This is a genomic window from Nonomuraea sp. NPDC049695 (assembly GCF_040674955.1).
GTDB classification, from domain to species: Bacteria; Actinomycetota; Actinomycetes; order Streptosporangiales; family Streptosporangiaceae; genus Nonomuraea; species Nonomuraea helvata.
The window spans coordinates 1-44,663 of the sequence record NZ_JBFANV010000085.1 but is presented as its reverse complement, the minus strand read 5'-3'; the positions used below and the strand labels follow the sequence as shown (position 1 = coordinate 44,663).

The following is a 44,663-nucleotide window of genomic DNA, read 5'->3' as shown; positions in this document are numbered from 1 at the left end:
AGCTCACCGCCACCTCGGAGAGCGACCCCACCAAGACGGCGACGGCCACCTGTCACGTGATCGGCTAGACGCGGCGGCACCTCGGAGGCCCTGTGAGTACGACCACGCTGCACCCCGGCAGGGATGGCGCCGGGGTGGTGAGGCGCACTGTCCTCCCCGGTGGGCTGCGCGTGGTGACCGAGACCATGCCGACCGTGCGCAGTGTCGCGGTCGGCATGTGGGTCGGCATCGGCTCGCGCGACGAGGCCCCCGAGCACATGGGGGCCACCCACTTCCTTGAGCACCTGCTGTTCAAGGGCACCCCCACGCGCGACGCGATGGAGATCTCCGCCTCCATCGAGGGCATCGGCGGTGAGATCAACGCCTTCACCGCCAAGGAGTACACGTGCTACTACGCACGCGTGCTCGACGAGGACCTGCCGATCGCGGTGGACGTGCTCGCCGACGTGGTGACCAGCTCGCTCATCACGGAGCAGGACGTCGAGTCCGAGCGCGGCGTGATCCTCGAGGAGATCGCCATGCACGACGACGACCCCTCCGACGTGGTGCACGAGCAGTTCGCCGCCGCGCTCTACGGCGACTCGCCGATCGGCCGGCCCATTCTCGGCACCGTCGACTCGATCAACGCGCTCGGTCGCGACCGGATCGCCGAGTACTACCAGCGCTACTACCGGCCTCGCCGCACCGTCGTGTCCGTCGCGGGCAACGTACGGCACGAAGAGGTCGTCGAGCTGGTCACCAGGGCGTATGAGCGGGCGGGCGCGCTCGGCGGACCCGCCGAGTTCTCCGCGCCGCGCACCAGCGGCCCGGGGGCGGAGACGCGCTCCGGCGTGCGGGTGCTCGACCGGCCCACCGAGCAGGCCAACCTGGTGCTCGGCACGACCGGTCTGTCCCGTACGGACGACCGCAGGTTCGCGTTCGGCGTGCTCAACGCGGCGCTGGGCGGCGGCATGTCGTCCAGGCTCTTCCAGGAGATCAGGGAGAAGCGCGGTCTGGCCTACTCCGCCTACAGCTACACCTCGGCCTACGCCGACACCGGCCAGTTCGGCATCTACGTGGGCTGCCTGCCGTCGAAGATCGACGACGTGCTCAAGATCTGCCGGGACGAGGTGTCCAGGGTGGTGGCCGAGGGCCTGAGCGCCGACGAGATCATGCGCGGCAAGGGGCAGATGCGCGGCGGGCTCGTGCTCGGCCTGGAGGACACCGGCTCGCGCATGTCGCGCATCGGCAAGAACGAGCTGGTCTACGACGAGTTGATGTCGGTGGACGAGGTGCTGTCCCGCATCGAGGCGGTCACCCCCGACGAGATCGACGAGGTGGCCAGGGACGTGCTCGAACGGCCTCTCACGCTCGCCGTGATCGGCCCGTACGGCGACAAGGACTTCTCCGACGCCGTCCGATAAGGTTGGCGTGTGATCAGGGTAGGTGTGCTGGGCGCCCGCGGCCGCGTGGGCGTCGAGGTGTGCAAGGCAGTCGAGGCGGCCGCCGACATGGAGCTGGTGGCCGCGCTCGACAAGGACGACCCCATCGAGGGGCTCGAGGGCGCCGAGGTGGTGGTCGACTTCACCCATCCCGACGTGGTCATGGGCAACCTCGAGTGGGCGATCCGGCACGGCATCCACCCGGTGGTGGGGACGACCGGGTTCGACGAGGGGCGGCTGGAGACCGTGCGCGGGTGGCTGGCCGAGTCCCCGGGCACCCACTGCCTGATCGCCCCCAACTTCGGCATCGCGGCCGTGCTCATGATGCACTTCGCCCAGCAGGCGGCCCGCTACTTCGAGTCCGTCGAGATCGTCGAGCTGCACCATCCCAACAAGGCTGACGCGCCGTCGGGCACGGCCCGGCGCACGGCCGAGCTGGTTGCCGAGGCCCGCGCCAAGGCGGGGCTCGGCCAGATGCCCGACGCCACGAGCACCGCGCTCGACGGGGCCCGGGGGGCCGACGTCGGCGGCGTGCACGTGCACGCGGTGCGGCTGTCCGGGCTGATCGCGCACCAGGAGGTGCTGCTGGGCGGCGACGGCGAGATCCTCACGATCCGGCACGACACGATGAGCAGGTCGGCGTTCACGCCGGGCGTGCTGCTCGGGGTGCGCCGCGTGCGCGAGCTGCCCGGCCTCACCGTGGGCCTGGAGCCACTCCTCGATCTCTGAGGCCCGTGTGCGATCTCTGGCCGCACACGACGTGCCCACCACCGTACGGTCGTGGGCACGCCGTGAGGAGAGGGTCTCGACTCCGCACAGCCGAGCCTACGAGCACAAACACTAATACGAACGGCGAGATCCGCCTGAAACATGAGATCGTGTCGGCATGGTGCGATGGGCGGAGACGGACGAGCTGGCCGGGCTGGTCGCTGTGGAGCTGGCGGCGGACGGGCTTTTCGAGCAGGTGGGCATCGTCTTCCCGCCCGGCACGACCATGATCGAAGAGGTGGACGATCCCGGAGCCGTCCTGGTGGAGGGCACTCCTCCGGCCGGGTTCGCGATGATCGGGTGGGTGGACGGCAACCTGCACCTGGAGCAGCTGGCCGTACATCCGCGGAGCATGCGCCAGGGCATCGGGGGGCGGCTGATGGCGGCGGTCATCGACCACGCGGGTGCCGCCGGGGCACCGGCCGTGACGCTGACGACGTATCGGGACGTGCCCTGGAACGCGCCGTGGTACGCGCGGCACGGCTTCTCGGTGATGCCCGAGGAGGAGTGGGGGCCGGAGCTGCGCGCGGTGGTGGAGCATGAGCGCGAGCTGGGGATCGAGGTCGCGCCCCGCGTGGTGATGCGCCGCTGAATCGGTGGCGGTCCTCGGGATGGCTCTCGAGGATGACCAGATAGCTCCCGCCGTTCATCGTGCCGACCCCGAACGGCCGTGCCTGGCTGATGGTGGAGACGTCCGGCCAATGTCCTGCTACTGACCTGGTCCGAACCCCCCTCGCGATGCGATCGTCCGTACAAATCGCACGCGAGAGGGAGACATCGTCATGCGTGTCAGGAGAATGGCCACGTTCGTCTCGGCCGTCGCACTGTTGGTCGGCGGCCTGTCCGGCACGGCGAACGCGGCGCCGTTGAACGCCGGCATGGAAGCCGCGCTCGTCACCGGCGACGACGTGCCGGCGCCGCCCCCGCCGCCGGTCACCAAGGACGGGGTGCAGGTCAAGGGTTCGTGGGTCGGGCCGTACACGTACCGGAACCTCAACAGCGGCAAGTGCCTGGACATTCTGAACGGGTCGAAGGACAACGGCGCGCCGGCCGTGCAGTACAGGTGCGTCGCCGGCATGGCGGGGCAGATGTGGTACCTCTGGCACACCGAGGGCGACGGGTCCATCGACTTCCACCTCCTCGGCAACGCCTACACCGGAAAGTGCCTCATGGCCTGGAGCCATGACCTCATGGCGCCGATCAAGCAGATCGGCTGCTACGCGTACACGCCCGAGCAGGTGTGGATCACCAAGAGCACCGACCCGAACGTGCACCAGAACGACGGCACCAACCTGTGCATGGAAGTGCTCGGCGGATCGCTGGACGACTTCGCCTCCATCGTCCAGTGGGACTGCCATCACCAAGCGCACCAGATCTGGCTCCGCTACAACGCCTGACCTTCGTCCCGAGAGTGACGGGTTCGGCGGTGCGCAACCTCTTCCCACGATCGACATGCAGCGGGTCGCCCGCAGCATCGAGCTTCTCCAGGACGCCGGCGCCATGCCGGCCGGGCTGACCTTCAGGGTGCGGGAAGAAACGGGATGCGACCGCCAATCCGCGCATCGTCCCACGGGCTACGACGACGGCTCCCGCCAGTGCCGCAACGTCCGCTACGCGCCGCTTGCCCACCGGAAATGTGCGGCATATCAGGAAGCTCCGGCTATAAGGTGCGGTCGTGGACAATCTTGAAAGCCTCGTCATCGCGCGGCGGCTGCGTGTCCCCATCGGCGACGCCCCCACCGGTTCCCACCAGGGCTGGGGAGAGGTGGCCGCCCGCCAGCTCGACGCTGCGCTGCTGAGCGTAGGGTTCAAGTGCTCGGCGGCCCTGCTCGACCGGCTGGCGAAGCTGCGCGGCGAGACCGTGGTCGATCTCGGCGCGCGCGTCCTGGCCGCTGTCCGCCACCTGGTCGGTGACCATGTGCAGCACAACGCCTACTTCCTCAACTTCCCCCGCAACGTGCCCGACACTGTGGAGTTCTGGGTGGGCCTGTTGCGGGAGGCGCTGCTCGACCCGGTCGCCGCCGCGCGCGTCCAGCCGGCGACACTCAACCTGCTCGCGCTGCCTGGTTACGGCCGTTACCAGCACACCTATGCCGACCTGCTGGCCGCGCACGCCGAGCTCATGCCGCTGGCAGGCGACCGGGTGACCGTGCTGGACCTCGGCGCAAGCCTGGAGTCGGAAGCGCGCGAACTGTACTTCTCTCTTGCGAGGTCGGAGGCGCCACTGCCGGCCGAGGACTTGGCAGCGCTGCGCACGCTGGCCGCCTTCTGTACCGACGAGCCGGAACGCATCCCGGTGCGCGAAAACCGCGCCGTCATCAACGAAGTGCGCCTGGCCACCGGCCGGCCGCTGCTCGTGGACACGGTGACTGACGTGCTCCGGCTCGCCTGCGGCTGCTCCGGCGGCGATGTCACGCTGGCCACCTCCACCAGGTTCCGCTCGTTCCGGCGGGCCGAGCGCCGCGCCCTGCTGCAGGCCCTGGACGCGGTCGCATCGCCGGCCAAGCTCGGCGACGTTCCGCGCCATCGCGAGCCGTGGAAGCGGCTCGGTGAACGGCTGCACCCGCACGAGTACCCGCGCTTCCCGCGTGCCGCTCAGGTCTTCGAGGTCGCGCGAGGCGTACGCCAGGTGCGCGGTTTCGACAGCCGCGTCGAGGAGGCCCTGTCGGGCGGCCGCACCGGCGACGCGGTGGAGCTGCTGGAGAGGGCGCCCGGTGCGCTGCTGCGCCGTCTCGATCATCTGCTGCGGACCGGCACCGACCCCGGCATCGTGCTCGAGGCCGCCGAGAAGGCCGCGGCGGGGGCCTCCGGACGGGTCCTGCTGTCGTTGCGGGAGCACCTGCAGAACCGGCTCGGCCTCGCCTCCGGGCGCGTCTTCGTCAACCGGCGCGGCCGGGCCTGGGCGACGGCCGATGCCCGCTCGCGGCTGGAGGAGGACGTGGTGGCGCGCGCGGTGGCCGTCCTGGATGAGGAGATCACCCGGCGCCTGCCCGACCCTGGCGAGCTGATCGTCGATCCTGAGGTGCTCGACGTCGCCCTGCCGCTGTCCGGCAAGGCCGTCGCGCCCGGGCTCGGCATGCTGCCGCGCGGCTCGCTGTCGCGGGTGGACGGGGAACTGCTGCGGTTCTTCGTCCACTGGCGCCAGGCGGAGCGGCGCACCGACTACGACCTGTCGGCCCTGATGCTGGACGCCTCCTACGGCAATGCCGAGCACGTCTCGTGGACGAACTACGGCAACGGCTTCGCCGAGTACTCCGGCGACCTCACCGACGCCGCCGACGGCGCGAGCGAGTTCATCAACATCCGCCTCGCCCAGGCGACCCGGCCGATCATCATCCCGCAGGTCAACATCTTCGCCGGCGAGGCGTTCGACGAGGCGGCTGAGGCGTTCTTCGGGTACATGATCAGGGAGGCCGCGCAGGAGGGCATGCCCTTCGAGCCTCGTACGGTGCGGATGAAGTCCGACCTGCGCGGCGCGGGCCGCGTCGCCCTGCCGCTCGTCTTCCTGCGCGGCGACGACGGCGCCTGGCAGGTGAAGTGGCTGCACCTCTACCTGAAGGGGCACCCCGGCTTCAACCAGGTGGAAGGCAATCGCGTCACGGCCTCCCTGCTGGTGCGCTCGATCGTCGAACGCGATCATCTGCGCGTCCGGTACCTGGTGGACCTACTGCGGGCCAAAGGCTCGGCGGGTGAGCACACCACCTACATCGGCTTGCAGGCGTCGGCCGACCTGCCGGAGGGCGCGCGGGTGTACACGCCGGCGACGCTGCATGAGCTGATCCCCGCCTGATAGAGTGAAGATCGCGAGGCCATGGGAGGGCTTCCTTCTCCTTCTGTGAAAAGAATCTCTAGTTCTCCCGCTTTCCTCGCGCTCTGGTCGTGAGGCCATCAGGCCGAGTACGGCCAGCGCCTGCGGTGGGTGGCGAACCAGTCGACGGCGTAGTCCACGGCGGCGATGAGCGGGAACAGGCGGGCCTCGGCCGCGCCGACCCGTCCGCGCCGCACCGCGCCGGTCCCGTCGAAGTCCGCGCCCAGGGCCTCGAAGTCGCTCACATCCACGTCCACGTCCACGAACTCGCACCACCCGGGCCCCTGCCCGTCGTCGACCACGGCGCGGTAGCCGCGCCGCGGCGGGTCGCTGGTGTAGCGGTATTCGGCCAGGTGGAACGCGGTGCACTTGTCGTAGCCGACGCCGAGCAGCAGGATCAGGGCTCCGGCGTCGTAGAGCCGGGCGAGCGGCGAGCGCTCGCCGAGCAGGCAGTCGCGGGCGTGCCCGCCGGTGATCGCCGCCGCGCGTGGACCGATGGCGGCGAAGGACGTCTGCGGGTGGGCGCTGCGGAGGGCGCCCGGCAGGGTGCGTACGCACTCGGCGATCACGCCCATCGACGTGGACGGCGTGGTACGGGGGTCGTAGGCCGGCATCGCGGAGCGGTAGCGAGCGATGCCGTCCGGGCTCATCCCCGCGGTGGCGCCGCGGTAGTGCGGTGAGGTGTCGGAGTTGGCGGAGGTGCCGCTCGGGACGGTGAGAGTGCCGTCGCCGCCGAGCAGGTCGCGCAGCACGGCGACCACTGTGCCGGCGCCGCCCTCGACGTGACCCAGGCGGCTGAGAGAGGAATGCATGAGCACGACCTGCCCGGGTCCGATCCCCAAGGCGGCGAGGTCACGTGATAACCGGGCATTGTTGATCATAAGGTGTGAGGCCACCTTCCGAGCGGTCAATACTCCTGATCGCCTTATTATGCGATAGTGAATCGCAAACAGTATGATTCGGTCGGTAAACGTACGTAATTGGGAAAGCCAGAATGCCTCCTACCTGCACGTTGCCTGGCTATACTTCAACGGGTTGCAGTGCCGATATGGTGGTCGACGTTTTCCCGTGCATCCCGTTGCAAGCACTATGTCGCTGTTCCCACGCGTATTGATGACGCAGAGGTCATGCGGCCCGAGGGAAGCGGCTGGGGCGGGGGCGTGGAAGGAACTTACGCGGCACGGCGCGGCTCGCCGCCTCCTTGGACGCCGGACTTCGTCAGGGTCTGGGCCGGCTCGGCCATCTCCACGATCGGCACCCGCACTCTCGGTGTGGTTTATCCGCTTCTGGCGCTCGCGGTAACGGGATCACCCGCTGCGGCGGGTTGGACCGGATTTGCCCTGACACTCCCAATTCTGATCCTCTATGTTCCTGGCGGGATTCTGGTTGACCGGATACCGCCTCGTTCGATTGTGCTCTTCGCCGAATCGGTGCGCGGGCTGAGCGTGGTGAGTGTGTGCGTGGCGCTGGTGTTCTTGCATCACGTGTGGCTGCCGCACGTGATCCTGGCCGCGTTCGTGGAGGGTGCGATGTGGGTGCTCTACATGCTGGCGGAGATGTCCTTGGTGCCGTCCCTGGTGGAGCGGACCGGGCTGCGGTACGCGCTGGCGAGGACGGAGAGCGCCAGCCATCTGGCCTCGCTCGCGGGCAAGCCGCTCGGCGGCTACCTGTTCGGGCTGGGATACCTGATGCCTTTCGCGGTCAACGCGGTGCTCTTCGCCATGTCGTTCCTGCTGTTCCTGGGGATGCGCACGGGTCCCAGCCGGCTGCCGGCGCGTCCGTCGTGGCAGCGGGACCTGCTGGCCGGATTCCGGGCGCTCAAGCACCAGCCGTTTCTCCGCGCTTCGGTCGCGCTCATCGCCATCACCAATTTGATGGTGAATGCGATGATCATGATTTTCGTGGCCGGTTCCAGCGGCCTCACGTCGTTGACGGTCGGGCTCGTGCTGGCATCCGCCGGCGTCGGGGGAGCCGTCGGAGCGGCACTGACGCCTTATCTCAGGCGGCCGATGCGTTCGATCCTGTTCGTTCACATGTGGATCTGGGTCGCGGCGCTGTCCACCGCGGCCCTCGGCGCGATGCTGGAGATCCGGGCGGTCTTCTTCGCCATGGCGCTGTTCATCACGGGCTTCGGCGGGGCGGTGAGCAACGTGTGCATCAGGGCCATCGAGGTGGAGTGCATCCCGCCGAAGACGCTGGCCCGCGTGGTCGGCGTCTCCCGGCTGACCTCCCACGGCGCGATCTGCCTCGCGGCGCCTCTGGGCGGCTTCCTCGTGACCTGGTTCGGGGTGGCGGGCGGCTCCTTCGTGCTGCTCCTCGCGATGCTCGGCGTGGCGGTGCCGGCCACCCGCATGCGGGTGCTGCGCGCCTACCTGGTGCCGGCCTCTCCCGGAAGCGCCGCCTGACGTCCGACAGCCGTGCCTTCCCCCTGGAGCCGGGTGGCCGTCTGACAGGCGCGGTCTTCACCTGACGCCAGCCAGCCGCCGGGCGTCCCTGGTCATGTGCTCGGGTATCGCGGGGGCCGAGGCCGCGATGGCCTGCTGGGCCAGTGCCGCGGCCGAGGAGCTCTTGCCCGCCAGCTCCTCCACACGCGCCGCGTACAGCAGCACCGGCCCATGATCCACGGCCTCGGCCAGCGCCTCCACCATCTCCTGCTGGGCCTCCTGCACCCGCTTGCTCTGCGCGAGCGCGAGCGCGTGCGCGACCTTGGCGAACGGCCGGCGCAGCGGCCCCACCCGCTCGAGATCGCGGAGCGCGGCCTGCGGCCGCCCCATACCGGCCAGGATCTGGCCGCGGCCGAGCAGGGCGTCGATGTTGTTGCCCTGCCGGTCGAGCACGCCGTTGAGCACGCCCACGGCCGCGTCAGGATGTCCGCCTTGCCACAGCGCCCAGGCCAGCTCGGTCTGGATCGTCAGGTCCGCCGGCACGCGGATCATCGCGGCGTGCAACTCGCGTACGGCCGCCGCGGGCGAGCCCTGTGCCAGCCGCAGCCTCCCGATGGCCGTGAGCAGCGGGCCGACGGCGGCCGCCGCCCCGGAGGTCTCGAAGCTCCTGGCGGCCGTGGCGTAGTGGGCGATGGCCCGGTCCAGGTCACCGTGCTGATGGGCGACGTTGCCGAGCAGCGACTCGATCTGCGCGCGCAGCGTGAGGTCGTGCTCCTGCGCCCGGGCCAGCGCCTCCTCGCCGAGCCGGGCGGCCAGGAAGAGATCGCCCTCGCGCAGGGCGCCTTCCGCCTCGCGGAGGCAGTCCTCGGAGCGCAGCTCGACGGGGATCGCCTCCACGATCTGCTCATCCTGTTCGACCGGCTGGAGCAGCCGGTCGTACGCCAGCTCGTACGAGCTCTCGCCCAGCTGTTCGTCGGCCCGGAGGAGACGGCGCTTCACCAGCAGGGCGACCACGGTCTTGCCGACCCCCGCCGACCTGATCGCGCTCTGCCGGACGGCCTGCGGCCCGCCACCGGCCCGGCCGGGGAAGGTCAGCCGCAGCCAGGTGGTCAGCAGGCGGACGTCGCCGTTGAAGCGTTCGACGGCGATTTCCCTGAGCTGCCTGGCGTAGTGCTCGGACAGCGCCTGGTCGGCGTACCTGAGCACGTCGCTCCGTCTGATCTCGGTGGTCTCCGGGGGCAGGGATCGCCACAGCGACTCGCAGACCACCTGCAGCTGGGCCGGCTCCACCGCCTGGCCCCGCTGCCGGCTGCCCGCTCGCGTCCTGATCGCGATGAGGTCCCGCACCACCTGCTCGGCCGCGCCCTCGGCGAACGCGCGCCCCGTGCCCTCCACCGGCCTGGTGACCGCTTCCAGCGCGCCGTCGAAGCCCAGTGCCTCCAGCGCGTAGCGCTCCGGCCCCGAGTCGCCGGGCTCGCGGTCGTGCTCCTGGGCGTCGGCGAGCCCGCGTTCGTCCTTGAGGATCTTGGCAAGCTCGCGCTCGTACTTCATGAGGTCGGGGAGCCGGTCCGCACGGATCGACAGCAGCAGGCGCAGGCGGGGGTTGTCGCGGAGCGCCTCGGCGAGCTGGCCGAAGAACCAGCGCCGGTACGGCTGCTGCCCCTGCCCGCCGGTGAACAGCTCCTCGACCTGGTCGATGGCCATCAGGATCGGCGTCGGCTCGCCGAAGGCGTCACGCTTGACCGGCCGGGAGCGGAGGAACGCCGCAATCGTCATGCCCACCAGGCCAGTGGGCGGCGCCGGCGGGGTCCACGACATCAGCAGCGCGAGAACGTACGGATTGTGGTCAGGCAGCGCGGCCTGCGGGAAGGACGACCCGTAGGACACCCGGCCGAGCGGGAGGATATCGGCCGCGCCGGGGCTGAACAGCGGCATGACACCCGCCTGGAGGAGCGAGGTCTTCCCGATCCCCGAGGCGCCGTACAGGACGGTCAGCCGCTGCTCCCGCCACAGCTTGCGTACTTCGTGGGATTCGGCGCCGCGCCCGAAGAATCGGTGGCGGTCCTCGGCGCGAAATGCGCGCGAGCCCCGGTACGGCCCCGGCGCCGCCTGCGTACCCATGCCGGAAGTCGTCATGGCGATTCCCTCCGCAGCCGCGTTTCATCGCACATTTCCTGCGTGACGGTCAAGGAGATCGATAATCCTTGCACGTCCGGCGCGGCCGGCACACCCACCGCGGAGATGAATTGTTGCCCGGGCGCGCCCGGTTTCAGGCCCGCTGGTGGGATATGCGGAGTATGTCTTAGATGGAGCTCTGGAAACGTGCCATTTGCTCCTTGTCGTCGGTCAGGCACGCGGTCAGCACGTCCCGGAGCGCGGCGCTGTCCATCTCGTGGAGCTTGCGCAGGGACACGGCTGTCACGTCGATCAGCTTGCCTGAACCATACTGCCCGTCACGCATGTGCACTCCGTCCTTTTCGGTCACCCGGATGTCGGGTGACATGTGGGCGCTTATGAGCGTGCGCACAGATCTTGCCCGACGGGGCCGAGCAAGATTTTTTATGTGTATTAATTCTGTGATAAACCGCTCGACTAATCAACCTTTACGATGGGGCCATACAGCTATAAGAACCTGTACGTGGCGCCGAGCGGAGGATGACGTGTCGGAAAACTCGCATTCCATGGCAGCGCGCGCGCCACAGGTCTGGGAACGGGTCCCGAAGCGCAATCCGAACTTCACCGGTCGCGCGGACCTGCTGCTCTCCCTGAGGAAGAGCATCAGTCCCGTGACCGCCGTGGTGGCGCAGCCCATGGCGCTGCAGGGCCTCGGCGGTGTGGGCAAGACCCAGCTGGCCGTCGAGTACGCCTGGCAGTACCGCACCCATTACGACCTCGTCTGGTGGGTCTCGGCCGACCAGCCCATGCTCGTGCCGTCGTCGCTGGCCGCGATGGCCACGGCACTCGGCCTGCCGCCCGCCACCAGCACCGGGGTGGAGCAGGCGGCGCAGTCGGTGCTGCGCGCGTTGCAGAGCGGGGTGCCCTACCGCAGCTGGCTGGTGATCTTCGACAACGCGGAGGAGCCCGACCTGGTCAAGGACTACATCCCCCGGGGGCCGGGCCACGTCATCATCACCTCCCGCAACTCGCGCTGGAGCGACTACGAGGACACGGTCGCGGTCGACGTGTTCAAGCGCGAGGAGAGCATGGCGTTCCTGCTCAAGCGCCTGGGCAGCGCGATGACCGAGTCGGAGGCCAACCTGGTGGCGGAGGTGCTCGGCGACCTTCCGCTCGCGCTCGAGCAGGCCGCCGCTCTCTTGCTGCGCACACTGATGTCGGTCGACGAGTACGTCGGCCTGGTGAAGAAGCGGACGGGCGCCGTGCTCAGCCTGGAGAAGTCGCCGACCTATCCGCAGTCCATGACGGCGGCGTGGCAGGTGTCGGTCTCGCAGCTCGAGGACCGCGTGCCGCAGGCGGTCGAGCTGCTGCGCTGCTGCGCGTTCTTCGGCCCGGAGCCCATCCCGCGCGACGTGTTCCGGCGGGGCAACCGGGCGGTGGGCCCGCGCCTGGGGAAGATCCTGTCCGACCCGATCATGCTCACCAACGCGCTGAGCAATCTCGAACGCCTCGCCCTGGTCAAGGTGGAGCCGTCCACCCGCACCCTCCAGGTCCACCGGCTCAACCAGGCGCTGCTCCGCGACGAGACCAACCCGGAGGACCGCGAGGAGCTGCGCCACGAGGTGCACATGCTGCTGGCGGGCACCGCGCCGAGCGACCCCGACGACACGGCCAGGTGGCCCCGGTTCGAGGAGCTGGCCGCCCACCTCGAGCCTTCCGGCGTCATCGACTGCACGGTGCCGTCCGTGCGCACGTTCGCCCTCGACCTGGTGCGCTACCTGTACGTGCGAGGCAGCTACAGGCAGGCGGAGGCGCTGCTGAACCAGTACATCGCCAAGTGGACCGAGGTCAGCGGCGCCCAGCATGTCGACGTGCTGGTCGCCCGCATCCACCTCGGCATCGTCTACCTGGGCCTGACCTTCTACACCAGGGCCTATGAGCTCATGTCGGAGGCCTTGCAGGGGATGATCGAGACGATCGGTCCTGAGCGCCTGGAGGCGCTCTGGGCGAAGAACGGCAACGCGGGAGCGCTCCGCGGCCGCGGTGAGTTCTTCCAGGCACGGCAGAGCGACCAGGAGCTGCTCGAGGCATACGAGCGGGTGACCGGCCCCCAGTCCGGCGAAACCCTGCAAGCCCGTAACAACCTGGCGATCGACTACGCGCTGACGAGCGACTACGACGCGGCCGGGAGGCTGCTCCAGGATGTCTACCTGCACAGGAGCAGCGCGGAAGGCATCGGGCGCCGCGTCCTGCTCTCCACCTGGACCAACCTGAGCCGGGCCGTGCGGCTCGGCGGCCAGGTCCAGATCGCCACCGACATGGCGGAGGAGGCGTACCAGTACGGCGTGGCGCAGCTCGGCGACGACCACCCCATCACCCTGCTGGCGGCCAAGGACTACGCGATCTCCCTGCGCCGGAGCGGGCGGCTTCCCGAGGCCCTGGAGCTCCTGAGGGACACCTACACCCGTCTGGAGCGGCTGTACGGGGACGTGCACGCCGACACGATGGCCGCGGCCCTCGGCCTGTCCAACGCCCTGCGCGCCGACGGCGACGTCGCGGAGGCGCTGCAGCTCGCGAAGCGCGCGCTCGACCATTATCCCAACGTGTTCGGCTCCAACCACCCGTTCACCCACGCGGGCAGCATCAACCTGGCGCTGCTCACGCGCCTGAACGGCGACCCCGCCAAGGCGCGCCAGATCAGCGAACGGGCCCTCGCCGGCCTCACCGAGCGCCTCGGCGCCGACCACGACTACACCGTGAGCTGCGCCATCAACCTGCAGAACGACCTGGCCGCGCTCGGCCGGCACGACGAGGCGCGCAGCCTGGGCGAGGAGAACCACCGGCGGATCCAGGCGGCCTTCGGCCCCGACCACTACCTCAGCCTCGTGTGCGCCGCCAACCTGAGCTTCGACCTGCGGGCCACGGGCAGCCAGAAGGAGGCCGAACGGTTGCTGGCGGACACGACGCGGCGGCTGGACGCGGTCCTCGGGCGCGACCACCCCGAGACCCTGTCGGTGCTCGCCGGCGAGCGGCTCCACGGCGACTTCGACCCGCCGCCCATCTAGACCCGTCTAGACCTGGGTGTTCGTCCTGACCCAGGCCTCCCTGTGGTGCTCGGACCGCAGGCGGGCCTGGGCGGCGGCGGCAGGCGTCACCGGCTCGGCCCGCCAGCGCCCCAGCGTGTCGCGGAGCGTGGCCACGAAGTGGGTGCCGGCCTCCGTCAGCCCGCCGCTGTCGAGGAGCGTCCGGCTCGCCTGGTACGCCGCCTCGCGCCAGTGGGCGAACTCGACCTGGGCCCGCGTGCCGTGCTCGGCGTCCTGAGTGTGCCGCCGCCAGAACCCGGCCACGCCCGCGTGCGCGTACACGCCGTGCAGCAGACTGAAGAGCGGGCGCGGGTCCGGGCGCCAGGGCGCGTAGAAGCGGCGCCCGTCGTCGGGCAGGGTCAGCTCCACCACCGCGCTGAGCGCGTCCAGCTTGGCGTGCTGGAGCTCGTGGGCGAGGGTCAGCGCCATGCCCAGGCCGTCGATCGGGTCGGACAGCGCGATCGTGCCGAACGTGACCCGCGCCGAGGCGCTGTGCTGGTCGCTCGTCCGGGCGACCACGGGCGTGAGCACCGAGACCGCGGCGGCCACTTCACCCGCCACCGTCCGGTGGTGCGAGCCCAGGATCTCCCACGCCTCGCGCAGGCAGGAGACCCACGTGCGCCGCCGTTCGCCGCTCAGGCGCCCGTCGGCGTCGTCCCCGGGCCAGCGGTACGGGTCGAGGTCGTCGATGGTCATCGTCACGCCGGGCGCGACGGGCACGCGATGGAGCACCTGCCAGCCCGGCCGGTCGCCCGCCACGTCCACCCGGTACGTACGGCCGCCGACCCGCAGCTCGGCCCCGCCGTCCGAGGCTCCGTCCTTCGCGGGCTCGACCGACACCTCGGCCACCTCCGGCAGGTCGCCGGGCAGGCTCAGCAGGCCCACGGAGGGCAGCATGAGCGGGCCGCCGACCGGCACGTCCAGGCGGCAGGCGGTACGCGTGAGCACGGCCGCGGCCAGGGCGACCGCCGCCAGCCGCCCGGGGTCCGCGCGACCCCGGCACGCGCTCAGCGCCCACGCGCCCACCGCGGGGTGGCGCAGCAGGCGGCCGACCTCCTCGGGGGCGTCCGCCTCCATCTCCTCCAGCGCCTCGGAGGCGCGGGCCACGAGGGCGGCGTGCCGGTGTGCTCCGGCCTCGTCCACGAGCAGCGCCACCAGCAGGCGGTGCTTGCTCTCCTGCGCGGCGCAGAGCTCGCCCACGGCCTTCGCGCCGCCCTCGCTGGTGGCCAGCCCGGAGAACGACCTGCGGGAGATCAGATGCGGGGACGGGCTCATCCCGCTCCCCGCAGCCGCGCGAGGTCGCGCTCGCACCGCGCGCCGATGTACGAGATCAGCCGGTACAGGTCGGGACAGTAGACCGAGCGCTCCGAGAAGCCGGCGTCCGGGCTGTAGCGGTGGGCGTAGAGGCCGCCGCCACAGGTGGACACGAGTTCGCAGCGGCGGCAGTCGGGGGAGAGCGCCAGCTCGCCGATCTGCCGCGCGACGATCGACGGATGCCGCAGCGCCGCGTCCAGCGGGTCCCGCAGGATGTGCAGCCGGGTCTCGGGCGCGCCGTGGTACGCGCTCTTCAGGATGTCCGACTGCTCGATGCTGCCGTCGGTCTCGATCACGATCATGCGTATCGGCGACAGCCCGACGGACTCGGCCCGGGAGCGGCCGCCCATCAGCAGGCGCATGATCTCGCGGAACAGCCGGATCTCGGTCTGCAGGACCGGGCTGTCGTACCAGCGGTCGAAGACCGTGATCAGCCAGTCGGCGTACGGCGTCTCGGGCGAGCCCGGTACGCGGAAGGGCGGCGGTGTCGCCCAGTTGCCGTGCGGGAGCAGGAAATCGACCGCGGGCGGGTCGTGCTCCAGCAGCGCCTCGTACGTGCGCAGCGGATCGTTACGCACGTCCACCGTGCACAGGATCCCGCTGAACAGGTGATGGTACGGCCCCGCGGTCAGCCGCCGCAGCGACTCGCTGACCTGGGCGTGGCTGCCGCGCCCGTTGGCGAAGCGGCGGTGCCGGTCGTGGCCCTCCGCGTAGCCGTCCATGCTCACCCCGACGCGGATCTCCAGCGACTCGAACAGCCGCAGGTACTCCTCGTCGAGCCGGACCGCGTTGGTCTGGATGTTGACGTTGACCCGGGTGCCGGTCTTGACCGCGCCCCGGATGCCGCGTACCAGCCGGGAGATGAGGTCGGGACCCGCGAGCAGCGGCTCGCCGCCGTGCAGGACGACGTCGATCTCCGGCAGGTCGTGCCGGGTGGCGTGCTCCGCGATCCGTTCGATGGCCCGCTCGGCGATGGCGTCGGACATCCTGCGGGGCTGGTCGCGCCAGCCCTGGTCCGCCATCTCGTACACGTAGCAGTGGCGGCAGGCGAGATCGCAGCGGCTGTGGATCTTCAGAATGAACTGCTGGAACGCCAGCGGTTTCCAGCCGCTCGCCAGCAGCGCCTCGACGTCGAGTAATTCGGGGAATCCCCCGGTGAGCAGCGGCTGCGAATCAGGGCTTCCTAACAACGGCTACCCCTTATGCGTCGTGCGCCCCATCCTGGGCTCGATCGAGCGGGAAACGGCGCTGGCCCCCGGTCCCTATGTCTCACGACTTCGAGGGCTAGTCAAGATTTATGGCTGCTAGAGCGAATTTCCTCTTGGTAATACAGCAATTCCTCGAAAAATAGGTATAGATCATCTATTTTTGTGATCACCGGGAGCCAGTCGTAGGTGCCGAGCCCGTCGCGTTCCAGCGGGGACAGCAGGTGCGCGGTGGCTCTGAGTGCGGTCGGCGGGATCTCGATCGGCGCGGTCTGAGGCACGCCGCCGCGGAAGGCCAGCGCGAGCAGGTGCTGCGACCCGCGCACGCCGAGCGCCTCCAGCGCCAGGTCGGCGGGTTGCTGCGTGAGTGCGCCGTCGGCCAGTTCGAGCGCGTCCGGGTTGGCGAGCGCGACGAGCACGCGCAGCTCGGGTGGCAGGTCGCGGAGCGCGCGCGGCGGCCCCGACTCGGCGCGCCGCTGCCTGCGCGCCAGCAGCAGCAGGACCTCCGGTACGCCCTCGCGCCGCCCGCGCAGCACCTCGGGCACGCAGTCCGCGGCCAGGCGGGTGGACGCGGCCAGGCGGTGCCCCATGGCCTGCCTGACGAGGGGCAGCGGCTCCCGCAGCAGGGCCTCCGCCAGACGGGGATACGCCTCGTCCGGGTCCTCCTTGAGCGCGTAGGCGTAGCGCCTGAGCGGATCGGCGGAGCGCGCGTCGGGCACCGTCTCGCGGGCGAGCCGGTCGAGGTCGCGCTGGGACCGCAGGACCGCCTTCGGATGGCCCACCCCGATCGCGGCCAGCCTCCTCTGGGCGAGCACGGCGCCGCCCGCCGCGCCGAGCGCTCCCGCCACCAGCGCCGCGCTCAACGGGATCGAGTGGAGCGAGGCGGTCGCCAGGGCGATGACGGTCAGCACCGCCGCCGCGCCGACGGCCACGGCCAGCCAGCCGAGCAGCGTCTCCCGCTGGTTGACGACGTCGGTGCGGCTCCTGCGGAACTCCTCCCAGTCGGCCGCGGCGCGCTCGGCCCTGACCTGGGAGACGCGCTCCACCAGGTCCGCGCGCCGGGCGGGCCAGCCGGGACGCGGTCTGCGCTGGTCGTCCTCCAGCCGCTCGGCCAGCTTGGCGAGCTCGTGGCGCAGCGCCGCCGCCTCGCCGAGCCGGTCGGCGTACAGCTCCTCAAGGCGTGCCCGCGCGGTCGGGTCGAGCTCGCCCGGCCGGCCGTCCCGTGCGGGCATGGAGGCGATCCGCTCGACGAGCCCGTGCAGGTCGCGGGCGAAGGCGGCGGAGCCGTCGGCCACCAGCACGGCGTGCAGCGCGCCGCGCAGCTCGTCCAGCACCGGCGGGCTGACGTACCCCGTGACGAGCAGCGCCGTGAAGGCCGAGCGGGCGGTGGACCCGACGAGCTCGGTCGCGTTCAGCGCCTCGTCGTCGAAGAACACCGCCTCGGACAGCTTGATCACCACGCGTGGCTCGCGCTGGTCGGGCAGCTGGAACGACATGATCCGGCCGTTCTCCTCGACCCGTTCCGCGCTGAGCCCGCGCGTGTGCAGCTCGTTCTCGACAAGCATGGCCAGACGGGTGAGGCCGGGGCAGCGGCTGTGGCTGGACGCGGCACGGGCGACCACTCCGGCGTCGATCGGCACCGATCGCGGCGCCGCTTCCTCGAAGCTCGACCAGGCGAACTGCAGCAGCAGGCGGATGTTGCCGCCGCTGTGACGCAGCAGCGCCAGCAGGCCCTTCTCGGTGAACGGCCGGATGCCGTCGGAGGAGCCCTGGGAAGCGGCGCCGATGTACGCGGCCAGCACCTGCCGCGCCTCCTCCGGCGTGAGCGGCAGCAGGTGACAGGCTCCGGCGCCGAGCCGCTGGCGCAGGTCCTGCGGCATGGCGTCCCATCCGCTCTCGCTGGTCACGAGCAGCAGCAGCCCGCGGGCCCGCGGGATCACCTCGACCAGGCCCTGCAGGAGACCGGCGTTGGCGGGCACCGGCTCGCCGTCCTCCAGCAGGAACTTCTCGCACTGGTCGAGCACCACCACGAACGGCCGCCCGCCCCTGGTCACCAGCGTGGTCAGCAGCTGCAGGCCGTAGCGGCAGGTCACGGGGTCGTCGATCCGGCCGCCGACCCCGATGGCGGCCGCGGCCTCGGCGCTGATCGGCTTGCCGCACAGCCAGTCGTAGGCGGCCTCGGAGTAACCGGGCCTGATCAGGTACGACAGCGCCCGCTGGAACCTGGGCGCGTCGCCGGCCACGGCGGCGATCTCCTTGGCCTGTTCCTCCAGCACCTCCCCGGTCTCGACCTGGTCGGCGCCGAGCAGCTCCATCGGCTCGCCCGCGGCGGGGACAGCCGCTCTGGCGGCCAGGTCGTCCTCGATCGTGCCCAGGTAGCTCAGGCTCAGGTCGGCGAGCAGCGTCTGCGGCAGCTGGGAGACCAGGCGGCGGTAGGCGGCGACGAAGTCGTCCTCCTGGAAGCGCAGGTAGACCTGGATCGCCTCGGGGTTCTCACCGTGGACGAACGCCATCATGTGGCGGGCGGCGTGTGTCTTGCCGGTGCCGTGGGCGCCGTACATGCAGCTGAGCGCGCCGTCGCGAGGGAAGCCGTCGAGGTAGGCCCTCGCCGTCCGCTCGGTCCCGCGCACGCCGGGGAGGATCGCAGTGGGGGTGTGGCGCGACCAGTCGCTCAGGAAGCCGGGCAGGGAGGTCTCCTCCGCGCTGGAGGTGCCCCGGGCCGGGAAGGGGTTGCGCCGCGGGTAGTCAGCCATGGATGCCTCCAAGCCCGTTCCATCTCTCGCCCTGCCAGATCCTGAGCCGCAGCCAGTTCTCGGGCATGTGCAGGTCGGCCGTCGGCCACGGGTCGTCCTTGTCGTACTCTCTGAGGCGGAACTCGAGCAGCAGCTCCAGGCGCCGCATGGCCTGGCCCACGGTGTACGTGCGGCCGCTCAGGGCGTCCCTGAGCCCCTCATCGTGGAAGGGCGGGGGCGGCCGGCCGTTCCACCGGCGGCGGGCCAGCTCGGCGATCTGCTCCGGCGTCAGGGTGCCCAGGTCCACGATCTGCCCCCGCGTGGCGAACCGCTCCCGGTCGGCCATGGTCAGCTGGGCGGTGTTGGCGTGGTCGTAGGCGTCCACGATGAAGACGACGACCGTGCTCGTGCTCTCGAACACCTTGGTGGCCAGCCAGATCAGCTTCTTGGTCGGCACGCTCTCGTACCGGATGCCGAAGCCGACGTTCGCGGCGGCGAAGGTGGCGCCGGCGAACCCGGCGATCTCCTGCAGGTCGTACTCGTTCATCGGGTCGACGCTGCTGCGCCGGCTCAGCTCGGTGAAGCGGGCGCGCAGCTCGTCAGGGATCCTGATCGCGCACTCGTTCATCTTGTTGCGCAGGTCGAGCAGCGTGGACGTCATCTGCGCGTACGCGTCGTGCGTCATGTCCTCGGGCTCGGCCTCGTGGGTCACGAACGTGTAGTCCGGCTTGTCGCAGGCGTCCCTGTAGAGCCGCATCACGTGGTTGGCCAGCGAGGTCCGGCCGCTCTTGCCCACCCCGGTGATCAGGAAGAAGGCGGGCCGCCTCCTGGCGACCGCCCGCCGGACGGCCTCCTCGATCGCCCGCAGGCGGATGCCGGCCAGCTCGAGCAGCAGCTCGCGGTCGGAGTCGCAGGCGACGGCGTCCAGAGGCCTGACGGCGTAGGGGTTCTCCTCCAGGCCGTAGAGCTCGTAGCGGGCGTCGGCGGGGTGCATCTCATCCACCGATCATGGTCAGGTAGTCGGGCAGCTCGGCGGCGGCCGGCTCGAACGCCGAGCCGGTGAACAGCGGCGCGAGGAAGTCGTGCTTGCCGTGGTAGGCCTTCGTCAAGGCCTGGATCTCCTCGGCCCGCGCGCCGAAGCGCAGCTGGAAGCCCCGGAGCGTGTCGGTGGCCAGCTTGTCCTGGTGGACCAGCTCCAGAGCCACCAGCAGCGCCGGCTGCCGCACCACGTCCATGAACAGGTCGGGGCTCTGCACGCGCAGCACCACCAGGCGCACGACCAGGTCGGGCTGTAACCCGGCGAGGCTCGGCGTGCCCTCGATGATGGCCTCCGTCACCCGCAGCAGGTTGAGCACGCGTTTGATCTTTCTCGGGTTCGGCGCGACGATCCTCTCCAGCGTCGCGACGTGCCTAGCCGCCAGGTCGCCCAGGAGCGAGCCGCGGATGAAGTCGCCCACCTCCGCGGAGCCGATCGGGTAGAGGTGCAGCGGGAGCTGGATCATCTTGTCGAGGTAGTCGTCGGCGATGACGGCATGATCGGGGAAGCCGAACGGCTTGTACTTCACCGACACCCCGCGGTCGACCACGTCCTTGGAGAGCGCGATCATCACGAAGACGTTCTTGAGGTCGAGGAAGAGCTTGATCGACTCCAGCACGTCGATGATCTGGTCGGGCTCGCACCTGTCGAGGTCGTCAACGAAGAAGATGATTTTCCTGCCCTTTTCGGCCAGACGGTCGGCCTCTTGTTGCAGGAGCCCGCGCAGGCGGCCGGTCTGGCTGTCGACCTGGCCGCGGATCTCGGCGTACTGCTGCGCGAGCTTGCCGATCTTCTCCACGCTCGCGGAACCCACATTGATCCGCTTCAGCAGCTCGTCGGCGGCGAGGTTCAGCATGATGGCGCCGAGCCGCTTGACGCTGTCGGCGAAGCGGTGCGCGGGGTCCTGGTCCAGCGCCGTGTGCAGGGCGTTCAGGAGGGGGAGGAGCATCTCGGGCTCGCGGCGGTGCACCCAGGGGTTGAAATGCACGCGTACGAACTCGGCGCCGTGCCGGTCGAGGAGCCGCTGGTCGACCATTTGCAGCAGGGTCGATTTACCGCTTCCCCACGCGCCGAAAACGCCGATGGTAAAAGGCGTCTGAGTGCGCGGATTGGTAATGACCGAAACGAGCGGGTCGACGTACCGACGGAACTGGAGAAGATCACCGCGCCAGTCCACCGGCGCGTCCGAGAGCATCGCGATATCGGGCATGATTCCCCCTATTAAAGAGGATGCATCGCCCGCACCGCCGACTATCGCGGGTTATCGAACTGTGATATCGCCTCTCGACTCGAGGTACGCGTCGACCTCGGCCAGGTAGGCGTCCTTGAGATGCCGGGGCAGCCAGGTGATCTCGAAGGCGTTCCGTTCGAGCTGGGCCAGCTCCTCCTGGGTGAGCTGGAGGGCCTCCTGGAGCGACTCGAGGTTCTCGCCGACATAACTCGCGAAATAGGCGGGGTCGTCGGAGTTGATCGTCACCCGCACGCCCAGGTCCATCAGCTTGCGGATGCCCTCGGCCTTCATCGAGTCGGTGACGTAGCCGTTGGAGATCGGGCAGCAGGTCAGCCCCATGCCCCGCTCCAGCACCACCTGGACCAGCCGCTGGTCCTCCAGGATGTTGACGCCGTGGTCGACGCGGTTGACGCCGATGTCCTCGACGGCCTGACGGATGTGCTCGATCGAGTCGTCCTGGTCGACGTCGCAGTGCATGGTGAGCAGGTAGCCCTCCTGCCTGGCGCGCTCGTAGACCGCCGCGAACTTGACCGGTGGGTTGCCCTTCTCGTCGGAGTCGAGCCCCACGCCCACGATCCACTCCTTGTACGGCAGCGACTCCAGCAGCGTCGCCATCGCGTACTCGGCCTGGAAGTCGCGCAGGAAGCACATGATGAGCTGCGCCCGCACCCCGAGCCGGGCCTCGGCGTCCATCAGCGCCCGCCGCAGGCCCCTGATCACCACGTCGAACGGCACGCCTCGCGAGGTGTGGGCCTGCGGGTCGAAGAAGATCTCCGCGTAGCGGACGTTCTGCTCGGCGGCCTTGCGCAGGTAGGCCATGGCCAGGTCGTAGAAGTCGGGCTCGGTGCGGAGCACCTGCATGCCCTCGTAGTAGATCTTGAGGAAGGACGGCAGGTCGTCGAAGTCATAGGCGGCCCGCATCTCCTCGACGGAGGCGTACGGCAGCTCCAGGCTGTTGCGCTCGGCCAGCTCGAACTTGAGCTCGGGCTCCAGCGTGCCCTCGATGTGCAGGTGCAGCTCGCACTTGGGGAGTCCGGCGATGAAGTCCTTCACCCGCCCAAGCCTAGAAGATGAGCGCGAGTCCCACGGCGAAAAGGAGCCCGTACGCCAGTTGCAGCTTGCCCGTCTGCTGCAGCACCGCGATCAGCGCCGGGCCCACGGCCTTGGCCAGCACGGTCCTGATCGCGGGGATCGCCAGCGGCACGGCGAGCAGGGCGAGCGCGGTCCACGGCGTGATCACGACCATCCCCAGCGCCACCACGAACGGCACCACCTGGCAGGCCACATAGAGCGCACGGGTGCGCTCGGCCCCCAGCATCACGGCCAGCGTGCGCTTGCCCGACTGGGTGTCCGTCCCGATGTCCCGCAGGTTGTTGACCACGAGCATCGAGCACGAGAGCAGCCCGACCGGGATCGAGGCGAAGAAGGCGGGCCAGCTCAGGGACTCGGTCTGCACGTACGCGGTGCCCACCACGGGGACGACGCCGAAGAAGACGAACACGGCCAGCTCGCCCAGCCCGCGGTAGCCGTACGGGCGCTTGCCGCCCGTGTAGAACCAGCCGGCGGCGATGCACGCGGCGCCCACCAGCAGGATCCACCACGCCCGCGTGACGACCACCAGGACCAGCCCCAGCACCGCCGCGACCCCGAAACAGGTCAGCGCGGCGGTGAGCACCTGCCGCGGCGGGGCCACGCGCGAGCCCACGAGCCGCATGGGGCCGACCCGCTGGTCGTCGGTGCCGCGGATGCCGTCGCTGTAGTCGTTGGCGTAGTTGACGCCGATCTGCAGCGAGAGCGCCACGAGCAGTGCCAGGACCGCCCGCCACCACACGAATCCGCCTTGCCCGATCGCCACTCCGGTGCCCACCATGACGGGCACGACGGCGTTCGCGAGGGTACGCGGGCGTGCGCCGGCGATCCACTGGCCGGGGGTTGCCATATGTCGTTCGTCCTCTAGCTGATGTCCGTGGTGAGCCTGACCATCCTGATCGGGCGGCCCATGTCCAGCACGCGCTCGGCCATGTCCTCGCCCCAGCCCGCCGACTCCAGGAAACCGAGCACCGCGTAGTTGTCGGCGAACACCCAGGTGACGATCTGTCGGAAGCCGTCATCGCGCAGGTAGTCCACGGTCGCGTTGAGCAGGCGGCTGCCGTGACCCCTGCGTACGAAATCGGGGTCGACCAGCAACGTCAGCATCTCGGCCGCCACGGTGGGATCCAGGTCGGGATCCTCGGCGGGAGCGTGTGAGGCCAGCCCCACCACGCGTTCGCCACCCCGGGGGGTGGTCAGGGCGGCGCTGCCGCCCGCGCCGAGGGCGGGAAAGCCCTCGGTGTCCAGGATGGTCTCCACCGCCACCAGGACCCTGTGCCTGGGGGTGGGCGGGGCGACGATCGCCTCGTCCCACTGGCGGAGCCACATCTTCTCGGCTGCCGGGCCTGTCATCTGCTCGAGGGGGCCCTCGGGGAGGAAATCCCGATAGCCGTAGCGCCAGGCGCGGATCTGACAATTCGCAACCTGGAGCACGTCCTCGCGCCGGGCCGCCCGGACGCCTACGTCTGCCATCTCGGCCCGCTCCTTCGCCTGCCGTTCATGCCACAAGGCACGAGTTACACCGTATCGGTGTTTGACCCTTGGAGACGACGCGAACCCCTCTTCACGGCTCTTAAGCGGCGTGTCGGCTACAAGATCGCGGTCAGCGTCTGGGCCAGCCGCCGGACTCCTTCGTGCAGCTCCGCGAGGTGGGCGGCGGCCATGTGGGTCACCCGGATCCTGGGCCCCGGCGGCTCGGACGGGTAGTACATCCTGCCCGGGCTCACCAGCACCCCGTTGCGCCTCGCGGCCTCGACCAGGGCGTTCTCGTCGACCTCGGCGGGCAGCCGGACCCACAGGTGCATCCCGCCGATGGGCAGCAGATGCACCTCTGCCTGCGGCATGCGGGCGGCCAGAGCGGTCGCGAGCGCGTCGCGCCTGGTCCTGATCTCGGCGTGCACGGCCGTCAGATGCCGCGGCCAGGCCGGCGATCCCACGAACTCCAGCGCCGTCTCCTGCAGCGGCCGTGCCACGAAGAACGACTCCACGAGCTGGCTCGCCCGCAGCCGGTGGGCGGCGGGCCCTCTGGCGATGACGGCCGCCACCCGCATGCTCGGCGAGAGGATCTTCGTCAGCGACTTCACGTGGACGACGGTCCCGTGCTCATCCATGGACGCCAGGGAAGGGGGCGCCTGCTCGGTCAGGTAGCAGGCGAAGTCATCCTCGATCACGAACGCCCCCGCCGCCCTGGCGACCTGCAGCACCTGCTCCCTGCGCTCGACCGTCAGGGTGGCTCCTGAGGGGTTGTGCAGGGTGGGCTGGCAGAAGAAGACCCGCGCACCGGTGACGGCGAACGCCTCGGCCAGCAGCTCAGGACGTACGCCGTCCCTGTCCATGGGGACGGCCGTGGCCCGCAGCCCGGCCGCCCTGGCCGCCGCCAGCGCCCCCGGATAGGTGGGCGTCTCGACCAGCACCGGCGTGCCCGGGGCCGCCAGCGCCCTGAAGGCATGCGTGAGCGCCGCCTGGCCGCCGCTCACGATCAACGCGTCGGCCGCGGTCACGTCGCCTCCGGCCTGCTGCGCGAACCACCTCCGCAGCTCGAGCAGGCCCGCCAGGGGCGGCATGGCCCAGGCGTCGGGCCTGCGTACGGCGCGCGCCGCAGCGGCCGCCAGCTGCTTGTCCGGCCGCAGCCCCGCCCGCAGGTATCCGCCGGTCATGGGCACCACGCCTTCGGCCGCCCCCGCCAGCAGGGTCGCCACGGGGTCTCCGTCCACGACCCTGTCGCCGAGCGCCACGGTCTGCCAGGAGAGGTCGGCGGCCTCCCGTCCCCCGGTGACCTGCGGCGTCACGAACACGCCGCTGCCGGGCCTCGCGACCACCCGCCCCTCGGCGGCCAGCTGCCCGATGGCCCGGGACACGGTGACGGGGCTGACGTTGTGCCGCCGCATGATCTCCCGGCTGGACGGCAGCCGTGCCCCGGGGCCGAGCCGCGTGGCCTCTTCACGCAGCATCGCGGCGACTTGGGCGATACTGCTATCGTTGTTCATGAAAATTGAGAATAGCGCTACTCTCGCAGATGGAGTAGCGCTCCCTCGCCCGGGAGGGCACGCACGTCAGGGCACCGCCCTGGCCTTCCTGGGCGTCCTGGCGTTCTCCGGCTCGTTCCCGGCCACCGTCTACGCCATGCAGGGGGTCAACCCGTGGCTGGCCGCGATAGGCCGGGCGGCCGTAGCCGGGGTGGTGGCCCTGGTCTGCCTGAAAGCCACCAGGAATCCGCTGATCCCCTCGAGGCGGGAGTGGCCGGCGTACGCCCTGATCTCCCTGGGGGTGGTCTTCGGCTTCCCTGTCTTCAGCGGCCTGGCCCTCGCCCTGGGCGCCAGTACGTCACACGCCGCGGTGGTGATCGCGCTCCTGCCCGCAGCCACCGCCGCCTGCGCCGTCCTGAGGGCGGCCGAACGCCCCCGTCCCCTCTTCTGGGTGGCCTGCGCAGCCGGCGCGGTCGCCATCACGGCCTTCACCCTCACCCAGCATGAGGGGAAGACCTCCTGGCCCGATCTTCTTCTGGTCGGCGCCCTGATCTCGGCGGCGATCGGATACACGGAAGGCGGCCGCCTGTCCAGGGACACTCCGGGCTGGCAGGTGATCTCCCGCGTACTCGTCCTCTCCCTGCCCCTGACCGCCCCGGCAGCCACGGTGATAGCCCTCGCCACTCCCATCAACCCCACCCCGCAGGCGATCGCGGGCTTCGCGTACGTGTCGCTGATCTCGATGTTCCTCGGCTTCTTCCCCTGGTACGCGGGGCTGGCGAAGGGCGGCATCGCCAGGGCGGGCCAGACCCAGCTCACCCAGCCCCTCCTCACCCTCGTCTGGGCCTGGTTCCTGATGGGCGAGCGATTCGGCCCGGCCACGGTGGTCGCGGCCCTGGCCGTGCTCGTCTGCGTGGCCATCACCCAGCGCGCCCGTACTTGAAAGCCGTGACGCCGCCCAGCAGGATGGGGGAGGAGGTGTCACAACAATGGCGGACCTCACGATTCCAGAGGGCGGCTTCTGGCCTGCGCCGGAGATCCCGCAGCCCAACATCTATCCCATGGAATGGCGGGTCGAGACCGAGAAACTCGCCGCCATCTACGAAAAGTCCAAGCGCACGGTCTGGAACCCGGCCGACCTGCCCTGGGACGGCCTGGACCCGGACGACTTCACCCGGGAGCAGCGCCTGGGCATCATGTACTGGTTCGCGGTCCTCGCGAACTTCGACGCGTCCGGACCGGCCGTGTTCGCCCGCGCCACCATCCAGGCCTTCGAGAAGCACGAAGAGGACCCGGTCAGGAAGTGCTTCTTCTCGATCACCCGGGACGAGATGAACCACGAGGAGTGCTGCCAGCGCACCATCGCCAGACTCTGGCCCGGCGGCCCGCTCAACTGGACCCCGTCCGACGACCTCGAATCAGCGGCGCACAACAACATCGGGTGGCTCTACCACAACGGGGGCCGCTACTGGAACGGCTACAGCTCGGCCGTGGGCAAGTATTCGCTGCCCGTGCTCTTCACCAGTTTCATGATGGGGGAAATGGCCGCCTCGACGCTCTTCAGGGGCATGGCCTCCGGCACCCGGCATCCCGTCTTCGGTGAGATGTTCCAGCGAATAGGGCGCGACGAGTCCCGCCATCTCCAGATCTGCATGACGATTCTGGAGAACGAATGGCCGGGGCTCACCGACGAGACCCGGGTGCTCATCACCCGCCAGCTCAGGGCCGGTTTCGTCTTCCTCAGCATGATCCTCTGGGAGCCACCGGAAGGCTTCTGGGAGCTGCCGCCGTACTTCCTGGCCAACCACCGCGTCCTCATGGACCACGCCAGGTCGGCGGGCCTCGGCGTGCTGTCGTACGAGGAGCAGGCGGAGAACTGGCGCGTGGCCATGGCCCGGATCCGCGCCATCGTGGAGCGCTGGGGGATCGCCTTCCCCGCCATTCCCGAGCTGGACCTGGAGGGCGTGGAGGTGGACTTCATCGACCCGGAGGACATCATTCCGGTCTTCTAGTCTGCTGCCATGTGGCCGCGTATCGATGGAATGAGAGCCATGGAGTTCGGCACGCCCGGCGAACTCCGCGCCTGGCTGACCGGGCTGGTCCTGTCGGGCTCGAAAACGGCCACGGCCGGTCTCCTGGCGCTCGATTATCACGCCGAGGGTGAGGAGGTGGAGCACGTCGGCGAGCGTCTGGCGGTGGTGGACGGCTTGGGTGCGAAGGTGGCGGAGATCGAGATCGCGAAGGTGGAGCTGGCGTCGTTCGCGGAGGTCACCTGGGAGTTCGCCCAGGCGGAAGGCGAGGGCTTCCGCTCGGTGGAGCACTGGCGCGAAACTCACCGGCGCTACTGGGCCGGCCAGGGGTGCGAGGTGGACGACTTGACGACGGTGGTCTGCCTGTGGTTCCGCTTGGCCGGTCAGGAGGGTCGGGGCGGTCGGTGAACGTTCGGCTGGCCGTCCGGCCGCTCTGGGCGGTTGGGGTGAACGTTCGGCTGGCCGTCCGGCCGCTCTGGGCGGTTGGGGTGAACGTTCGGCTGGCCGTCCGGCCGCTCCGGACGCTCGAGGCGGTCGGTGCGGAGGATCGAGCGGCTGTGCGGACGTTCGGGGGCAGTCGGTGCGGTCATTCGCGCGGCTGCTCGGAAGATGGAGCGGCCGGTCAGGAAGAAGGCCGTTGCTCCTCAGGAGAGACGAAGCTGCCGCGATGCGGGATGGTGAAGACCCACCCCTGCTCACGAAGCAGCGCTATGGCCCGCCGTACGGTCTCACGCGCGGCGCCGTACTGACTCACCAGCGTGACCTCGGTCGGAAGCGGCCGGTGCGCGGGCAACTCTCCTGCCTCGATGCGCTTGCGGATCCGCTCGGCGATCTGCCGGTACAGCGGGACCTGACCGTCCGCTGACTCGCCGGGAGCGCTCACGAACGTGCCACCGCCCTGGCGCGTGTGGACCAGCCCTTGATTCCGCAGGAGGCGAATCGCCCTGCGCGCGGTCGTGCGTGCGACGCGGAACTCCCGCTGGATCCCTGCTTCGCTGATCAGGACATCTCCCGGGGAGAGCCCCTCCATGATGCGCGTCTTGAGGACTTCGCTGATCTGAACGTAGAGGTAGGTGCCACCCGAGCGATCCAGCACCCCTCAAGGATATACAAGCCAACGGTCAAAGGGAGAGTCGTTAGGCACCCTTATTCGTGGGCCACTTTTCGGGCTCATTCACATATGTCCCCCTATAAGGAACCGTGAACACCCAGCCCTGCTGCCTGAGATGCGCAATGGCCTTTCGTACCGTGACCCTTGCGACCCTGTGCCGCAGCGTCAAATTCTTCTCGCTCGCTATCGAGCGCTTCGGCCGAAACTCACCACGCCTTATTCTCGTGGCGATATCATCGGCGATCTCCAGATAAAGCGCCTTCGACTCCTTTATCCGCGGAACACCCATAGGCCCGACATATGTGCCCTCCCCTTGCACGGTGTGGACGAGCCCACGCGCGCGCAGCTCTCGAACCACATTGCGGGCCGTTGATCTCGCAATGCAGAACTCCGCTTCCAGGGCCGCCTCGCTCGGCACGGCCTCGCCGGCTCGTAGCCGCCCATCGCTGATCTGTGCCTGGATCGCATCGGCGATCTGCCTGTAGATCGGGACAGGCCCATCACGATCGAGCATGCTCATAGCCTAGACGTCTGGATACAAGCAGTCGAGCAGAGTCAGACCTGGGGCCACGACTCCTCTGGCGACACGTAACTGCCCCGCTGTGCGACGGTGTAGATCCATCCCTGCTCTCGTAGGAGCGCCATGGCCCGCCGTACCGTCTCCCGGGCCACGCCGTACTGCTCCACCAGCGCCGACTCGCCCGGTATAGGCCGTCGCGGCGATAGCTGTCCCGCCTTGATCTGCTCGGCGATGTCCGTCGCGATCTGCTGGTATATCGGCACTTTCCGCTGCTTGCGAGGGGCTTCGTCTGGTCCGCCGACGAAGGTCCCTTCGCCCTGAACGGTGTAGATGAGCCCTTCCTCGCGAAGCACATGAACAGCCCGCCTGGCGGTGGTCCTGGCGACCCCGAACTCCTGCTGAATGTCCGCCTCGCTCGGCACAGGGTGTCCGGACGCGAGCCCGGAGACTCGCTCCCGGAGGATCTCGGCGATCTGGAGGTAGATGTGGGTGTCCCCGTCGTAGTCGAGCACGTTTGCAACTTAGACCAACAGGTGCAAGACCACCCATATCGTTCTGTCTGTTTAGACAGAGCGCTCTTTATCGCTAGACAGAAGGAGACAACTAGACGTATCTTTCTGTCCATGCCCCAACCTCTTGAGCTGCCCTGCTGCCACCTTGCGCCGCATGTGCCCGATCCGCGGCCCGGTCAGATCGCCATCAGGTGGGATCCCCCGCCGCCGTTTACCGCGTTGGTGCAGGTCAGGAGCTACACGTGCGCTTGCTCGCCGACGTTCTACGAGCTGTGTCAGAGCGGCGGTCAGTACTTCATTCGCAGGACTCGCCGGATTGGCGAAAAGGTGGTGATAGAGGAGAGTGTCCGCACCATTTACACCAGAGTGCTGGCTACATGGACGAGACTGCTGGACGGGCAGGCACGCTGATCGCTATAAATTCGCGCTGCACATGCGCAGGTAAAGCGCGGCGTAAAGTGTGTGCGCTATGGGAAGGGATGTGGAGAACGATTTTGGGATGAGATCACACTTGGCGCAGCCGTAGCCGCTGCTCTGGAGCGCGTCTTGACCCCGAGTCACATCGCCCTCTGCCACGTCGCGTAGGCCGCTAGCGAGATTGTCCAGGTCTCGTTCGATTCCGCGGCAACGGGCTGGAGAGTGCTGGATCGTACGCCCTCTCCCGCTGGAGTGAGCACCCCGTCACCTGTTCGACGACATGACCATCCCCGAGGAAATCCACCGTCGGCGATGACAGACCCTGATGGTCGATCCTGCTCGGCTGGAACGGGCGCTCCTACGCCGCTCCTCTTCCGCGTTCGGCGGGTGGCTTCTCGCACGGACGCATACAAGGCATGCCTTGGCCTGACGCTCGGGGAGTCGCGCTGCACCGTATGAACGGCGCTTGCCGATGCATCCCGCAGGCCCGTGAGAGGTGAAAGTGGGTGGGTGTCCGGTCCGCGCTTGGCCGCCGAGCGCGCGAACCGGACACCCCAGGTGATGGCACGGGAGTGTGCCATCGGGGGCGCACCTGTGTGACCCCAGGCGACGCGCCTGCCCACAGCCCGGTGAGAGGCGATGGGCTTCGCCTGGGATCGGTGCGTACGACGGGCATGGTCTCGCGCCCTCCGGAGGCACGGGGCCATGCCACGGCGAGTAATGGCCGGCTGACGTCCGTAACGGCCTACCCGCGGTTATTAGGCTCTCATGGTCGTCACTTGGAAAACGGCTGTTCGGCGCTATGCACAGGATGATTCCCTTTGATGTCCAGTGGGTCCATGCTCCCTAGTGGAATCGATTTATGTGGGGATTCGGCGCCAAGCCGCGTCCGTGATGATCAGGTGGTCGAGCAGGCGGAGGCCGACCGTCTCGGCGGCCTGGACGAGCTGGGCCGTGGCCTCCAGGTCGGCCGTGCTCGGCTCGAGGGAGCCGCCCGGATGGTTGTGGGCAAGGCCGAACACCGCACCGCCCGAGGTGAGCACTTCCGTGATCACTTCCCGGATCGGCACGGGCGTGTGGTCGGACGCGCCCTCGGTCAGGACGGAATGTTTCAGCACCCTGCCGCGGGTGTCGCACACCACCATGACGAGCCGCTCCTGCCTGCGGCCGCGGAGCAGCGGCGCGCAGTGGTTGGCGAGGTCGGACGTGCTGGTGATCCGTTCGCGCTCCGGCCATGCGTCCGCGCGGCGTACGAGATGGAAGGCCGCGGCGACTCTGGCGGCCTTGGCCGGACCCACTCCGGGCACGGCGAGTAACCGGTGCGGGTCCGAACGGCAGAGGCCGTCGAGATCCCCGCAGTGCTTGATCACCTGGCTGGCCAGATCCAGGGCACTCGTCCCACGAAATCCCGAGCCGAGCAGCACGGCCAGCAGCTCACGGTCTGCCAGCGCGGCGGCACCGCTGGACATGAGCCGTTCGCGCGGCCGGTCGCTCTTGGACAGGTCTTTGACTCGCATCGGCAACCTCCGCAGCCGTTCTATCAGCGCGCACCGACAATCTCTGACCTGGGCGAATAGGTGTTCCTTTTGTGGTCGTGCGTGCGGAAGGCCGGCTTGGCGGGTGGTCGGCCTCGACGATCACCGCGGAGGCCGGTCGTGCCGTCTCCGGTGCGATCTCGTACGGTGACAACGGCTGCCTGTGCTCCAGTCATCGTGTGGGTGGAGTCAGCGGCCGGGCGAAGGCCGGCTTCTCGCCGGCGGCAGCGACGGCTGCGTGGTCAGCATCACGATCCACCTCGGCCGGGCCATGGGCGCCCACGTCCCAAGCCGTTGACGCATGCATCGGGCCATTGCCGCCGAGATAACCACCGCCGTCAGCGCCGTGAATGCCGCATTCTGCCGTAACTCGGCGCCACCCGCCTGATCGACTACGCGGATCGGGGCGGGCAGTCTCATACGCGGCCCCCGGCGGGCCCGCGGGGTTGGGGACCAGCGTTGGGTTCGACGTGATCCTCGAGTCGCTGGGGGCGCGAGAGCCAGCATGGGAGCGAATTCCGGCGGTCCGCTCAGCACGTACGGCCGGCTGCTCCGTTACCGGGGCAGGATGGTGACCACGCTCGCCGACGGCACGACGCTCGCGGCACTGTCGGCCCAGCGCCACAGCCCGGCTGGACGAGCACTCTGGCCCCAGACTGTGCGAAAGCGTGATGATGTCCCGCTAGCGCCGCCCTCGCTCTGGCCCCAGGCCGAGCGGACGTGTGATGATGTCCCGCTCCCGCCGGGCGGACCTCCGCACGCTCGCCCGATATGCCGGGCAAGGCAAGGTCCGCCCGGTCACGGAGCGGATCTATCCGCGAGAGAGCCTCGGCGAGGCCCATCGCGCCGTCGAAACCGGCCACGCTCGCGGCAAGAAGGTCATGGCGGTCGCGTCTGGTTAGGGTCGTCGCAGTCGCTCCCGGGTAAGGGTCGTCGCCGTCGTGTCCCGGCAGGCGTGGTCGGCTCCAGGCGATGGGGGACAGCGGATTCGCCCGGAGCCGGGGATGTTTCGGGCTAGACGGGCATGCTGTACGTGACTCTGAAGCGGTCGCCTGGAATGACGATGTCGCTCGTCTCCACGGGGCGGTCGCCGGCCCAGTGGGTGCGTTCGATGTGCAGCACGTGGACGCCGGCCGCCAGATCGAGCGCGTCGCTCTCCACCGGGCGGGGGACGCGGGTGTGCACGCTCTCGACGACCTCGGTGATCTTCACGCCGTGCGCGAACATCCGAGCGACCAGGCTCCGCCGCTCCTCCTCCGAATGGGGGGCGAAATCCAGGGGCTCGTACGAGGTGGCGAGTTGCAGAGGTTTGCCCTCGCCGCGAAAGATGTAGTGCGTCTTGGTCAGCGTGGTCGACTCGCTGAGGCGCAGGCGTCTGGCGATGTCGGGCCCGGCTTCGGTCGGCTCGCTGTGCCAGTCCCACGTCACGCGCCTGCCCTGAGACTGCAGGTCAGCCGCGAAGGGGGCGGGGTGATCGAGAAACCGCCATCGGTAGAGCGATGTCAGGTCAGGACGTTCCCTGACGTAATGACCCGAGCCTACGCGGCCGATGATGAGGCCTTCGCCCGCGAGCACGCGTAGCGCGTGCCGGGCTGCTGTCTCGCCGACCTGATATTTACGGGTCAGCTGCGCCCGCGATGGGATCGGCGCGCCGGGGGGAAGGGCGCCGTCGGTGATCTGTCGCCGAATGTCTTCGACGACACGCAGGTAGACCGGATCTGAGGTGGCCACTAGTCCATCCCTGGGGGTTCGTGTGAGGCGTTGCCCCATGTTGCCGTATTCGGCAGGTAACCGACCGTCATCGAAGGCTGTTGGAGCCCCAACTTTGCGATGGCAGAAAATTATCGGAGAAACCCTGTAACGCCGGTGTAAGGGGTGCCGATTCTCCGGTAGAGGTCGTCGATGTGTGTACCCCCGAGCACATATCGGCGGCCTCTTCCAATGTGTGCGGGTTGGGGTTTCCGTGGTGCTAAAGCCGCGTCTGAGGCCTGGTCTCGGCGGTTCCTGATGGGGGCGGCGAACCCTTCCACACGGCCACTCGACCTTGGGGCCGCTGACTACGCCGAACAGCCGCCCCCGCCCCTGCTCGTGACCGTTGCCCCAGGTTCCCTTTCCCGGTTGTGATGTTGTCCATAGGCGCCTCTGCCCGCTCAGGCCGGCAGTCCGCTCAGGCTGGCAGTCCGCTCAGGCCGGCAGTCCGCTCGGGCCGGCGGTCTGGCTCGAGCCAGAGGTCCGCGCAGGTCAGCGGTCTGCCGGGGTCGGCAGTCTGCTCGGGCCGGCGGTCCGGTCGGGCCAGGGGACCGCTCGGGCGGGCCGTCCGCTCGAGCCCGCTGCGTGTCCACGTCCCTGGTCGGGCCGAGGCCTGTTGCCGAATGTGCCCACAACCCGAGTTCGGCGACGGATGTCCGAGTGCGCATCGAAGCCCGGCGCGGCCTCGACGGCGGCGTTCCACGCGGGAGTGCCCCAGTCGGCCTCGCGGCGCGCACGTCGCCGCCGCCTTGTGACACACCCGACCCCGGCGACACCGGCCGCACACCAGTGGTCCCCTGATATGGCCGCATAGTGGCCGTACCTCGGAGAGCCACTTTCTCCTAGGTTGTGGCGTCAACTTCCATCGGAACATCTCCCTGAATCGCCGAGCCATCCCACACCCGACCTGCGCCCTCAGGTTGCACAAGCAAGCAGGAGGAAATTCCATGATTGACATCGGCAAGCTCCTTCCGTCCGACCGAGACGCTTGGGAGGGCTTGTTCCGCGCGTACATCGACTTCTACCAGCGGGTGGAGCCGGACGAGATGTACGACCGCGCATGGCAGGAGTTCCAGGCGAGCACCCGCATGCACGTCCTCGGCGCGAAGCTGGACGGCAAACTCGTGGGCATCACCCACTTCTTCACCCACGCGAACACCTCCGCCCCCGACACCGACGTGTGCTATCTGCAAGACCTGTTCACCGCTTCAGAGGCCCGGGGCAAAGGCGTGGGCCGCGCGTTGATCGAGGCCGTGACCAACTGGGCTCGCGAACGCGGCTGCTCCCGCGTGTACTGGAACACGCACGAGTCCAACACCACAGCCCGCACCTTGTATGACAAAGTGGCCGAGAATCGGGGCTTCATCCGATACCAGATAGAACTGCCACGCTAAGGGCTTGAACTTCTCGGCAACGTCCGTGAGGTGTGGCGCGATCTTATGGGCGTTGGCGGGGCTCGACCTTCCAAGCCCTGCCCAGCGCAGCGGCTGCTGCGCCCACGCCTATGGGTGGCGTGGCGTCGCCAGGCGATGGCTGAAGTGGTCTTGTACGCGTATGGTCGCTCGGTAGCGGTGGCAGCCGACGTACGAGCGGATCTTCTGGGTAGAGGCCCGTCCCAGACATGGTCGTGATTCGTATGAAATGCCTGGCTGCGGCCGAAGGGTCTAGGTGAGGAGGGTGTCGTCTTGCGGGAAGCCTCCGAGACGCCCGTGAAATGGGGCAAAAGGCGCCTCCGGGCAGGCAAAGCGGGGTGGCGGCGTCCAAGGAATTTCTGAATCCAGGTAGCGTTCGCACTATGGCATCGCCAACTGGAACCACAGACGCGCCCTTCGGTCGCATGCTGACCGCGATGGTCACGCCGTTCACTCCTGACGGCGAGGTTGATTATGCGGCTGTGCGACGTCTTGCCACGTATCTGGTGGACGAGCAGCACAACGACGGCCTGATCGTCAACGGGACGACCGGTGAGTCGCCCACCACCACGGATGAGGAGAAGCAGCGCATCGTCAGCGCCGTCCTCGAGGCGGTAGGCGATCGCGCGACCGTGGTGGCAGGGGCGGGCACCAACGACACCCGCCACAGTGTCGAGCTCGCGAAGCAGGCGGCACGCGCCGGCGCGCACGGCCTGCTGCTGGTGACGCCCTACTACAACAAGCCTCCGCAAGAGGGGCTGTATCAGCACTTCACCGCCGTTGCCGATGCGACCGGCCTTCCGGTTATGCTGTACGACATTCCGGGACGCAGTGGCGTGCCGATCAAGACGGAGACCTTGCTCCGGCTGGCGCAGCACGAACGCATCGTGGCCGTAAAGGACGCGAAGGGGGATCTCTTCGCCGCCAGCCAGGTGATGAGCGCGACCGATCTCGCCTTCTACTCCGGCGACGACCTGCTCAATCTCGCCTGGCTCTCCCTCGGCGCGGCGGGGTTCGTCAGCGTCGTCGGGCACGTGGTGGGCGCCGAGCTGGCGCGCATGATCCACTTGCACAAGAATGGCGACATCGCCCAGGCCCTGGCCGTCCACAGCCAGGTGGCCCCCGTGGTAGACGGGATCATGCTCCGCGCGGGTGGCGCGATCATGGCGAAGGCGGCACTGAACATGGTGGGCGTCCCAGCGGGGCCGGTACGGCTGCCGCTCGTGGACGCGACAGAGAAGCAAATCGCCGAGCTGCGTGCTTGCCTGGTAGCCGGCGGGGTGAAGTTGACAGACGCATAGGAACGGGGAGGAACCAGAAGTTTTGAGAACACGATCTGACCGTGGGGGCCAGGCATGAGCCATCCGCATCCTGAGCTTGGCCCCCCGCCCACGCTGCCCGATGGCGGCCTGCGCATCGTCGCGCTCGGCGGGTTGGGGGAGATCGGCAGGAACATGGCCGTCTTCGAATATGACGGCCGTCTGCTGATCGTCGACTGCGGGGTGCTCTTCCCCGAGCCCGATCAGCCGGGCGTCGACCTCATCCTGCCCGACTTCGAATACATCAGGGACCGGCTCGACGACGTCGAAGCCGTGGTGCTGACGCACGCCCACGAAGACCACATCGGGGCGGTGCCATACCTGCTGCGCGAGCGGCGCGATATCCCGCTCATCGGGTCCAGGCTCACGCTTGCGCTGATCGAGGCCAAGCTCACCGAGCACAGGATCCAGCCCACCAAACTCGAGGTCATCGAGGGTGAACGGCACGTCTTCGGGCCTTTCGACTGCGAGTTCCTCGCGGTCAACCACTCGATCCCCGACGCGCTGGCCGTCGCCATCAGGACGCCTGCGGGCATAGTCCTGCACACCGGCGACTTCCGCATGGACCAGCTGCCGAGCGACGGCCGTCTCACCGACCTCGGCGGTTTCGCCAGGCTCGGCACCGAGGGCGTCGACCTGCTGATGTCCGACTCCACCAACGCCGAGGTGCCAGGATTTGTCACCAGCGAGCGCGAGATCGGGCCGGTCATCGATGAAGTGATCCGCACCTCTGAGCAGCGGGTCATCGTGGCGAGCTTCGCCTCGCACGTGCACCGCATCCAGCAGGTCATGGACGCCGCCGCCAAGCACCGTCGCAAGGTCGCCCTGGTCGGCCGTTCGATGGTGCGCAACATGGGCGTGGCCCGCGACCTGGGATATCTCAAGGTGCCGCCGGAGCTGATCGTCGACTCGCGCGACATCGAGGAGTGGCCGCCGGAGGACGTGGTGCTGATCTGCACCGGGTCCCAGGGCGAGCCGATGGCGGCGCTGTCCAGAATGGCCAACCGCGATCACCCGATCCGCATCGCCGAAGGCGACACCGTGCTCCTGGCCTCGTCGCTGGTGCCAGGGAACGAGACCGCGGTCAACAAGGTGATCAACGGTCTGACCAGATGGGGTGCCCGGGTCGTGCACAAGGGTAACGCCAAGGTGCACGTCTCCGGCCACGCGGCCGCCGGCGAGCTCCTGTACGTGCTGAACCTGACACGCCCGTCGAACTTCATGCCCGTACACGGCGAATGGCGCCATCTGCGCGCCCACGCCAAGCTGGCCGCTCTCACCGGCGTGCCCGAGGACCACATCGTGATCGCCGAGGACGGGGTCGTGGTGGACCTGGTCGACGGCCGGGCGAAGATCGTCGGTGCGGTTCACGCCGGGTACGTCTACGTCGACGGCTCGTCCGTCGGCGAGATCACCGACACCTCGTTGAAGGACCGCCGGATCCTCGGCGACGAGGGATTCATCTCCGTGGTCGTCGTGGTGGACTCCAACACGGGCAAGCTCACTGCCGGTCCGGAGATCCACGCGCGGGGTTCCGGCATCGATCCCGCCCAGTTCGACCAGTTCATCCCACAGATCCAGCGGGCCCTCGAGGAGAAGGCCGCGGACGGCGTGGTCGACATGCAGGAGATCCGCCGGGTGGTCCGCCGCACGGTGGGGCGCTGGGTCAGCGACACTTACCGCCGCCGGCCCATGATCATCCCTGTGGTGGTCGAGGTCTGAGTCTCCGGACGGTACGGCAGGACTTCTCGCCTGCCGTACCTCTGGAGGGAGCAGTCGCGCGCCACCCATCCGACCGCGCCGACTGCTCCTCCGGGCGGGTGTTCGCGGCGTGCGTGATGCGGTGTCCCCGACCAGTGAACGGGTGTTGGCGCAGTGGATCACTTGTTGTCCTCTGCCGTGTGGGTGGGGGTGTGGGCATTCTGTGTCGTCGGCCCGATCGGGTGAGCGTGGGTGGACGTGGGTGGCCCGCCGTTCGCGGCCCCTATGTGCGGGAGCCGGTACGAAACTCGGTGGCGTCGGGCGTTACGTGGATGCCGATGGGTTGAGGTGAGATGGACGTCTCAGGCGTCTCTCCGGCGTACCAGCCAGCCTGCGGCCCCCAAGGGGACTACTGCGTAGGCGACGAGCACCGCGGCAGCCACCGCCGGCGACAAGAGGTAGCCATAGACCGACGTGGTGATGATGTCGCCGGTGATTTCGCGGGGGAGCGCGCCGATCATCAGCGAGCCGAGACGGTCGCTCCATGGCTCGGGGATGTTGCCGATGATTATGGGGATCACGTACACAAGGCCGACCAAGATGGCGATCGCCGCGGCGGCGGAGCGCAACAGCGCGCCCAAGGCCAGGCCGAGCAGTGCGAACGTCGGCACGGTGAGGCTGAGAGTGGTCAGGAGCGGCAGCCTGTCCAGAAAGGCGCCGGCGTACGCGCCGGAGAAACGATCTCCAAGCACCCATTGGGTGACGAAATAGGTGCCGAAAACCGTCGCTGAGCCGACGAGCAGGCCCAGTGCGCCCACGACCGTGGACTTGGCGGTGAGTATGGGCCGGCGGCGGGGGACGACGGTCAGGCTCGTCCTGATTAAGCCGGTCACGTACTCGGACGTAATGGCGAGTGTGCCCAGAATGCCCATGCACAGCTGGGGCACGATCACGACCACTTCCTCCAGGTCCGCGATGCGGGCGCTTGGCCGTTTGGCAGCGGGAGCGCTGTCGTACATGTGAGCGGCCATCACGGCGAGTCCGAATCCCAGGAGCACCGCGCCGAGACTGAGGCCGAGGATCAGATACGTCGAGCGGACGGAACGGACCTTCAGCCATTCCGAGGAGAGAACGCTCATGGTTGCATCCGTTCAGGGCGGAGGCGGTGCATATGGGTGTGCGGTGCTGGGATGGGTGTGTTCATGCGGTGTCCCTTCGTGAGGCGGGGAACGCTGGGGGTGCCGCCCGTTCCCCCCGGCGCTGCCGCTCCTGCGCCGTGAGGGCCTGATTCGTTCGGTGAGGTGATGAGGAACTCGGGCAGATGTCCGTTCAAGCGGTGCTCGGGCGGATCTTTGGTCGAGTGGCGCTGCGCGCCGCGTCAGTCGTCGAATCCTGTGCCGCCGTTGAGAGCTGTCATGCGGCGAGGGCTGAGGGGGACGTCTGGTCAGGGCGTATCGGGGCAAGTAGTGCTCTTGTGGATGGGGCACCAAGTGCTCATAAGTCTCTCCGTTTGAGCTGGTAGTAGCCGACGGCCAGGGCGACGAGCGGGTACGCGAGGAGTATGGCCAGTGCGGCCCAGGGAGGTAGGAAGCCGTCGCCCAGGCGTGGGGAGAGGCGCTGGTCCGCTATTTGAGGGACGAGGTTGGGCAGAAGCAGTGTGGCCACGCGGGCGTTCCAGGGTGGGGGCAAATAGTTGACGATGCCCGGGAGCACGAACAGCAGCGCCACGACCGAGACGATCGCTCCTGCCGCTGAGCGGAGGGCGGTGCCGAGGCCGAGACCCACCAGTGCCAGTGCGGTCACCGAGAGGCCGGAGGCGAGCAGCATCAGCAGGTCGTCGGCTGACGAGGTGTCGTTGAAGCCCAGCTCGTGACCGTTTGCTATCAGGCGGCTCGTCGAGTAGGTGATCAGAAGGATCGCGTTGGCGGCGATGAACGTGGTCAGGCCCACGATCCCCGCTTTGGCCAGGAGTAATGTGCCCCGTTTCGGGGTGACGGTCAGGCTGGTGCGGATCGTTCCGGTGGCGTACTCGGAGGTGATCGTGAGCACTCCGAGCACCGCCAGGCTGATCTGAATGAGTGGGAGGAAGCCGCGCTCAGGGGCTGCAGCAGTCAGCGATCCCCGCTCGTCGGCCAGGCCGCTCACATAGAGGGTCCAAACCACGCCGAGAAGCACCGTCATGGCTGCCGTGCCCAGCGTGTGATAGGTGGAGGTCACCGAGCGCAGCTTCAGCCACTCGGAGGAGACGACGGCCTTCACCGGCTTGCTCCATACTGCACGCTGTCGGCGGTCAGGGCCATGTAGGCGTCTTCGAGCGACGGGTAGCGCGCGGTGAGCTCTGCGACGGTGGCCTCGGCGATCAGCTTGCCGCGGCCGACGATGACGATGCGCTCGGCGGTCAAGGCCATCTCGCTCATCAGGTGGCTGGAGAGCAGGATCGTGCGGCCTTCCGCGGCCAGCGAGCGCATGAGGTCGCGGATCCAGCGCACGCCGTCGGGGTCGAGGCCGTTCACCGGCTCGTCGAACATCAACACCCCTGGATCGCCGAGCAGCGCCGACGCTATGCCGAGCCGCTGTTTCATGCCGAGCGAGAACCCGCCCACCCGTTTGCGTGCCACGCCTGTCAGCCCGACTTGGTCGAGCACCTCGGCCACCCGGGTGGGGCCGATGTCGTTGGTGCGGGCCAGGGAGAGCAAGTGGTTGTAGGCGCTGCGGCCGCCGTGGACGGCACTCGCGTCGAGGAGCGCGCCGACCTCACGCATGGGCTTGCTGAACGAGGTGTAGCGGCGGCCGTTGACCAGTGCCTGGCCTGAGGTCGGGGCGTCGAGGCCGAGGATCAGGCGCATGGTGGTGGACTTGCCGGCGCCGTTGGGGCCGAGGAAGCCGGTCACGTGGCCCGGCTCGACCTTGAAGGACAGGTCGTCCACGGCGAGTGTGTCGCCGTAGCGCTTGGTGAGGTGCTGGAGTTCGATCACGGCGTAAAGGATGCGGGACGGCTGGTCGCCGGCGCGTCGGACCACGGTTCGAATCTCAAGGTCAGACCCTGGGTTGACGTGCGGCGGCCGCCGCAGCGGCTACCGTGCAACGCGTGGACGACACTCATCCCTTCTTCGCCAGGCGCCTGCGCCGTCACCAGCTGGTCATGCTCGATCTGGCAGCGGGGATGTGCTTCGCGTTCACGTCATTGACGGTGTCGGTGAACGCGACCGCGCTGCCACCCTGGATGAGGATCGCCATTCCTCTCGGGCTGGGGCTGCCGCTGGCCGTGCGAAGGCTGTGGCCCTTTCCCGTCTTCTGCTTCACCCTCGTGGTGGCCGTCTTCGCCGCGCTGGTCGACGCTGTTAAGTTTGCTTATCTCGCGCCCGCGTACGCGCTCTATATCGTCGCACTCTCCGGCAGGCTCGGCGCTGTGGTCCCGACGTCGGCCATCGTCGGCGGCTTGAGCGTTGTCTCGCTCTTCGGCCTTGCTGTAGCAGGTACCCCAAGCGACAGCGCGCCCGGATGGCTGCTGTATATCGACCAGCCGCTCATAGGGATCGCGGCGCTCGGCGGTGCGTGGACGGTGGGCCGGGCCGTGCAGGAGCGCAGGCTTTATGCGGCGCGCGACACTGAGCGGCTCGCGGCGCAGGCGGTGACGGAGGAACGGTTACGGATCGCCCGCGAACTGCACGACGTGGTCACGCACAGCGTGGGGCTGATCGCGGTCAAAGCAGGCGTGGCCAACCACGTGATGGCGACCAGACCGGACGAGGCGCATGACGCGTTGCGCGTGATCGAGACGGCGAGTCGTAGCGCGCTGGTGGAGATGCGCCACTTGCTCGGTGTGCTGAGATCCACGTCTGAGCCCGACCTCGTTCCCGCACCAGGTCTGACGGGGATCCAGGGGTTGGCGGAGCAGGCTCGGCTGGCGGGGATCGAGGTTCGGCTCCAGATGCGGATCGGTGGTCGCGATGATGAGGACGAGGCGCGGATCGGCGGTGAGGCGAGCATCCGGGGCAGCGGTGAAGGGCGTAAGGGCAAGGCCGGGGATTTGGGGCGGTTGCCCGAGGGCGTAGAGGTGTCGGTTTACCGCATCGTGCAGGAGGCGCTCACTAACGTCATCAAACACGCCCCCCGTGCCCGCTGCCGGGTTTCCGTGGTCGCCGATGGCAGGTGTGTACGGATCGAAGTGGTGGATGACGGGCTTGGAAGACGTACGGCGACTTCCGTGGGCACGGGGCATGGCCTGATCGGGATGCGAGAGCGGGTCATGATGTACGGCGGAGAGCTCGAAGCTGGGAGCCTCCCTGGCAGGGGGTTCCGCGTTTTCGCCGCGTTGCCGTATGAGGAGGTTTCGTGATCCGCGTGGTTATCGCCGACGATCAGGCGTTGCTCAGGGGAAGCTTTCGCGTGCTCGTCGACTCCGAGCCTGACCTGACCGTAGTGGGAGAGGCGTCTACTGGGGGCGAGGCGGTTTCGGTTGCTCTGGAGGAGCGGCCGGATGTGGTGCTTATGGACGTACGGATGCCGGAAATGGATGGGATTGAGGCTACGCGGCGGATCAAGGATGTTTCGCGGGTCCTTGTAGTGACGATGTTCGACCTTGACGCTTATGTTTATGATGCGCTTCGGGCTGGGGCCAGTGGGTTTCTGCTGAAGGACACGCCTCCTGCGGAGTTGCTTGCCGCTATTCGGGTGGTCGCAGGTGGAGAGGCGTTGCTGGCGCCGACGGTTACCCGTAGGCTGATCGAGGAGTTCACGCGTACGCCTGTCCTTCCTCGGGTAAAAGGACTGGACGGCGTTACAGAACGCGAGCGCGAGGTGCTGATGTTGATCGCTCGTGGGCTGTCCAATGGGGAGATTGCGGAATATCTGCAGGTGAGCTTGGCCACGGTGAAGACTCACATCACCAGGTTGCTGGCCAAGTTGGAGGCCCGAGACCGGGCGCAGCTGGTTATCGCGGCGTATGAGAGTGGATTGGTTTCAGCTGCGGGATGAATCCTACGGCACGGTGGCTTTGGCGGCGATGATTGGCTGTAAGTTGCGGGCTGGACCGGCTACTGAATTGTCTTACACTCGACGCAATTGAGCCGCCAGCTGATAGCTGACTTTGTTTTAGGCGATCTGTTTAAGTGCTCATTGGTAGCCACTGGAGATGTGCGCCACCGAATGGTTGTTTTCTGTGTCCTACCGCTTTGAGTAGCCACTGGGCAGTGGCTTCCGCTTGGGCGATCAGTTCGGCTGGATAGCCCAGCAGGACCTGATGCTCGGCGAACTCGTCTTCGTCGTCGAGGATGAGGCGCCCGTCGCGCATTCTGATCACGTCGAGGTCGAGGTCGAGCATCGTCACCTCGCCGTCTCTCCACTCGGGGACGGTTGTGACGTCCACGTAGATCTCGCACCGGTTCGGTGGTGAATTGAAGGACGCAGTCCACCAGGCGTTTCGGGGGAAGAGCATGATTGCGGTGGTCTTCCATGTGATCGGTGGGGCGTCGCCTTTGCGGGCGACTGTCCCGCTGGGCACATCTACCCAGACCCCATGCTCGTCCTCCCCCAGGAGTCGGCCGGGGTGGTGCCAGTGCAATGCTCCGCCGTACTTTCGGTACACGATCCGCACGTTGGTCACATGTGGCAACTTATCCGCGTTGAGCGGCGGTCGCACGAACCGGTGTCCAGTACGGCGGTCCGAGATCGTGGTCTGGTCATCGGCGGGGTAGGCGGAGGGGTCAGTGTTCGGCTTGTCGTGGTACGGCGTTCGGCGGTGGACGTTCCACCTCCTGTGGCGGCGTCGTACTCGACCGGCGAGTCCGATCGTTATCTTGGGTGACTCTTGGTAGTCATACATGTTCGTCAAATAGCGTTGGCGCGTACTTGCCTCACAGGTGTCCAGGGGTCTTCAGGCATGTCAGGCATGTCAGGCATGTCAGGTGCGCTGCCTCGGTACTACCGCCCTGAGCGGGCGGTGGGCGCCGATTAGTCGGTGTGGTGGGTGGTGGTCGATGAGAGCTTCGGGTTGCCTGTCGAGGCGTGCGCGTACTGGCGGGAGTGCGCGCGGCGGGCCGGGCGTTCAACACCGAGAAGACGTACGCGAGCGGATCGACTTGTACTTGTCGTACTGCCGGGGGAACGGCGTGGACTGGTCGAGCCCGAGTCTGGCGCAGCTGATGGCGATGATGCGGTGGCTGGTGGATGGGCTGCGCGTCGTTCCGGTCACAACTCCGACGCCGCCCAGCTGCCCTCCGCTCGGCCAGGCCATCTCGACGTCCAGGTACAGGTACTCCGCCTCCTCATCCGCCCCGTCCGAAGGACTGCGGCAGCTCGGCGAGATCCCCGAGCTGATCGACAGCGGCGGGGCGGACGAGGAGTGGGTGTGGACCTCAGGTATCCAGGAATTCATCCGCCGCGCCTGGCCTGGCTGGGCGACCCTGTCTTTGTCGAACTTCGGAGAGATGCCTGGGCGGGTAGGAGATGCACCCGGCGTGAGATAGTCGTCGACGCGGAAAGCCTCAACCCGTCGGGCACAGGACGGCTTGGCCGGCTTTGATCATTTCGGGGATGATGGCGTCGTCGGTGGTGCTCCGCGTGACGGAGATCTCGAACTGCCGCCGGCCATCGGTCGAGTAAAGGATCAGTGTGGTGTAGCCGAGTCCCGAGCCGCCCTGCATGTTCAGGTTTTCTTCGCACTTTTCCGTGCCCTGCCGCGCGCTGCCGCTGCCATCGCCGCCGGCTGAGCCACTGGCAGAGTCACCGGCAGAGCCACCGGCGAGCACCTTCCGCAGCGGCGGTGGCAGCAGCCTGCCCTGGTCGAAGGCCCGCTGGAAGATGCTGACGTCACGCGTGGTCGAGACGACATTGCCGGCGCCGAAGCCCCAGCTGGCGTTGGCGCGGTGCATGTCGCGCAGGGCGCCGGTGGAGTCAGCGTAATAGCCGTGCCCGTGCGGGCCCTTGATGCCCTCCGGGGGCTTGGTGAGCGCGTAGGTCCGGGTCATGCCGAGCGGGCGGAACAGGCGCCGGTCGAGTTCGTCGGCCAGGGTGTGACCTGTCACCTTCTCGATGATCATGCCGATGAGGGTGTAGTTGGTGTTGGAGTAGGTGAACTTCTCACCCGGCTCGCCGGTGCGCGGCAAGCCGCGCGTCGTCTCCACGATGTCGATGGGCCGGTAGTAGGTGGTGAAGTCGAAGACGTCGAACGCCGGTTCGGTCGAGCCGCTCCGGGAGCGGGGGTC

General features: G+C 68.5%; 39 protein-coding genes. 16 read left to right on the top strand and 23 right to left on the bottom strand.

What is annotated here, in order from left to right:
- The first annotated feature begins 92 nt into the window (after positions 1–92).
- From AB0J64_RS45040 to AB0J64_RS45020, 5 genes are all read left to right on the top strand, one after another.
- On the top strand, positions 93–1,403 hold the full coding sequence (locus tag AB0J64_RS45040; RefSeq protein WP_364041952.1) for a pitrilysin family protein: 1,311 nt from the start codon (positions 93–95) through the stop codon (positions 1,401–1,403).
- A 9-nt stretch (positions 1,404–1,412) separates the two neighbouring features.
- Entirely contained in the window at positions 1,413–2,150 is a 738-nt protein-coding gene (gene dapB / locus AB0J64_RS45035; RefSeq protein WP_364041950.1) for a 4-hydroxy-tetrahydrodipicolinate reductase, read from the top strand.
- A 157-nt stretch (positions 2,151–2,307) separates the two neighbouring features.
- Positions 2,308–2,781, top strand: a complete 474-nt coding sequence (locus AB0J64_RS45030) for a GNAT family N-acetyltransferase (protein ID WP_364041948.1) — start codon at positions 2,308–2,310, stop codon at positions 2,779–2,781.
- 190 nt (positions 2,782–2,971) lie between these two features.
- Positions 2,972–3,586, top strand: a complete 615-nt coding sequence (locus AB0J64_RS45025) for an RICIN domain-containing protein (protein ID WP_364041946.1) — start codon at positions 2,972–2,974, stop codon at positions 3,584–3,586.
- A 278-nt stretch (positions 3,587–3,864) separates the two neighbouring features.
- A complete protein-coding gene (locus AB0J64_RS45020) occupies positions 3,865–5,979 on the top strand; it encodes a hypothetical protein (RefSeq protein ID WP_364041944.1) in 2,115 nt (704 codons plus the stop codon).
- A 98-nt stretch (positions 5,980–6,077) separates the two neighbouring features.
- On the opposite strand, the gene AB0J64_RS45015 is transcribed toward AB0J64_RS45020, so the two are convergent.
- Entirely contained in the window at positions 6,078–6,809 is a 732-nt protein-coding gene (locus tag AB0J64_RS45015; RefSeq protein ID WP_364041942.1) for an AAC(3) family N-acetyltransferase, read from the bottom strand.
- A gap of 315 nt (positions 6,810–7,124) precedes the next feature.
- On the opposite strand from AB0J64_RS45015, the gene AB0J64_RS45010 reads away from it, so the two are divergent.
- Positions 7,125–8,402 carry an MFS transporter gene (locus AB0J64_RS45010; protein ID WP_364041958.1) on the top strand — a complete coding sequence of 426 codons (1,278 nt, stop codon included), beginning with the start codon at positions 7,125–7,127 and terminating at the stop codon, positions 8,400–8,402.
- 57 nt (positions 8,403–8,459) lie between these two features.
- Here AB0J64_RS45010 and AB0J64_RS45005 read toward each other — a convergent pair whose 3' ends face one another.
- On the bottom strand, positions 8,460–10,517 hold the full coding sequence (locus AB0J64_RS45005) for a tetratricopeptide repeat protein (RefSeq protein WP_364041940.1): 2,058 nt from the start codon (positions 10,515–10,517) through the stop codon (positions 8,460–8,462).
- Between the two features lie 166 nt (positions 10,518–10,683).
- A complete protein-coding gene (locus AB0J64_RS45000) occupies positions 10,684–10,884 on the bottom strand; it encodes a hypothetical protein (RefSeq protein ID WP_344986522.1) in 201 nt (66 codons plus the stop codon).
- A gap of 178 nt (positions 10,885–11,062) precedes the next feature.
- On the opposite strand from AB0J64_RS45000, the gene fxsT reads away from it, so the two are divergent.
- Entirely contained in the window at positions 11,063–13,561 is a 2,499-nt protein-coding gene (gene fxsT, locus AB0J64_RS44995) for an FxSxx-COOH system tetratricopeptide repeat protein (RefSeq protein WP_364041938.1), read from the top strand.
- Between the two features lie 6 nt (positions 13,562–13,567).
- On the opposite strand, the gene AB0J64_RS44990 is transcribed toward fxsT, so the two are convergent.
- The 9 genes from AB0J64_RS44990 to AB0J64_RS44950 form a co-directional block, all read right to left on the bottom strand.
- Positions 13,568–14,854 carry an HEXXH motif domain-containing protein gene (locus tag AB0J64_RS44990; protein ID WP_364041936.1) on the bottom strand — a complete coding sequence of 429 codons (1,287 nt, stop codon included), beginning with the start codon at positions 14,852–14,854 and terminating at the stop codon, positions 13,568–13,570.
- On the bottom strand, positions 14,851–16,083 hold the full coding sequence (locus AB0J64_RS44985) for an FxsB family cyclophane-forming radical SAM/SPASM peptide maturase (RefSeq protein WP_364041934.1): 1,233 nt from the start codon (positions 16,081–16,083) through the stop codon (positions 14,851–14,853). The genes AB0J64_RS44990 and AB0J64_RS44985 overlap by 4 nt, the downstream gene beginning before the upstream one ends.
- Before the next feature lie 98 nt (positions 16,084–16,181).
- A complete protein-coding gene (locus AB0J64_RS44980) occupies positions 16,182–18,851 on the bottom strand; it encodes a hypothetical protein (protein ID WP_364041932.1) in 2,670 nt (889 codons plus the stop codon).
- Positions 18,844–19,833: a hypothetical protein gene (locus AB0J64_RS44975; RefSeq protein ID WP_364041930.1), complete on the bottom strand. Its 990-nt coding sequence runs from the start codon at positions 19,831–19,833 to the stop codon at positions 18,844–18,846. The genes AB0J64_RS44980 and AB0J64_RS44975 overlap by 8 nt, the downstream gene beginning before the upstream one ends.
- Positions 19,826–21,061 (bottom strand): P-loop NTPase fold protein, encoded by a 1,236-nt coding sequence (locus AB0J64_RS44970; RefSeq protein ID WP_364041956.1) that lies wholly within the window; start codon positions 21,059–21,061, stop codon positions 19,826–19,828. Before AB0J64_RS44970 ends, AB0J64_RS44975 begins: the two co-directional genes overlap by 8 nt.
- Positions 21,062–21,127: 66 nt before the next feature.
- The gene (locus AB0J64_RS44965; protein WP_364041928.1) at positions 21,128–22,150 is read right to left on the bottom strand and encodes an adenosine deaminase; all 1,023 of its coding nucleotides are present in this window, start codon (positions 22,148–22,150) and stop codon (positions 21,128–21,130) included.
- A gap of 10 nt (positions 22,151–22,160) precedes the next feature.
- Positions 22,161–23,036: a 1,4-dihydroxy-2-naphthoate polyprenyltransferase gene (locus AB0J64_RS44960; protein WP_364041926.1), complete on the bottom strand. Its 876-nt coding sequence runs from the start codon at positions 23,034–23,036 to the stop codon at positions 22,161–22,163.
- Between the two features lie 14 nt (positions 23,037–23,050).
- A complete protein-coding gene (locus AB0J64_RS44955; RefSeq protein ID WP_344986506.1) occupies positions 23,051–23,659 on the bottom strand; it encodes a GNAT family N-acetyltransferase in 609 nt (202 codons plus the stop codon).
- 116 nt (positions 23,660–23,775) lie between these two features.
- Positions 23,776–25,173 (bottom strand): PLP-dependent aminotransferase family protein, encoded by a 1,398-nt coding sequence (locus tag AB0J64_RS44950; protein WP_364041924.1) that lies wholly within the window; start codon positions 25,171–25,173, stop codon positions 23,776–23,778.
- Between AB0J64_RS44950 and AB0J64_RS44945 the strand changes: the two genes are divergently transcribed.
- The 3 genes from AB0J64_RS44945 to AB0J64_RS44935 are packed head-to-tail and all read left to right on the top strand — an operon-like array spanning position 25,172 to position 27,590.
- Complete coding sequence (locus AB0J64_RS44945) at positions 25,172–26,095, top strand: DMT family transporter (protein ID WP_364041922.1); 924 nt, start codon at positions 25,172–25,174, stop codon at positions 26,093–26,095. The genes AB0J64_RS44950 and AB0J64_RS44945 overlap by 2 nt on opposite strands.
- A 46-nt stretch (positions 26,096–26,141) precedes the next feature.
- Positions 26,142–27,164 carry a hypothetical protein gene (locus AB0J64_RS44940; protein WP_364041920.1) on the top strand — a complete coding sequence of 341 codons (1,023 nt, stop codon included), beginning with the start codon at positions 26,142–26,144 and terminating at the stop codon, positions 27,162–27,164.
- A gap of 39 nt (positions 27,165–27,203) precedes the next feature.
- Complete coding sequence (locus AB0J64_RS44935) at positions 27,204–27,590, top strand: ASCH domain-containing protein (protein ID WP_364041918.1); 387 nt, start codon at positions 27,204–27,206, stop codon at positions 27,588–27,590.
- Between the two features lie 214 nt (positions 27,591–27,804).
- On the opposite strand, the gene AB0J64_RS44930 is transcribed toward AB0J64_RS44935, so the two are convergent.
- The 4 genes from AB0J64_RS44930 to radC all read right to left on the bottom strand — a co-directional run bounded on the left by AB0J64_RS44930 (position 27,805) and on the right by radC (position 31,259).
- Positions 27,805–28,278: a GntR family transcriptional regulator gene (locus AB0J64_RS44930; protein WP_364041916.1), complete on the bottom strand. Its 474-nt coding sequence runs from the start codon at positions 28,276–28,278 to the stop codon at positions 27,805–27,807.
- Between the two features lie 40 nt (positions 28,279–28,318).
- Entirely contained in the window at positions 28,319–28,807 is a 489-nt protein-coding gene (locus AB0J64_RS44925) for a winged helix-turn-helix domain-containing protein (RefSeq protein ID WP_364041914.1), read from the bottom strand.
- 41 nt (positions 28,808–28,848) lie between these two features.
- Complete coding sequence (locus AB0J64_RS44920) at positions 28,849–29,325, bottom strand: GntR family transcriptional regulator (protein ID WP_364041912.1); 477 nt, start codon at positions 29,323–29,325, stop codon at positions 28,849–28,851.
- Positions 29,326–30,602: 1,277 nt separating this feature from the next.
- Positions 30,603–31,259: a DNA repair protein RadC gene (gene radC, locus AB0J64_RS44915; RefSeq protein WP_364041910.1), complete on the bottom strand. Its 657-nt coding sequence runs from the start codon at positions 31,257–31,259 to the stop codon at positions 30,603–30,605.
- A 743-nt stretch (positions 31,260–32,002) separates the two neighbouring features.
- Between radC and AB0J64_RS44910 the strand changes: the two genes are divergently transcribed.
- Positions 32,003–32,179: a zinc-binding dehydrogenase gene (locus AB0J64_RS44910; RefSeq protein WP_364041908.1), complete on the top strand. Its 177-nt coding sequence runs from the start codon at positions 32,003–32,005 to the stop codon at positions 32,177–32,179.
- A 112-nt stretch (positions 32,180–32,291) separates the two neighbouring features.
- Here AB0J64_RS44910 and AB0J64_RS44905 read toward each other — a convergent pair whose 3' ends face one another.
- Entirely contained in the window at positions 32,292–33,008 is a 717-nt protein-coding gene (locus AB0J64_RS44905) for a GntR family transcriptional regulator (RefSeq protein ID WP_364041906.1), read from the bottom strand.
- 965 nt (positions 33,009–33,973) lie between these two features.
- Here AB0J64_RS44905 and AB0J64_RS44900 point away from each other — a divergent pair.
- The 3 genes from AB0J64_RS44900 (at position 33,974) to AB0J64_RS44890 (ending at position 37,479) form a co-directional block, all read left to right on the top strand.
- Positions 33,974–34,420 carry a GNAT family N-acetyltransferase gene (locus AB0J64_RS44900; RefSeq protein WP_364041904.1) on the top strand — a complete coding sequence of 149 codons (447 nt, stop codon included), beginning with the start codon at positions 33,974–33,976 and terminating at the stop codon, positions 34,418–34,420.
- Positions 34,421–34,821: 401 nt separating this feature from the next.
- Positions 34,822–35,739, top strand: a complete 918-nt coding sequence (gene dapA, locus AB0J64_RS44895) for a 4-hydroxy-tetrahydrodipicolinate synthase (protein WP_364041902.1) — start codon at positions 34,822–34,824, stop codon at positions 35,737–35,739.
- A gap of 54 nt (positions 35,740–35,793) precedes the next feature.
- Positions 35,794–37,479, top strand: a complete 1,686-nt coding sequence (locus tag AB0J64_RS44890) for a ribonuclease J (RefSeq protein ID WP_364041900.1) — start codon at positions 35,794–35,796, stop codon at positions 37,477–37,479.
- Between the two features lie 341 nt (positions 37,480–37,820).
- On the opposite strand, the gene AB0J64_RS44885 is transcribed toward AB0J64_RS44890, so the two are convergent.
- The 3 genes from AB0J64_RS44885 to AB0J64_RS44875 all read right to left on the bottom strand — a co-directional run bounded on the left by AB0J64_RS44885 (position 37,821) and on the right by AB0J64_RS44875 (position 40,433).
- Positions 37,821–38,597 carry an ABC transporter permease subunit gene (locus AB0J64_RS44885; RefSeq protein WP_364041898.1) on the bottom strand — a complete coding sequence of 259 codons (777 nt, stop codon included), beginning with the start codon at positions 38,595–38,597 and terminating at the stop codon, positions 37,821–37,823.
- Positions 38,598–38,952: 355 nt separating this feature from the next.
- Positions 38,953–39,717 (bottom strand): ABC transporter permease subunit, encoded by a 765-nt coding sequence (locus tag AB0J64_RS44880; RefSeq protein WP_364041896.1) that lies wholly within the window; start codon positions 39,715–39,717, stop codon positions 38,953–38,955.
- Positions 39,714–40,433, bottom strand: coding sequence for an ATP-binding cassette domain-containing protein (locus AB0J64_RS44875; protein WP_364041954.1), 720 nt, complete (start codon positions 40,431–40,433; stop codon positions 39,714–39,716). The genes AB0J64_RS44880 and AB0J64_RS44875 overlap by 4 nt, the downstream gene beginning before the upstream one ends.
- A 113-nt stretch (positions 40,434–40,546) precedes the next feature.
- Between AB0J64_RS44875 and AB0J64_RS44870 the strand changes: the two genes are divergently transcribed.
- Both AB0J64_RS44870 and AB0J64_RS44865 read left to right on the top strand, forming a co-directional pair.
- The gene (locus tag AB0J64_RS44870) at positions 40,547–41,797 is read left to right on the top strand and encodes a histidine kinase (RefSeq protein ID WP_364041894.1); all 1,251 of its coding nucleotides are present in this window, start codon (positions 40,547–40,549) and stop codon (positions 41,795–41,797) included.
- On the top strand, positions 41,794–42,435 hold the full coding sequence (locus AB0J64_RS44865) for a response regulator transcription factor (protein WP_364041892.1): 642 nt from the start codon (positions 41,794–41,796) through the stop codon (positions 42,433–42,435). Before AB0J64_RS44870 ends, AB0J64_RS44865 begins: the two co-directional genes overlap by 4 nt.
- A 130-nt stretch (positions 42,436–42,565) precedes the next feature.
- On the opposite strand, the gene AB0J64_RS44860 is transcribed toward AB0J64_RS44865, so the two are convergent.
- The 3 genes from AB0J64_RS44860 to AB0J64_RS44850 form a co-directional block, all read right to left on the bottom strand.
- Complete coding sequence (locus tag AB0J64_RS44860) at positions 42,566–43,282, bottom strand: DUF402 domain-containing protein (RefSeq protein ID WP_364041890.1); 717 nt, start codon at positions 43,280–43,282, stop codon at positions 42,566–42,568.
- Positions 43,283–43,504: 222 nt separating this feature from the next.
- Positions 43,505–43,834 carry a hypothetical protein gene (locus tag AB0J64_RS44855; protein ID WP_364041888.1) on the bottom strand — a complete coding sequence of 110 codons (330 nt, stop codon included), beginning with the start codon at positions 43,832–43,834 and terminating at the stop codon, positions 43,505–43,507.
- 109 nt (positions 43,835–43,943) lie between these two features.
- The coding region (locus tag AB0J64_RS44850) for a serine hydrolase domain-containing protein (RefSeq protein ID WP_364041886.1) at positions 43,944–44,663 on the bottom strand (720 nt) is incomplete at its 5' end.

Bases quoted from the DNA above. Each gene is read 5' to 3' on its own strand.
- AB0J64_RS45030 (WP_364041948.1), top strand. From the start codon at position 2,308: ATGGTGCGATGGGCGGAGACGGACGAGCTGGCCGGGCTGGTCGCTGTG.
- AB0J64_RS45025 (WP_364041946.1), top strand. From the start codon at position 2,972: ATGCGTGTCAGGAGAATGGCCACGTTCGTCTCGGCCGTCGCACTGTTG.
- AB0J64_RS45015 (WP_364041942.1), bottom strand. From the start codon at position 6,809: ATGCATTCCTCTCTCAGCCGCCTGGGTCACGTCGAGGGCGGCGCCGGC.
- AB0J64_RS45010 (WP_364041958.1), top strand. From the start codon at position 7,125: ATGCGGCCCGAGGGAAGCGGCTGGGGCGGGGGCGTGGAAGGAACTTAC.
- AB0J64_RS45005 (WP_364041940.1), bottom strand. From the start codon at position 10,517: ATGACGACTTCCGGCATGGGTACGCAGGCGGCGCCGGGGCCGTACCGG.
- AB0J64_RS45000 (WP_344986522.1), bottom strand. From the start codon at position 10,884: ATGTCACCCGACATCCGGGTGACCGAAAAGGACGGAGTGCACATGCGT.
- fxsT (WP_364041938.1), top strand. From the start codon at position 11,063: ATGGCAGCGCGCGCGCCACAGGTCTGGGAACGGGTCCCGAAGCGCAAT.
- AB0J64_RS44990 (WP_364041936.1), bottom strand. From the start codon at position 14,854: ATGAGCCCGTCCCCGCATCTGATCTCCCGCAGGTCGTTCTCCGGGCTG.
- AB0J64_RS44980 (WP_364041932.1), bottom strand. From the start codon at position 18,851: ATGGCTGACTACCCGCGGCGCAACCCCTTCCCGGCCCGGGGCACCTCC.
- AB0J64_RS44970 (WP_364041956.1), bottom strand. From the start codon at position 21,061: ATGCTCTCGGACGCGCCGGTGGACTGGCGCGGTGATCTTCTCCAGTTC.
- AB0J64_RS44960 (WP_364041926.1), bottom strand. From the start codon at position 23,036: ATGGCAACCCCCGGCCAGTGGATCGCCGGCGCACGCCCGCGTACCCTC.
- AB0J64_RS44955 (WP_344986506.1), bottom strand. From the start codon at position 23,659: ATGGCAGACGTAGGCGTCCGGGCGGCCCGGCGCGAGGACGTGCTCCAG.
- AB0J64_RS44945 (WP_364041922.1), top strand. From the start codon at position 25,172: ATGAAAATTGAGAATAGCGCTACTCTCGCAGATGGAGTAGCGCTCCCT.
- AB0J64_RS44950 (WP_364041924.1), bottom strand. From the start codon at position 25,173: ATGAACAACGATAGCAGTATCGCCCAAGTCGCCGCGATGCTGCGTGAA.
- AB0J64_RS44940 (WP_364041920.1), top strand. From the start codon at position 26,142: ATGGCGGACCTCACGATTCCAGAGGGCGGCTTCTGGCCTGCGCCGGAG.
- AB0J64_RS44935 (WP_364041918.1), top strand. From the start codon at position 27,204: ATGGAGTTCGGCACGCCCGGCGAACTCCGCGCCTGGCTGACCGGGCTG.
- AB0J64_RS44925 (WP_364041914.1), bottom strand. From the start codon at position 28,807: ATGCTCGATCGTGATGGGCCTGTCCCGATCTACAGGCAGATCGCCGAT.
- radC (WP_364041910.1), bottom strand. From the start codon at position 31,259: ATGCGAGTCAAAGACCTGTCCAAGAGCGACCGGCCGCGCGAACGGCTC.
- AB0J64_RS44910 (WP_364041908.1), top strand. From the start codon at position 32,003: ATGATGTCCCGCTCCCGCCGGGCGGACCTCCGCACGCTCGCCCGATAT.
- AB0J64_RS44900 (WP_364041904.1), top strand. From the start codon at position 33,974: ATGATTGACATCGGCAAGCTCCTTCCGTCCGACCGAGACGCTTGGGAG.
- dapA (WP_364041902.1), top strand. From the start codon at position 34,822: ATGGCATCGCCAACTGGAACCACAGACGCGCCCTTCGGTCGCATGCTG.
- AB0J64_RS44890 (WP_364041900.1), top strand. From the start codon at position 35,794: ATGAGCCATCCGCATCCTGAGCTTGGCCCCCCGCCCACGCTGCCCGAT.
- AB0J64_RS44885 (WP_364041898.1), bottom strand. From the start codon at position 38,597: ATGAGCGTTCTCTCCTCGGAATGGCTGAAGGTCCGTTCCGTCCGCTCG.
- AB0J64_RS44860 (WP_364041890.1), bottom strand. From the start codon at position 43,282: ATGTATGACTACCAAGAGTCACCCAAGATAACGATCGGACTCGCCGGT.
- AB0J64_RS44855 (WP_364041888.1), bottom strand. From the start codon at position 43,834: ATGAATTCCTGGATACCTGAGGTCCACACCCACTCCTCGTCCGCCCCG.